Genomic DNA, 57,671 nt, shown 5'->3' on the forward strand with positions numbered 1-57,671 from the left:
CCGTACGGAACTCGACGTCGGCCCCGGCGACGTGTTCGCCAACCACGCCTCGTTCAACTTCGACCTGAGCACCTTCGACCTGTTCACCGCGCTGCTCTCGGGCGCAGCGGTGTGGATCGTCGAGGACGCGCGGACGCGGGACGTGACCGCGCTCGCCGAGGGCATCCGGGCGCACGGCGTCACCGTCTGGTACTCGGTCCCCTCCATCCTGCACCTGCTGACCGCCTCCGGCGCCCTCACCCCCGAGCACGCGCGGAGCCTGCGCTACGTGCTCTTCGCCGGCGAGGTCTTCCCCGTACCGCAGCTGCGCGCCCTGCACGCGCTGCTCCCGCCGGGCACCCCGCTCTACAACCTCTACGGCCCCACCGAGACCAACGTCTGCACCTACCACCGGGTGCGCCCCGAGGACCTGCTCCGCACCACGCCGGTGCCGATCGGACTGCCGATCACCGGCGCGAAGTTGAGCGTCGTCGACGACAGCGGACGCGTCGTCGACCGGCCGGGGGCGATCGGCGAACTGCACGTCGAGGGCGCCTGCGTGACCCCCGGCTACTGGCGCCGCTCCGGGGAACCGGCGTCGGCCGCCCATTGCAGGGGCGTCCACCCCACCGGCGACCTGGTCAGCTACGAGGACGACGGCCGGCTCGTCTACCGGGGCCGCAAGGACCGCATGGTGAAGCTGTCCGGCTACCGCGTCGAACTCGGTGAGATCGAGGCCGCGGCCCTGCGCCACCCCGACATCACCGAGGCGGCCGTCCTGCTCGAGGGCTCGGGACCACAGGCCCGGCTGCGGCTCTACTACACCCTGCGCGAAGGCGCCGAGGCGCTCGGTCTGGTGCGGCTCAAGCAGCACTGCGCCGCCCATCTGCCGTCGTACATGGTGCCGCAGGCCGCCGTCCGCCTGGACCGGATGCCGCGCAACGGCAACGGCAAGACCGACTACCGCCGGCTCGGCCTCGACGCGCCCCGGCACCCCGCGGCTCCGGTCGGCACGGCCCGGTGAACGCCGGACGAGCGAGGTCCGCGAAACCGGGCGGGCAGGCGAGGGGAGCGATGAAGAAGAAGCCGAGCGGTCAGGGTTTGGACCGGGACGTGGAACAGGGCTCGGGCCCGGACGCGCGTCGGGACGTGAGCGGGGAGGCGGGTCAGGGCGGGCGTGAGGACGCGCGCCGGGACGTGAGCGAGAACGTGGGCCAGGGCGGGCGTGAGGACGCGCGTCGGGACGTGAGCGAGAACGTGGGTCAGGGCGGGCGTGAGGACGCGCGTCGGGACGTGAGCGAGAACGTGGGTCAGGGCGGGCGTGAGGACGCGCGCCGGGACGTGAGCGGGGACGCGGGTCAGGGCGGGCGTGAGGACGCCGGCCACGGAGCCGTACGGGACCACTGGCGGGGGCCGGAGCCCGAGACCGTCGTCGCGCTGCTGCGGTACCGGGCCGAACACACGCCGGACGCTCTCGCCCACCGCTTCATCTCCGGCCCCGACGGCGAGTCAGCCGCCTGGACCTACCGTGAACTCGACCGGCGTGCCCGCTCGGTGGCCGTGCACCTGCGGCGTGAGGGGGCCGGGGACCGGCCGGTCCTGCTGCTGCACCCGCCCGGTCTCGACTACCTCGCCGCGTTCTTCGGCTGCCTCTACGCGGGTGCCGTCGCGGTGCCCGCGTATCCGCCGGACAGCGCCCGGTTCGGCCAGACGGTGGCCCGGCTCGCCGCGATCGCCCGCGACTCGGGCGCCGCCCACGCCCTCACCACCCGCGAGATCCGCGACGCCATGGCCGCCCGCGGCGCCGGCCCCGCCGAGACCGGGCTGGACGGCGTGGGCCGCCTGGTGACGGAGGACCTGTACGACGAGGCGGAGGCGTGGGAGGACCCGGGCGCGACGGCGGACTCCCTGGCCTTCCTCCAGTACACCTCCGGCTCCACCGCCACCCCCAAGGGCGTGATGGTCGAGCACGGCAACCTCGTACGCAACCTGCGCTCCATCCACCTCCGCCTCGGCCACGACGCGGACTCCGGCATGGTGTCCTGGCTGCCGCCGTACCACGACATGGGCCTCATCGGCGGCATCCTCACACCGGTGTACGGCGGCTTCCCCGCCCACCTCATGGCGCCCATGACCTTCGTGCAGCGCCCCCTGCTGTGGCTCGAGACGCTGTCCGCCACCGGCGCGTCCACCAGCGTCGCGCCCAACTTCGGCTTCGAGCAGTGCCTGCGCCGGGTCACGCCCGAGCAGCGTGACGGCCTGGACCTCAGCCGCTGGCGGCTCGCGCTCAACGGGGCCGAGCCGGTGCGGCCCGACACCCTGGACCGCTTCGCTGCCTACTTCGCCCCCGCCGGATTCGACCGCACCGCGCTGCTGCCCTGCTACGGACTCGCCGAGGCCACGCTGATGGTCACCGGCGCCGAACCGGACCGGCCCCCCGTGGTCGAAGCCTTCGACGCGGCCGCCCTGGGGACCGGCACCGCCCGGCCCGCGGAGCCCGGAGCCGTGCGCATCACCCGGGTCGTCGGCTGCGGCCCCGCCGTGCCCGGCGTCGAGGTGGCCGTGGTCGACGCGGCCACGCGCCGCCGGCTGCCGGACGGCACCGTGGGCGAGATCTGGGTCGCGGGACCCAACGTGGCCCGCGGCTACTGGGGGCGCCCCGAGGCCACCGAGGCCGTCTTCGGCGCGCGTGTCGACGGGGACCCGGAACCGGGGACCGCCTGGCTGCGTACCGGCGACCTCGGATTCCGGTACGACGGCCAGCTCTTCGTCGCGGGCCGGACCAAGGACATGGTCATCGTGCGGGGCCGCAACATCCATCCGCAGGACATCGAACAGACCGCCGAGCGCGTCTGCCCCGAGCTGCGGGCGGGCCACGGCGCCGCCTTCGGCATCCCCACCGCCGACGGCGAACAGCTCGCCCTCGCCTACGAGTTCGGCGGTTCCGGCACGGGCCGCGGTCCCGCCGCCGACCCGCACGCCGTGCTGGCCCGGCTGCGCACCGCGCTCGCCGAGGAGCACCAGGTGACCCCGCACACCATCGCGCTGCTCCGCCGCTCGTCGGTGCCCCGCACCACGAGCGGCAAGATCCAGCGCCGGGCCTGCCGGCAGGCACTGCTCGACCTGGAACTGCCGGTGGTGGCGGCGAGTGTCGTACACGAGGAGGCGGATCCCCGGCAGGCTCCGGAGCCGGCCGGCGGCGGCCCGCTGGGCCCGGACGCGGCCGTGGCCGCGCCGGGCGGGACGGACGGACGGCGCGACCACGTGGCCGGGACCGTCGCACGGGCCCTCGCCGCGGCCGGTCTGGCGCCCTCGGCCGCCCCGGCTCCCTCGGCCGCCCCGGCCGACGGCACGCCCCGCTACCTGCGGCTGCTGGAGGCGGTGCGGCTGCTGGAGCGTGAACTCGGTGTGCGGCCGGCCGTCGGCGACGTCCTGCCGCACTGCGGGGAGGAGACACTCCAGGCCACCCTCACCGGCCTCTGTCTGGCCGCGACGACGACCACGACCGGGCCCCTCGCGGCCGACGCCACGACCGGATCCCCTACCGGAGCCGCGACCGACACCGCCACCGGATCCACGACCGCACCCCGCGCGGCCGGATCCGCCGCCGACGCGGCGACCGACGCCGCGGCCGACACGGCACCGGCGGGGGCGGGACGGCACGCGCCCGCCGTCCCCCGCGCCGGTCGTCCCGGCCGGGACGACATCGTGGCCTGGCTGACCCGCGCCGTCGCCGGGCGTCTCGGCCTGCCCACGTCGGTGATCGACACCTCGGCGCCGTTCGCCTCCCTCGGCCTGGACTCCAAGCAGGCCGTGTCCGTCGCGGCCGGCCTGGGGGAGTGGCTGGGCACCCCGGTGACGCCCGCCATGGTCTTCGACCACCCGACCATCGACGCGCTGGCCACCCGTCTCGCGGCCCGCTCCGCGGACCCCGAACCGGCGGCAGCGGCCGGCGCCCGACGACCGGCGGCGGCCGGCGCCCGCCGGCCCGTGGACGAGCCCATCGCCGTCGTCGGCATCGGCTGCCGCTTCCCGGGCGCGCCCGACGCCGACAGCTACTGGCGGCTGCTGCTCGACGGCCGTGACGCGGTGGGGGAGCCGCCCGCCGACCGCGAGGCCCGTCGCACGGGCCTCGGCCAGGGCGGCTTCCTGGACCACGTGCACGACTTCGACGCCCGCTTCTTCGGCATCTCCGCCCGCGAGGCGGAACGCATGGACCCGCAGCAGCGGCTGCTGCTGGAAGTCGCCTGGGAGACCTTCGAGGACGCGGGCGTCGCGCCCGCCGCGGTGGCCGGCACGGACACCGGGGTCTTCGTGGGCATCAGCGGCCACGACTACGCCGACCAGCAGATGCCGTACCCCGAGATCGTCGACATGTACTCGGCGACCGGCAACGCCCAGTCGATCGCCGCCAACCGGCTGTCGTACGTCTTCGACCTCACCGGTCCCAGTCTGGCCCTGGACACCGCGTGCTCGTCCTCCCTGGTGGCCGTGCACGAGGCGTGCCGGAGCCTGCGGGACGGCGAGTGCTCCGTGGCGCTCGCGGGCGGCGTCAACCTGATCCTCGCCCCCGGACCCTCGGTGGCCTTCACGCGGGGCGGGATGCTCGGCCCCAAGGGCCGCTGCCGCACCTTCGACGACGCCGCCGACGGATACGTACGGGGCGAGGGGGCGGGCCTGGTCTGCCTCAAACCGCTGTCCGCGGCGCGGGCCGACGGCGACCGCGTACACGCCGTCATCACCGGCTCGGCGGTCGGCCACGGCGGGCGGGCGAACGGCCTGACCGCACCGAGGAGCACCGCCCAGCGCGCCGTCATGGCCAGGGCGCTCGCCCGGGCCGGCCTGACGGGGCGGCAGATCGACTACGTGGAGGCGCACGGCACGGGCACCGCGCTCGGCGACCCCGTCGAGTGGGAGGCCCTCGCCGGGCTGTACGGCCGGGACCGGCCCGAGGACGCGCCCTGCCTGGTCGGCTCGGTGAAGACCAACATCGGCCACCTGGAGGCCGCCGCCGGCATCGCCGGGCTGATTAAGGCGGTCCTGGTGGTACGGCACCGGCAGGTCCCGCCGCTGCTGCACTTGACGACCCCCAACCGGCACCTGGACTGGACCGGTTCGGGTCTGGCGGTGCCCACGGAGGCGCGGGCGCTGCCCGCCGGCGGCCCGGCCCGTGCCGGGGTGAGTTCCTTCGGCTTCGGCGGGACGAACGCCCACGTCGTCGTCGAGGCCGCGCCCGAGCCGCCGCCCGCCGCGCCGCGCGCGGTCCCGGCGCGGCCGGTGCACGCGCTCTGCCTGTCCGCGCACACCCCGACCGCGCTCGCCACGCTGGCCGGGCGCTACCGTACACACCTCGCCGCGCACCCGGACGTCCCGCCGGCCGCCCTGTGCCACACGGCCGGCACCGGCCGCTCCCACCTCGCCCACCGCGCGGTGCTCACCGGCCGGACCGTCGCCGAACTCGACGCCGCACTGGCCGCGTTGGCCGTCGGCGAGCCCGCGGTGCAGGTGTCCCGCGGCGAGGTGCGGGGCGGCGGCCACGAGCCGGTCACCGCCTTCCTGTTCAGCGGCCAGGGCACCCAGTACGCCGGTATGGGCCGCGCGCTGTACGAGAGCAGTCCGGCCTTCGCCGGGGTGCTCGACCGGGCGGACGCGGTCCTGCGCGACCTCGGTGAAGTACCGTTGCACGACCTGCTGTCGGGACCGGAGGACGACGCGTCGGCCGGGGACCGGCTGCGGCGCACCCGGCACTGCCAGCCCGCCCTGGTGGCCCTGGAGGTCGCCCTGGCCGAACTGTGGACGAGCTGCGGGGTGCGGCCCGCCGCCGTACTCGGCCACAGCGTCGGCTCCGTGGCGGCCGCCTGTGTCGCCGGGGTGCTGACGCTCGAGGACGCGGTGACGCTGGCCGCCGCACGCGGCCGCGCGATGGACGAACAGCCGGGCGCGGGCGCGATGATCGCCTGCTCCGGCGATCCGGACGCGGTCACCGCCGCCGCGTCCCGGTTCGCCTCGGTCGCCGTGGCAGCCGTCAACGCGCCGCGTCATCTGGTGCTGTCGGGCGCCGCCGCCGAGGTGGAGGAGGTGCGTACGGCACTGACCCGGCAGGGCGTCACGGTGCGGCCGCTCGCCGTCTCGCACGCCTTCCACTCGCCGTTGATGGCCGAGGCCGCCGAGCGGCTGCGGGAGGCCGCGCGCGGCATCGAGTTCCGCGCCCCGCGCATCCCCTGGATCTCCGACGCCACGGGCGAGCCCGTGACGGGACCGGTGGACGCGGACTACTGGGTCGCGCACATGCTGGGGCCGGTGCGGTTCGCGGACGGGTTCGCGTGGCTGCGCGACCGGCTGGGCTGCGACGCGTTCGTCGAGGCCGGCCCGCACCCGACCCTGCTCAACCTCGGCCGCACGATGACGGCGGAGACCGCCCCGGACGGCCGTCCCCCGGCCACCCGCTTCCCGGCCACCGGCTTGCCGGCCGGCCGCGCCCCGCTGTGGCTGCCGTCGCTGCGGCGCGGCGCGGACGAGTGGACGACGTTCCTCCAGTCGCTCGGCCGTCATCACTGCGCGGGCGGCCGGGTGGACTGGGCGGCGCTGGAAGCCGGCCACCGCCCCGCCCGAGTCCCGCTGCCCCACACGGTCTTCGAACGACGCACCTACCGCTTCGAACCGCCGTCGACCACAGGAGCCGGCCTGCCCATGCCCACACAGCCCCTAGCCTCCGACCCCGCGCCCGTCCCGGCACCCGGCCTCGCGCCGGTCCCGGGACCCGGCCTCGCGTCCGTCCCGGCACCCGCCGGCCTCACCGCCGGATCCGCCTACGGCCCCGCCGCCGGATCGGCCTTCGGCTCCGGCTCCGGCTCCGGCGGTGCCACCGCCGCCGCCCCCGGCGAGATCGCCCGGGCCGTGCTCGACAGCGTCGCCCGCGTCTGCGGCTTCCCCGTGGAGGACCTGCCCCCGCACGCCCGGCTGGGCCTGGACCTGGGCTTCGACTCCCTGATGCGGACCGACCTCCACCGCCGTCTCACCGCCCGCTTCCCTCAACGGACCCCGAGGTTCCAGGACTTGCCGGAGGACCCCACGGTGCAGGAACTCATCGACCGGCTGACCGAAGGGGACGGCACCCCCGCGCCCCCGGCAGCCGCCCACCCGGCCGCCGCGCCGCAGCCGCAGTCCCTCCCGGCGTACCCGTTCCCGGCGCCGCCCGTCCCGGCCCACCCCGCGCTGCCGTACGCCTTCCCGCCCCAGTACCTCCCGCTCCACGCCGTGCCCGCCTACGGCTACTTCGTCCCGCAGCCGCCGCCGCAGGCGTACGCGCCGCACCCCCACGCGGCCCCGGCGACCGTCCCCACCCCGGTGACGCAGGCGACTCCGGAGCCGGTCCCGCCCGCCCCGGCTGCCCCCGTCCGTCAGGAGCACGCCTTCGAGGAGTGGCCGGAGTACGCCGAACTGCAGGGCCGGCTGCGGCAGACCCGGAGCAGCGGCGCGAACCCGTACGGCCGCACCCACGAGGGCTTCAACGCCGCCCTCGCCTCGGTCGACGGCACCAAGGTGATCAACTTCGCGGCCTTCAACTACCTCGGCCTCTCCCACCACCCCCGGGTGCGCGAGGCAGCCAAGGACGCCGTCGACCGCTACGGCACCTCCGCCTCCGCGACCCCGCTGCTGTTCGGCGAGACGCCGCTGCACCACGAACTCGACGCCGAGATCGCGCGGTTCCTCGGCACCGAGGCCGCCATCGTGTTCGCGGGCGGCCACGCCACCAACGTGGCCACCGTCGGGCACCTGTTCGGCCCCGAGGACCTGATCGTGCACGACGCGTGGATCCACGACAGCACCGTGCGCGGCTGCATCCTCTCCGGCGCCCGCCGCCGCTCCTTCCCGCACAACGACTGGCAGGCCCTGGACCGCATCCTCGCCGCCGCCCGCACCTCGCACCGCCGCGCGCTCGTCGTCATCGAGGGCGCCTACAGCCAGGACGGCGACATCCCCGACCTGCCTCGCTTCGTCGAGGTCAAGAACCGGCACCGGGCCATGCTGATGATCGACGAGGCGCACTCCATCGGCGTCCTCGGCCGGACCGGCCGCGGCATCGGCGAGCACTACGGCACCGACCCCGCCGACGTCGACCTGTGGATGGGCACCCTCAGCAAGGCCATCGGCAGCCTCGGCGGCTACATCGCGGCCGCCCGCCCGCTCATCGAGTACCTGAAGTTCACCGCGCCGCTGCACATCTTCTCCACCGGCATCTCACCCGCGAACGCCGCCGCCGCGCTGGAGGCGCTGCGCGTCATCCAGGACGAACCCGGGCGGGTGGCGCGGCTACAGGAGCTCGCCGAGCTGTTCCGCACCGGGGCCAGGGCCCGCGGCCTGGACATCGGCGTCTCCCGCTGCTCGGCGGTCATCCCGGTGATCACCGGCGACTGGGAGAAGACGATGGCGCTCTCCAACGCGCTGCTGGAAGGCGGCGTCAACGTCATGCCGATCGGCTACCCGGCCGTCCCGCGCGACCAGTGCCGGCTCCGCTTCTTCATCAACGCGGAGCACAGCGAAGCAGACCTCGAACACTCCCTCGACCTCCTGGTGTGAGCCATGTCCACGCAGAGCAGCCACAGCGACAACAACGCATCCCCGGCGCCGTCCGCCCCCGACGTGCTGGTCACCGGCGCCAGCGGTTTCATCGGCGGCCACCTGGTGCGCCGCCTCGCCGAACACGGGCACCGCGTCCGGGTCCTGGTGCGCTCCGGCAGCGACCACACGGCCTTCGCGGGCTCGGCCGCCGAGACCGTCACCGGTGACCTCACCGACCGCGACAGCCTGCGCCGCGCCGCCGAGGGCGTGCGCCACGTCTACAACTGCGCGGGCTTCTCCGCCGACTGGGGACCCTGGGACCGCTTCCGCGAGGTCAACGTCGACGGCGCCCGCAACGTCGTGGAGGCCGCGCACGAGGCCGGCACCGTGGAGCGCGTGCTGCACGTCAGCACCACCGACGTCTACGGCTACCCGGTGAGCCCCTGCGACGAGACCACCTCCCCGCGCGACATCGGCCTGCCGTACAACCGCAGCAAGGTGCTCGGCGAGCGTGCCGTGCGGGAGGCCGCCGAACGCACCGGCCAGCCGGTCACCGTCATCCGCCCGGTCTCCGTCTACGGGCCCGGCAGCAAGGACTTCGTCATCGAGATCGCCCAACTCCTGCTGGCCAAGCAGATGGTGTACGTCCGCCAGGGCCGCGTGCCCGCCGGCCTGCTGTACGTGACGAACGCCGTGGACGGCATGATCGCCGCCGCCACCGCCGAGCGGACCGCCGGCCGGGCGTACAACCTGCGCGACGCGGAGGACACCACCTGGCGTACGTACGTCGAGGCGCTCGCCGAGGGCCTCGGCGTCAAACCGCCCCGGCTCAGCCTGCCCACCCCCGTCGCCACCGCCATCGCCACCCTCTCCGAAGGAATCTGGGGCGCGCTGCGCATCAAGGCCCGGCCGGTCCTGACCCGGCACGCCGTCCACCTCTTCGACCGCGACCAGTCGTACGCGATCCGGCGGGCACAGGAGGACTTCGGGTTCAAGAGCGAGGTGGACTTCCGGGAGGGCATGCGCCGCACCCTCGCCTGGCTGGACTCACCCGAGGGGCGCAAGCATGTCGCCCGCTGAGCTGCTGGCCCCCCGTTCCGCCTGGTTCCCCCGCCCGGTCGCCCCGCCGGGCGGGGGGACCGGGCCCGACCCGGTGACCGCCCCACTGCGGCTGATCTGCTTCCCGTACGCGGGCGGCACGGTCTCTACGTACCGCGACTGGCAGCACCACCTGGGCGAGCGGACCGCCGTGGTCCCGGTGCAGCCGCCGGGCCGGGGACTGCGCCTGCGGGAGACCCCGTACGACGACATGGAGCCGCTCGCCGAAGCGGTCGCCGACGCACTGACGACCAGTCAACTAATGGTCGAGCCCTACATGTTGTTCGGGCACAGCATGGGCGCACTGCTCGCCTACGAGGTGGCCTGCGTGCTCCGCCGGCGCGGGGCACCCGCACCGCGGCACCTGTTCGTCTCCGCGAGCCGGGCACCGCATCTGTACGGCGACCGGTCCGACCACACGCTGTCCGACACGGAACTGCGCGAGGTGATCCGCGGCCTCGGCGGCCTCGGCGACGGCGACCGCCTCGGCACCGCCTACCTGGACCGGCGGCTGCCGGTGCTCCGCGCCGACCTGCGGGCCTGCGAGCGGTACCGGTGGGAGCCCCGGCCCCCGCTGGACTGCCCGATGACGGCGTTCTCCGCCACCGGGGACCCGATCGCCGCCCCGCAAGCGGTGGAGGCCTGGCGGCCGTACACCTCGGGCTCGTTCCTGCGCCGCCACCTGCCGGGCGGCCACTTCTTCCTCAACAACCCGCCCCGCGCCCGGCTGCTGGCCCACCTGCGCGCCGAACTGGACGACGCCACAGCCGTGCCGCCCCCGCACCGCGAACCGCACCCGGCGCCCACGCCCGCCCCGTCACCGAGGAAAGCATCGAGGCAAGCACCATGGACATACTGAGCCTGGCCAAGAGCGTCGCCGGCCGCGTCGAGGCGCCGCTGACCGACCTGCGCACCGTGACCAAGGTGCTGAGCAACCCCCGGATGCCCGTGCTCCTGGCCCTGTCCAAGGGCTTCGTCGAGCCGGTGTACCGGGCCGCCTTCCTCGCCTCGGCGGCCGGCTCGGGCGTGCTCGCCGCGCTCGCCGTACGCCCCTGCGACCTCGACTCGCTCGCCGAGCGGCTCGGCGTCCCCGCGGAGGACCGCCCGCTGCTGAAGCAGTGGCTGGACATGGGCGTCAAGCTGGGCGACCTCGGCCGCCGCGAGGGCTGCTACCGGCTGCGCAGCCTGCCCGCCAAGGCCCTCGCCCAGGGCGGCAACGACGCGCTCGCGGCCGCGCTGGAGGAGGTGCTGCGCTTCCACGTGCCCGCACTGCTCAACGGGCCGCGCATGCTGCGCGAGGGCCGCCGCTTCTCCCTCGACGACCAGGACGGCCTCGTCATAGCCCGCTCCACCCGGGTCGTCCAGCCCCTGGTCGAGGAGGCCATCTCCCGCACCCTGGACCGGACTTCACCGGTACGCCTGCTCGAGGTCGGCTGCGGCAGCGGCGCCTACGTCCGCTACGCCGCCGGCCTCAACCCCCGCCTGTCGGCCCTGGCGATCGACCTCCAGCAGGACGTGGCCGACCGGGCCGCGGCCAACATGGCCGAGTGGGGGCTCACCGACCGCGTCGAGACCCGGCAGGCCGATCTGCGCACCCTGGACGTCCAGCCGCAGTTCGACCTCCTCACCCTGCACAACAACATCTACTACTTCCCGCGCGACGAGCGCGTGGCCGCCCTGCGGCGCGCCCACGACCTGCTCTCGCCCGGCGGGAAACTGCTGCTCACCACGTCCTGCCAGGGCGGCAACATCGGCCTGGAGGCGTTGAACCTGTGGTTCGGCTACGCCGACTTCGGCGGACCGCTGCCGCACGCCGACGAGCTCACGGACCAGCTGGAAGAGGCCGGGTTCCGTGACGTCGAGGCCATCCGCCTGATCCCGGGCGAGCAGTTCCACGCCTTCACGGGCACAGCCAAGCGCGCCGTCGCGTACGCCTGACCGCCGAGGAGACACCGACCATGGACACGCACGTCGGCGACGCCAAGCCGCCCGTCACGCCGCCCGCCGAGCCGCCCGCCACACGCGCCGCGACCGCACCGCCGGCCCACGCCGCCTGCGTGGTCACCCTGGGCGGCGACCCGGGGCCGGCCGGTCCCTTCGCCGGTGAACTGGGCGGCAAGGCGACCCGCCTGGCCGAACTGCTCGACGCGGGGCTGCCGGTGCCGCCGGGCTTCTGCCTGACCACCGCCCTGTTCGAGGCCTACCTCCGGGAGACCGGCATCGCCGCCGAACTCCTCGCGGAGCCGTCCGCCGAGCCGTCCGCGGGGGCCGGCGCCCCCGATCCCCGCACGGTGCGCGAGCGCATCCTCGCCACCCGCATGCCCGCCCCGATCGCCGACGTGGTGCTGGACGCCTACGGCAGACTGGGGCGCCCCCGGGTCGCGGTGCGCTCCTCCGCGCTGCGGGAGGACTCCGCCGCCCAGTCCTTCGCCGGCCAGCACGACACCGTCCTCGACGTGTCGGGCGACGAGGAGGTGCTGAAGGCGGTCCTGACCTGCTGGGCCTCCCTGTTCTCCGACCGCGCCACCGCCTACCGCGACACCGACGCGCCCGGCTCCATCGCCGTGGTCGTCCAGGAGATGGTGCACACCGAGGTGAGCGGTGTGGCGTTCACCGTCGACCCGGTCAGCGCCCGCCCCCACCGGGTCGTCGTCGAGGCCTGCCAGGGCCTGGGCGAGGGACTGGTGTCCGGCAGGGTCTCCAGCGACTTCTTCGTGGTCGACGACCGCAGCCTGGACGTCGTCGAGGAACGCGTGCGCTACAAGGTCACCAAGTGCGCCCCGCTGGCGCCCGGCCGGATCGGCATGACCAAGGTCGACGCGGCCGCCCGCAACGTCCCCTGCCTGACCCACGGCCAGCTGCGCGAACTGGCCGCGCTGGCGGTGCGCGTGCGGGAGCTGTACGGCACCGAGCAGGACATCGAATGGGGCCTGAAGGACGGGGAGTTCCACCTCTTCCAGGCCCGCCCCGTCACCACCCGCCCCGCCGCCCCCGCCGGCCCGTCCGGCGGCGGCAACAGCCCGTACGTCACCCCCCAGCCCGACGCCGTACGGCAGGGCACGCTGTGGTCCCGCATGGACATCGGCGAGATCTTCGTCGGCTTGATGACCCCGCTCGGCCTGAGTTTCGCCCGCTACTACCAGCGCCACGTCCACACCGACTGCGCCGGCGCGCTGGGCGTGCGCGATACCGGCGAGGCGGACCTGCACATGGGCTACTACCAGGGGCACGTCTACCTCAACATCTCCTACAGCTCCCACCTCCTCGCCCAGTGCCTGCCCACCCGCGACCAGCGCCACTTCACGGCCCGGTTCGTCAGCGAGGAGGTCGACCTCGCCGAGTACACCAACCCGTTCGGCACCTTCCCCGGCGGGCTGCCCGACCTGCTCTCCACCGTGCACTGGCTGCGCCACACGGCGCGCGAGATGACGCTGATGAAATCCCGCTCGCGGCAGATGGCCGATGCCCGGCTCTACGAGTTCGACCGCGCCCGCCGGCTGGACCTCACCCGGATGAGCCGGCGGGAGCTGCACGGCGAACTCGAGCGGGACCTGGGCTGGTTCCACGACATGCACGTCGGCTACATGCCGTACTACATCAACGCCTTCGGCTTCTACGGCCTGCTCACCGAGCTGTGCGCCCGCTGGCTCGGCAGCGAGGGCGACAACCTCCAGAACCGCGTCAAGACCGACATGTCCAGCCTGCGCACCGTGGAGTCCGCCAAGGAGGTGTGGGCCGTCGCCCAGGCCGCGAGGAACAGCCCGGCCGTGCTGCGGATCATCACGGAGGAGCCGCTGGAGTCCATCACCGGGCTGCTCCACGAGGACCCCGACGGGCGGGTCTTCTGGGAACGGCACATGGAGCCCTTCCTGCGCGCCAACGGCACCCGGGGCCACCAGGAGATGGAGATCACCCACCCCCGCTGGATCGACGACCCCAGCTACATCTTCCAGATGATCCGCCGCTACGTCGCCGACGGGTTCTCCATCGAGGACATCCTCAAGCGCAGCAGCGGCTGGGCCGACGACTCCCGCGAGGCGCTGAACAGGCTGCCGCTGCCCAAGCGGCAGGTCCTGGAGACCGTCATCTCCCTGTACGCCCTGTGCAGCGAACTGCGCGAGGCCACCCGCATGTCCATGATCACCTCGATCTGGCTGGTGCGGAACGTGGTCTACGAGGTCGGCCGCAGGCTGGTCGGCCAGGGCGTGCTGCACTCCCTGGACGAGGTCGCCCACCTCGACTTCGAGGACGTACGCCGCTACCTCGCGGGCGAGGAGGAGGCCACCCGCGTCTTCGACCGCGCCCGCATCGACTCCGCCCGCCGGCTGTACGAGCACAACAAGCGGCTGCCGGAACCGCCGCTGACCTTCATCGGCGAGCACGACATCACGGCCGCCGCGCGCCCGGTGACCGGCGGTACCCGCCTTGAGGGCCTGGCGGCCGGGCCCGGACGCGTCGTCGGCCGCGCCCGCATCGTCGAGGACCTGGTGTGGCAGGCCGACGAGTTCGAGGCCGGGGAGATCCTGGTGGCGAGCTACACCGACGCCTCGTGGACCCCGCTGTTCGCCATCGCCGGCGGCGTCGTCACCGACATCGGCTCGATGCTCTCTCACAGCTCCATCGTGGCCCGCGAGTTCAACGTGCCCTCCGTGGTCAACACCAAGCACGCCACGCAGCGCATCAACACCGGCGACCTGATCGTCGTCGACGGCGACGCGGGCACCGTCGAGGTGCTGGAACCGGCCGGGACCGGCGAAGCCACCGAAGCCTCAGAGGTGTCCGAAGCCACCGAAGCCTCAGAGGTCTCCTAAGCCTCCGGGGTCTCCGGAAGCTGACGCGTCACCACCCCGCAACACCCCCCGACACACCCCGAGTACGCCCAGCACGACGCACCCCCCCAAGTACGCAGGACCGGCCGCCGTGCGCGGCGGCCGGCCGACCCACCCGGACGGGAGACGACCCGATGATCCCCAACCAGTGGTACCCCATCGCAGAGGCGAAGGAGGTCCGAGCCGACAGGCCCCTGGGGCTTCGCCGCCTGGGCGAGGAGATCGTCCTGTGGCGCGACATCGACGGCAACCTGGTCTGCCAGGGCGCCCGTTGCCCGCACAAGGGCGCCAACCTCGGCGACGGCCGGATGAAGGGCAACACCCTCGAGTGCCCGTACCACGGCTTCCGCTACGGAGCCGACGGCGTCTGCAAGGCCGTCCCCGCGCTGGGCTCCGACGCCCGCATCCCCAGTTCCCTGCGCATCCCGACGTACCCGGTCCGCGAGAAGTTCGGACTGGCGTGGATGTGGTGGGGCGACGAGCGGCCCGCGGCGGAACTCCCGGACGTCCAGGCGCCGCCCGAGGTGACCGGCAACCACAAGCTGTACGCCACCAAACGCTGGACCCGGCCCGTGCACTACACGCGGTACATCGAGAGCCTGCTCGAGTTCTACCACGTCACCTACGTGCACCGGGACCACTGGTTCAACTACATCGACTACCTGCTCCTGTACGGCACCCCGAGCAAGCTCGGTCTCGACGGCCGTGAGCGCTACCTGGCCGCCACCCGCATCACCAACCACCGGGTGGAGACGGAGGACCAGACGATCCGCTACTCCTTCGACCACTGCCAGGAGGACGACCCCACCAACAGCACCCACTACGTCATCACGTTCACCTTCCCGTGCATGGTGCACGTGCAGACCGAGCAGTTCGAGACCACCTCCTGGCTGGTGCCCGTGGACGACGGGCACACCGAGCACATCCTGCGCTGGTACGAGTACGAGCAGGTCAAACCGGTGCTGCGGCTGGAGTTCCTGCGCCGGCTGCTGCCGTGGGCCTCGCTCTACATGGAGAAGTGGGTCCAGGACCCGCAGGACGTCCGGATCATGGAGCACCAGGAGCCGAAGATCAGCGCCGGCGGCATCAACAAGTTCATCCCCGTGGACGAGATGAACGCCAAGTACCTGTCGATGCGGGCGAAACTCCTCCAGGATGCCGCTGGGACTCCCGCGGCCGCGCGGCCCACCGCGCCCGCGGCCGGGCAGAGCCCCCGGCCCGCCGCCGACGAGGAGGCGGCCGGCGGAACGGAAGGCGGCACCCCGGCCGGTGCGCACACCGGCCGGCGGGCCGACGAGCGAGCGGCCGAGGAGGTGGGGGAGCGGTCCGGCAAGCGGCGGGCGCCGGTGGCCCGCTGACCGCGGGCGACGCCCGCACACGACGACCCGTACACGGGGGATGGACACAGAAAGCGAGAGTGAGTGATGTACGGCGGTTACGACCCGTCGACCGGCCCGAAGACCGTGGTGACGGCCTTCAACACGATCGCCGTCGCGCTCGCGGTGTGGTTCCTCTTCGGCGGAACGCACACCGTGGGCGACTGGTTCGGAGCGGACCTGCACGAGGCCGCGACCACACGGCGCGTGCTGCTGGCGGCCCTGTCGGTCGTGTACCTGCTGCGGTTCATCGCGACCAACTTCGTGATGCTGCAGCGGAAGATGGAGTGGTCGGAGTCCGTCACCATCGGGATCTGGGTCCTGGTGATCCACGGCACCATGGCGTACACCGGCGGCACCAACACCGCCGGCGTGGGCGTGCTGCCCTGGGTGGGAGTCGCCCTCTACGTTCTCGGCTCCTACCTCAACACGGGCTCCGAGTACCAGCGCAAACTGTGGAAGCGGCACCCCGAGAACAAGGGCAAGCTCTACACCGAGGGCCTGTTCAAGTACTCCATGCACATCAACTACTTCGGCGACGCGGTGCTGTTCTCCGGGTTCGCCCTGGTGACCGGCACGATCTGGGCGTTCGCCATCCCCCTGGTCATGGTGTGCATGTTCGTCTTCGTCAACATCCCCATGCTCGACAAGTACCTCGCCGAGCACTACGGCGACGCGTTCCAGGAGTACGCGTCGAAGACGGCGAAGTTCGTGCCGTACGTCTACTGAGGCGTACCGGCACCGTCTCCTGACGCGTACCGGCACGGCCGTCGGCGGGCGCGCCGCGGCCCGCCGACCCGGGCGCGGTGCGGCGGCCCCACCCCCCAGGGGCACGCCGCACCGCGTACCGGCCCGCCCCGCCGACCCCACGATCCGAGAAGAGGCACCAGTGACCGGAGACGTTCCCTTCGGAGGGCCCGAGGCGTCCCTGACCGCCGAGCTGCTGCGCGAGGTCCTCGCCGGCGCCGCCGAGACGCTGGCCAGGCTCACCTCCGACGAGGGTGCCGCCGACGACTTCGGGTTCGACCCGGAGCTGACCGACGACCTGATCCTGCCCGCGCTCCGGCTGCTGTACGAGAAGTACTTCCGGGTCGAGGTGGAGGGCCTGGAGCACGTCCCGGCCGACGGGGGCGCGCTGCTGGTCGCCAACCACTCCGGCACCCTGCCGCTGGACGCCCTGATGCTCCAGGTCGCGCTGCGCGACCACCACAGCGCGCACCGCCGGCTGCGGCTGCTCGCCGCCGACCTCGCCTTCGGCCTGCCCGTGGTCCGCGACCTCGCCCGCAAGGCGGGGCACGTACGGGCCTGCCCGGAGAACGCGCTCAGACTGCTCGGCTCCGGCGAACTGGTCGGGGTCATGCCGGAGGGCTACAAGGGCCTCGGCAAGCCGTTCGAGGAACGCTACCGGTTGCAGCGGTTCGGCCGGGGCGGCTTCGCCGCGGTGGCGCTGCGCTCCGGGGCGCCCCTGGTGCCCTGCTCGATCGTCGGGGCCGAGGAGATCTATCCCATGATCGGCGAGTCCCGGACGCTGGCCAGGATGCTGAGGCTGCCGTACTTCCCGATCACCCCGACCTTCCCGTTGCTCGGCGTCCTGGGGCTGATCCCGCTGCCGACGAAGTGGACCATCCGCTTCGGCACCCCGATCACGGTGGACGCCTTCCCCGCGGACGCGGCCGAGGACCCGCTGGTGGTGGAGAAGCTGGCGGGGGAGGTGCGGGACACCATCCAGCACACCCTGAACGAGATGCTCGAGCAGCGGGAATCCCCCTTCTCCTGACCGCCGAGGACGCCCACGCGCCCCCTAAGGGGGTGGCAGGTGGGCGATACCGTGTTCGAAGGCTTACGATCCTCTGTTGTGTCCAAACTGACCGACGTGCCCAAGCGCATCCTGATCGGGCGCGCACTGCGCAGCGACCGGCTCGGCGAAACGCTCCTGCCCAAGCGCATCGCGCTCCCCGTCTTCGCCTCCGACCCGCTGTCCTCCGTGGCGTACGCACCCGGAGAGGTGCTGCTGGTCCTGTCCATCGCGGGCGTGTCGGCGTACCACTTCAGCCCGTGGATCGCCCTCGCGGTGGTCGTGCTCATGTTCACGGTGGTCGCCTCCTACCGGCAGAACGTGCACGCCTACCCCAGCGGCGGCGGCGACTACGAGGTGGCGACCACCAACCTCGGCGCCAAGGCCGGCCTGACGGTGGCCAGCGCCCTGCTCGTCGACTACGTCATGACCGTGGCCGTCTCCATCGCCTCCGGCATCGAGAACCTCGGCTCGGCCGTGCCCTTCGTCGTCCAGCACAAGGTGCTGTGCGCGGTCGTCGTGATCGTGCTGCTGACCGTGATGAACCTGCGCGGTGTGAGGGAGTCGGGCACGCTCTTCGCGATCCCGACCTACGTCTTCGTCGGCGGCGTGTTCATCATGATCGCCTGGGGCGCGTTCCGCGGTCTGGTGCTCGGCGACACCATGCGGGCGCCCACCGCCGACTTCCACATCAAGGCCGAGCACCAGGGCCTCGCGGGCTTCGCGCTGATCTTCCTGCTGCTGCGCGCCTTCTCCTCCGGCTGTGCCGCGCTCACCGGCGTCGAGGCGATCTCCAACGGCGTCCCGGCCTTCCGCAAGCCCAAGTCGAAGAACGCGGCGACCACGCTGGCGATGATGGGCCTGCTGGCCGTGACGATGTTCTGCGGCATCATCGCCCTCGCCATGTCGACCAACGTGCGCATGGCCGAGAACCCGGCCACCGACCTGATCCACAACGGCAGCCCGCTCGGCTCCGGCTACGTCCAGAACCCGGTGATCTCCCAGGTCGCCGAGGCCGTCTTCGGCAAGGGCAGCTTCCTGTTCGTGATCCTCGCGGCGGCCACCGCCCTGGTGCTGTTCCTGGCCGCGAACACCGCGTACAACGGCTTCCCGCTGCTCGGCTCGATCCTCGCCCAGGACCGCTACCTGCCCCGCCAGCTGCACACCCGCGGCGACCGCCTCGCCTTCTCCAACGGCATCGTGCTGCTCGCCGGCGCGGCGACCCTGCTGACCGTCCTGTACGGCGCCGACTCCACGCGGCTGATCCAGCTCTACATCGTCGGCGTGTTCGTCTCCTTCACGCTCAGCCAGACCGGCATGGTCCGCCACTGGAACCGCCACCTGGCCATCGAGAAGGACCAGGCCAAGCGCCGGCACATGATCCGCTCCCGCGCCATCAACGCCTTCGGCGCCTTCCTCACCGGCCTGGTGCTGGTCGTCGTCCTGGTCACCAAGTTCACCCACGGCGCGTGGGTGGCCCTGCTCGGCATGTGCATCTTCTACGCGACGATGACCGCGATCCGTAAGCACTACGACCGCGTCGCCGAGGAGATCGCCGCCCCCGAGGGCCCGAGCGACGACAGCGTCCGCCCCTCCCGGGTGCACTCCGTCGTCCTCATCTCCAAGATCCACCGCCCCACCCTGCGCGCCCTCGCCTACGCCAAGCTGATGCGCTCCGACAGCCTGGAGGCGCTCACCGTCAACGTCGACCCGGCGGAGACCAAGGCGCTGCGCGAGGAGTGGGAGCGGCGCGGCATCGACGTACCGCTGAAGGTCCTCGACTCGCCCTACCGCGAGGTCACCCGCCCGGTCATCGAGTACGTCAAGGGCCTGCGCAAGGAGTCCCCGCGCGACGCGGTCTCGGTGATCATCCCCGAGTACGTCGTGGGCCACTGGTACGAGCACCTGCTGCACAACCAGAGCGCGCTGCGCCTGAAGGGCCGCCTGCTGTTCACGCCGGGTGTGATGGTCACCTCGGTGCCCTACCAGCTCGCCTCCTCCGAGGCCGCCAAGCTGCGCGCCCGCAGGCGCCAGGACTGGAACGCGCCGGGTGCGGTGCGGCGCGGTCCCGCGCAGGGCGTCGGCCAGCGGGAGAAGGAGCCGAGCGCGCGGGACTGAGGAACCGGGGCCCGCGGCGAGCCCGTAGACTGGTGGGCTGTTGCCGGCCTCCGCCGGCCTTCCTCGGCCTCCGTCGGCGTCCATCGGCCTCCGCGGGGGGCCGGGCCGCCCCTTCCCCCTCTGTCTGGAGTAGTCCCGCCATGCACGCAGAACCGAAGAAGCCGCAGGCGGCCGGGGCACGCGCACAGGAGCGGCCGCGCTCGCTGGTGGGGGAGGAGTACGAGGTCGAGATCGGCCCCGTCGCCCACGGCGGCCACTGCATCGCCCGCACCGCCGAGGGCCAGGTGCTCTTCGTACGGCACACGCTGCCCGGCGAGCGGGTGGTGGCCCGGGTCACGGAGGGCGAGGAGGGCGCCCGCTTCCTGCGCGCCGACGCGGTACGGATCCTGGAGGCGTCCAAGGACCGCGTCGAGGCCCCCTGCCCCTACGCCGGCCCCGGCCGCTGCGGCGGCTGCGACTGGCAGCACGCCAAGCCGGGCGCCCAGCGGCGCCTGAAGGGCGAGGTGATCGCCGAGCAGCTGAAGCGGCTCGCGGGACTCACGCCCGAGGAGGCCGGCTGGGACGGCACCGTGATGCCCGCCGAGGGCGACAAGCTGCCCGCGGGCGAGGTGCCGCAGTGGCGCACGCGCGTGCAGTACGCCGTCGACCCGGCCACCGGGAAGGCCGGCCTGCGCCGCCACCGTTCGCACGAGGTCGAGCCGGTCGAGCACTGCATGATCGCGGCGGAGGGCGTCAGCGAACTGGGCATCGAGCAGCGCGACTGGACGGGCATGGAGTCCGTCGAGGCGATCGCCGCCACCGGCTCCCAGGACCGCCAGGTGATCCTCACCCCGCGCCCCGGCGCCCGCCTCCCGCTGGTCGAACTCGACAAGCCGGTCTCCGTCCTCCGGGTCGACGAGAAGACGGGCGGCGTCCACCGCGTGCACGGCCGCCCCTTCGTCCGCGAACGCGCCGACGGCCGTACCCACCGCGTCGGCGGCGGCGGCTTCTGGCAGGTCCACCCGAAGGCCGCCGACACCCTCGTCACGGCGGTCATGCAGGGCCTGCTCCCGCGCAAGGGCGACATGGCCCTCGACCTGTACTGCGGCGTCGGCCTGTTCGCGGGCGCACTGGCCGACCGCGTCGGCGACAAGGGCGCGGTCCTCGGCATCGAGTCCGGCAAGCGCGCGGTGGAGGACGCCCGCCACAACCTCGCCGACTTCCCGCGCGTCCGCGTCGAACAGGGCAAGGTCGACTCCGTCCTCCCCCGCACGGGCATCACCGAGGTCGACCTCGTCGTCCTCGACCCGCCCCGCGCCGGCGCCGGCCGCACCACGGTGGCCCACCTCACCACCCTCGGCGCCCGCCGCATCGCCTACGTGGCCTGCGACCCGGCCGCCCTGGCGCGCGACATCTCCTACTTCGCGGACCACGGGTACCGGGTACGCACGCTGCGGGCCTTCGACCTGTTCCCGATGACCCACCACGTTGAGTGTGTCGCGATCCTCGAACCGGCCGTGAAGGGCATGTGACCGCTTGCGGGAGGAAGTCGCCGAACGCGACCGGCTCAAACCGTAAGGCTCGGTACAGGTCACCCGCCGCACGCGCCCGCGTGCTTGTGGCCGGGTGTTCGCGGGGCGTGAGGTGCTGAGGGGGCCGCGCACTTCCGGCCGATTTGGCGTCGACGACGAGTGACAGAATGCAATATTCCGGACGCTGAGACCCGCGAATCGCGCGATGATGGTCATATTTGTCCCCGGAGTGTGGCGGGACTGATTCGGGCTCGTTTGCGACTGGTGTTCGTGGGTAGCGACTGCGCGTCTGTGCGCTTCTCGTGTCAGATTGCGATGTCTGGGGGCCACAGTGGGCCACTTGTCTGTCTTCCCTTGGGTTCCCCTCCTTTCGGCCAAAGGCGGGGCAGTTCTTTGTTCGTGACTCAGCCGGTTGGGGATGGCGTGGTGCTGGAACAAGGTGGGTGTCGCCACGAGCACGTGCGCGCGGCGGGGGCTGCGCGGCCTCGGCGCTGGGGGAGGGCGCCGTCCGTCCGTCATCGGTGTCTGAGCTCCGTCACCCCTGAGTCGGCACGCCCGACGGCACGGCCCGCGTTCCGCGAGCCGGCCGTATGACCGCGCCGGAAGCGGGGCTGCGTTTTCAGGTGCTGGGGTCGGTCGCCGTGCGTCGCGGGGGCGCGCCGGTCCGTCTGCCCGGCACCGTGGCACGTCGCGTGCTCACCCTGCTGATGCTGTCCCCCGGCGAAGTCCTCAGCACCCCCCGCCTCGCCAAGGCGGTCTGGGGCTCGTGCTGCCCGGCGACCGCCTCCAACCAGGTGCGCAAGGCGGTCGCCCAACTCCGCCACTCCATACCGGGCGCGGGCGCGCACCTGCTCACCGACGGCCCGAACTACCGGCTGAACGTCAGCGCGGTCGAGTCCGATCTCGTCGAGTTCAACGAGCGCCGCCTGCGGGTCCGCAAACTCGCGGAGAGCGGAGTGGGCGAGGCGCGGCGCATCGAGGAACTGCAGGCGGCCCTGTCCCTCTTCCGCGGACAGGTGGCGGCCGACATAGTCGACGCCGATGATCTGGAGAGCGGACCGATCCGCGCGGCCGCCCGGGTGGTGGAGGAGCGGCGGCTCGCCGTCCAGAAGGAACTGATCTCGCTGCGGCTGCGCTCGTCGCCACCGGCGCTGGTGATAGAGGACCTGCGGGACCTCGTGGCGCAGCACCCGCTCGCGGAGGACCTGCGCGCACAGCTCATGCTCGCGCTGTCCCTCTCCGGCAGGCAGGCCGACGCGCTCGCCGAGTACGCCGAGATACGCACCCTGCTCCGCGACGAACTGGGCCTCGACCCCGATCACTTGCTGGCCCAGGTGCACGAAGCGGTGCTGTGCGGTGACGCGCACACCTACCTGCGGGCCGGGGCCTCGCCCCGCGATTATGAACAACAGTCCGCGATCACCGAATTCGACGCGGGTAGACAGCACATGACACCACGGGGCCACAAGGTGGCCGTCCGAGCCACCTGCACCCTTCCCCACGGGCCGGCCGACTTCGTCGGCCGACGGGAGGAGGTGGACACCCTGCTGCGGACCGCCAGGGCGGGCTCCCGGGGCCCGGGGCCGCTGCTGATCTGCGTCGACGGCATGGGCGGAGTAGGCAAGACGGCTCTCGCCCTGCACACGGCCCATCGGCTGGCCCCGGACTTCCCGGACGGCCAGTTCTACGTCGACCTGCACGCGTTCAGTCCGTGCGAGCGGCCCCGCGAACCCGCCGAGGTGCTTCAGGTGCTCCTGCGCTCACTGGGGGTCGAGGCGCAGCGCATCCCGGCGGACCTGGACTGCCAGGTGGCCATGTGGCGTGCCCGGCTGGCCGACGCCAAGGTGCTGCTGCTGCTCGACAACGCCGCGAGCGAGGCGCAGATCGTGCCGCTGCTGCCGCCGGGCAACGGTTCCCTCGTGCTGATCACCAGCCGCCGTCGCCTCTACGGCCTCGACGGCACCGAGCCCTGCCCGGCCTCCCGGATGAGCGCGGGCGACTCCCGGCAACTGCTGGAGCGGCTGCTCGGGGACGGACTGGAGACCCAGGCGGCGGAAAAGCTCGTCGACTACTGCGGAGGACTTCCGCTGGCACTGCGCCTGGCCGCCGCCAAGCTGCGCAGCCGCCCCACCTGGACGCTGTCCCATCTGGTGGATCGCCTGACCCACGTGCGGCGCCGGCCCGCCGAGCTCCAGGTGGGCGACCGGAGCGTCCGGTCGGTGCTTCAGCTCTCCTTCGACGCGCTGACCGAGGCGCAGCGCCAGGCCCTGTGCGTGCTGGCCCTGGTGCCGGACACCAGCATCGGCGTGTACGAGGCGGCGGCGCTGCTCGACACCGGTCCGGCCGAAGCCGAGCTGCTGCTGGAGGGCCTGCTCGACGTGAACCTCCTCGAACAGCCCCGCATCGGCTACTACGCCCTGCACGGGCTCATGGCCGGTGTCACGGCGGGTACGGGCGAGTTCGACCGGCTCCTGTGCGGCAGCGGGCGGCGCTCCGCGCTCCGCCGGCTGCTCGCCCACTATCTGGCGGTCACCTCGCGAAGCTGCCTCCTGCTCGGGCGGCCGGACGACGGGGCCGGCACCGGGTCCGACGCCGTTTCCCACCTGCCCGAGATCAACAGCCGTGAAGAGGCTACGGAGATCTGCGAACGGGAACTGCCCGCGATGGTGGAGACGCTGTGCGCCTCCCGGCAGGACGGGTTCTTCGTCGCGGCGGCGCAGCTCGCGCGCAACCTGCGCTTCGTCCTGGCCCCGGAGGACGGCCGCCGGGACGAGGAGAGCGGCGGGGCGGACGACGCCGGGACTGCCGGCGCCCGGGAGATCGAGGCGTACCGCAGGGCGCTGCTCGGTCTGGCAGCCGTATGCCGGGGCGCCGGCCTGCCGGAGCGCGGCGCGAGGCTGACCGCCACGGCGATGAGTGCGGCCGGGGCCCTGGGCGTCCGTTCCGCGGAGCGCGTGCCGTAGCGGGGCCTCGCGCTCCGCCCACTCCTCCCGCTCCGCCCGTTCCTCCCGCTCCGCGCGGGAGCGGTGCGCTGTCCCCCGGCCCGGGCGGCCCCGTACAGGCGTCGCGCCGGGCCGCAGCCGGCCCCGCGCAGGCGTGGAGCGGCCCCAGCAGAGGCGGCGGGTCCGGAGACGGCAGAGCACGAAAGCGGCCGGGGCCGGCGCGTCGCCGTGCCCCGCGGCGGGCAGGGCCGGGGGAGTCGGTGGGTCGCGTCGCCGTGGACCGACCGCCGCGGGACCGGCGGGGTCGGGGCCGGGGGAGTCGGTGGGTGGCGTCGCCGTGGACCGGCCGCCGCCGGACCGGCCAGGTCAGGGCGCGGGCGCGGCCCGTGGTCGCTCGGCGGGCTCCAGCCTCACCGGGATGCTCCGGTAGGCCCGGAAGGTGACGCTGGGCCGCCGCTCCACGGTGCCCGCCGCGGTCGGTACGGCCGGTGCGTGCGCCAGCCACCGCAGCACGGCACGCCCCTCCACCTGGGCCAGCGCCGCGCCCAGGCAGTGATGCACACCGCCACCGAAACTCACGTGCGGATTGGGGTCCCGGGTGATGTCGAGCCGCTCGGGGTCGGCGAACCGGGCCGGGTCATGGTTGGCGGACCCCAGCAGCAGCACCAGGATGCGGCCCGCGCGCACGGTGCGGCCCTCGATCTCCACCGGCTCCCTCACATAGCGCGCGGTGGCCTGGATCGGCGCGTCGTAGCGCAGGAACTCCTCGACAGCCGGCACCGTCAGCTCCGGCCGGTCGCGCAGCAGGGCCAGCTGCCGTGGGTGCCGCAGCAGCCCGGAGAAGATCGTGGAGATCAGATTGGTCGTGGTCTCGAAGCCCGCGAAGAACAGGAACACCACGTTGTCGACCAGTGTCTCCCGGTCGAAGCCGGGATGCGTGCGCTGCGCCGCCAGCAGGTTGCTGATCAGATCGTCGGCGGGCCGCTTCGACCGCTCGTCGACCAGCGCCGAGACGTAGGCCCGCAGCCAGGTCACCGCGGCGTGCGCCGCCGGCCTCTCCTCCACGGGTACGTACAGGGCGAACGCCTTGGCCAGCTCCACCGCGTGGGGCCGCACCGCGTCCCGGTCCACGTCAGGGATGCCGATCAGCTCGCAGACCACGGTGACCGGCAGCGGGAAGGCCAGGTCGCCGACCACGTCCAGGACGCCGCCCGGGCCCGCCCGGTCCTGGGCCTCGGCCATCAGCCGGTCCACCTGGCCGGCGACGTAGTCCTCCAGCCTGCGCATCAGCTTCGGGCTGAACGAACGCTGCATGATGCCCCGCAGGAAGGTGTGCGCGGGCGCGTCCTGGTCCAGCACGATCCGCTTCAGGAACTCGTTCGCGGGCCCGGCCCCGGTGGAGAACTCGTGGTACTCCGGCGGGTACTCGTGACCGAGCCGGCGGTCCCTGAGCAGCCGGCTGACGTCCTGGTGGTGCGAGACCACCCACTGGCCGGCCGCGCCCCGGGCCAGGCGGCCGGACTCGCGGAGAGCGGCATACACCGGGTAGGGGTCCGCGACCACGGCGGGATCGCGGGAGTCGAACTTGACGGGCAGCTCTCGCATACGGCCGGCACCTCCTGTTGCTCCGCGCGTGGTGTCCGGCAAGGAGCCTGACAGCCCGGGAGCGAGGGCGGGGGAACCTGTCGCCAGTCCTTCACCGCCGCCCGGCACCCCGCCCCGGGCTCGCAGACTGGGCGGCCAGGCAACCGCCGGACCCGAGCCGCGCACCCAAGGGGTGCCGGGAGGTGACGCAGCGTTGAACACCGTGCTGAACATGCCCCGCTTCCTGCTGGACGACGCGCGTGCCCTGCGCGACCCGTACCCGGTCTACCGCCGCCTGCGCGAGTACGGCCCGGTCTGCCGGGGCGGCCCGGGACAGTGGGTCTTCCCGCGGCACGAGGAGGTCTCCGCGCTGCTGCGTGACCCGCGGCTGGGCCGGGAGTTCCCCGAGCAGTACCAGGCGGTGTCGGTGGGCGAAGGGCCGGCCAACGACTATCTGCGGCGCATCGTCGTCGACCGCGACCCGCCCGCCCACACCCGGCTGCGCCGGCTGCTCGTCAAGTCGCTCAGCCCGGCGATGGTGCGCGCGCTTCGCGAGCCCATCGCCCGGCTCGTCGACGGCATGCTGGACCGGTTCGCCGACGAGCGCCGCTTCGACCTTGTCGCCGACCTGGCCGTGCCCGTACCGATGACGGTGATGAGCGAGCTGCTGGACATCCCCGGCCCCGACCGGGCCGACATCGCCCGCCTCTCCACCTCACTCGCCCAGGCCTTCGCGGTGTTCATCCCGCCGGAGAAGCAACGCGAGGCGCACGGGGCCGTGGTGGAGCTGCGCGACTACATGGCCCAGCTCGTCCGCGAGCGCAGACGCCGCCCCGGCGAGGACCTGCTGTCCCGGATGCTCACCGCGGTCAAGGACGGCGAGGAGCCGTTGACCGACGAGGAGATCATCGACAACGCCCTGTTCGTCTACTACTCGGGCTTCGAGACGACCACCAACGCCATCGCCACCGGCGGCGACCTCCTCGTGCGGCAGCCGCACACCCAGCGGCAGTTGCGGGAGGACCCGGGCATCTCCGGCAGCGCGCTGGAGGAGTTCATGCGCTACGACGCGCCCATCCACGCCACGACCCGGCTGGCCCTGGAACCGATCGACATCGCCGGACTGACGGTCCGCAAGGGACGCGTGGTGGTGCTGCTGCTCGCCTCCGCCAACCACGACGAGCGGGTGTTCCACGACCCGCGCCGGGCCGACCTCACCAGGTCGCCCAACCCGCACCTCAGTTTCGGCGGGGGAGTGCACCACTGTCTCGGCGCGGCGCTGGCCAGGGTGGAGGGGGCGGTCGTCTTCGAGCGGCTGGTCGCCCGGTTCGCGGACATCGAGTCGGCGGGCGAGGGCGTGTGGGAACCCAGCGCGGGCGGCTTCCGGTTCCCCTACTGGGCGCACCGCAGCGTGCCGGTGGCGGTGCGGCCCGCCTGAGCCCGGCGCGGGAGGAAGCCCGCCGGTGCCGCGATCGCGGTGACGACGACGCCCGCGCCGGCGGCCCACCGTCCGGGCAGGGCCGGGAAACCGGTGGCGACGGGATCGAAGGCGGCGTCCGCGCGGCGGGCCCGCCGGGCCCCGCCGGAGACCGGCCGTACCATGAACTCCCCCTGGTCACGGCCCGGTTGGAGGACGACCTCGGCGTCGTCGAAGCCGAGCCAGGACCCCGTCGCGGGATACCAGACCTTGTAGTACGCCTCCTTGGCGCTGAACAGGATCCGGCACCACGGCACGCCGGGCCGTCGCGCGCCCAGTTCGGCGAGGTGGGCCCGCTCGGCCGCCGAGGTCACTCCCGTCAGCACCCGCGAGGGCAGCGGCGCGCACGGCTCGGCGTCGATGCCCACACCGTCGGCGTCCCGGGACCGCGCCACCGCCGCCGCTCGGTAGCCCCGGCAGTGCGTCAGGGAGCCGACCGTCCCGGCCGGCCACCGGGGCGCCCCGTCGGCGCCGCGCACCAGGGCGGCGGGCGGGACGCCCAGTTCGGCCAGGCAGGCGCGTGCCACCCGCCGGACGGTCGCGTACTCGGCGCGGCGCGCGGGCAGCGCGTCGGCCACCTCGCGCCCTTCCGCCTCGAAGAGCGCGGGTTCCGTCAGCTCCCGGGTGCACTCAAGGGCCGCCGCGTAAGCGGGCAGCAGCGTCCGGATCACGCCGGGGACGGCCGTCGCACGGGCCCTGCCGGAGTACGGGTGCGTCGTCGCGTGGGTCAACCGGATGCCGCCGTCGCCCGCAGCGCCACCTTGTCGATCTTGCCGACCGGGGTGCGCGGCAGCACAGGCAGTTCGCGTACCTCGTCGGGCAGCTTGAACGTGGCCAGCCCTCTGCCCGCCAGGTAGCGCTTGATCTCGACCAGCGAAGGCGACTTCCCCGGCCCCCCGCTCGGGACCACGAAGGCGAGGACGCCCTCGCCGAGCCCGGCGTCCGGCCGGGCCACCACGGCGGCGTCGTCGATGGCCTCGTGGCTGCGCAGGTGCCCCTCGACCTCGTCGGCCGACACCTTCTCCCCGCCCCGGTTGATCACGTCCTTGGCACGGCCGACGATCACCAGGTTGCCCTCGGGCGTGAGCCGGGCCAGGTCGCCGGTGCGGAAGAAGCCGTCGGGAGTGAAGGAGGTGCGGTTCGCCTCCGGCGCGTTCCAGTAGCCGTTGATCGTGTACGGGCCGCGGGTGACCAGCTCGCCCACGGAGCCCGCCGGAACCTCCCGCAACTCCTCGTCGACGAGGCGCAGTTCGTCGAACTCGGACAGCGGTCGCCCCTCGGTCCCGTGCACCACGTCCTCCGGGTCGTCCAGGCGCGTGTACGTGAGCAGACCCTCGCCGATGCCGAACCAGTTCGTGATGCGGCAGCCGAGCGCGGACTGCGTGCGCCCGGCGGCCTGCTCGTCGAACTTGGAGCTGCCCACCTGGAGGACGACCCCCTTCATGTCCACCGACCGCTGCGCGGCGACCTTGGACCACAGCGCCGCCAGGGCGGGGACCACGGTGGTATGGGTGACGCCCTCCCGCTCGATCAGCGGGAAGACCTCGTCGGGGGAGGGGCTCGCGGCCAGCACCGCCCTGCCGCCCACCAGCAGCGCGCCCAGCACTCCCGGACATCCCAGAGCGGCGTTGTGCGCCGCCGGGTTCGCCGCCAGGTACACGCTCTCCGCGTCGAACTCCAGGGCCCGCGCGCAGGCGGCGATGTTGTAGAGGTAGTCGTCGTGCGTCCGGGGAATCAGCTTGGGCTTGCCGGTACTGCCGCCGCTGAGCAGCAGGAACGCCACACCGGAGGGATCGACGTCGGGCAGCGGTCCGCCGCCGGCCCCCTGGGCGCGGACCTGCGACAGCGGGGTCAGGCCCTCGCTGTCGTCCGCCAGGATCACCGTACGGACGCCGGGCAGGGACGCGGCGTACCGGGCGAGGGTGCGGTAGTCGAAGCCCTGGAAACGGCCGGTGGTGACGTAACCGACCGCCCCGGAAGCCTCGATCAGGTGCCGTACCTCGCTCTCCCGGTGTCCCGGCAGCGCGAACACCGGGATGACGCCGGCCCGGAACAGCCCCACCGTGACGGTGAGGAACTCGACGACGTTCGGCAGCTGGACCATGACCCGGTCCCCGGGGCGGACGCCCAGGGCCAGCAGGCCGCGCGCGATGTCGTCGGCCTCGGCCCGCACCTCGCCGTGCGTGATGCGGCGCTCGCGGTCCACGGCCGCGACACGGTCGGGGAAGACCCGTGCCGTCTCCGTCAGCGCGTCGCCCAGCGGCACCCCTCGCCAGATCCCGGCGGCACGGTAGCGGGCGGCGTCCTCATCGCTCCACGGCGTGAACTCGTCCATGCCGGCCAGTGTCCCGGTTCCCCGGGCCGCGCCGACCGGGGCGAACAGAGCCGTGAAAGAGACGAAGGACCACCCCGCGATCGCTCCTATCGTCACCAGCGTCGCCGACGAGATCCCGGCGCCGGGACACCCCGCCTAGGAGTGATGGATGAGTCGCCCCCGTACGCTGAACTGGCTCGACGCACCCCGCGACGACAGCGGTGTGGAGATGTTCGACGAGACCTCCCACACCTACCGGCCCTACACCGAACTCGCCGACGCGGCGCTGCGGATCGCGGGCGGGCTGATCGCGCGGGGCGTTCCCCGCGGGGCCGTCGTACCGCTGCTGTGCTCGACCGGACCCGACCTCGTCGCCGCCTTCTACGGGGTGCAGACCGCCGGATGCGTGGTGAGCGTGCTGGCGCCCCCCACCCGGATGTCGGGCGAGGCCGCCCGCGCCCACGTCCGCGCCGTCGTCGAGGCGGTGGACGCGGGCACCGTGCTGGTCGACGCCGCCCATCACGACTACGCCGTGGACGTCCTCGCCGAGACCGGACGAGGCGCCCGCGTCCTGCTCCTGGAGGAACTCCTCACGGGTGACCCCGGCCGGCGGGACCTCGCCGAACTGGCCCTCGTCCAGTTCACCTCGGGCAGTTCGGGCCGCCCCCGCGGCGTGCGGATCAGCCATGCCGCACTCGACGCCAACACCTCTGCGATCCGCGGCTGGGAGCGCGCGGGCCGCGACGACTCCTGGTGCTCCTGGCTGCCGATGCACCACGACATGGGGCTCATCGGCTGCCTCGTGGTGCCCGTCTCCGGCAACAACCGGCTGGCGGTGTGCCGCCCCGAGACCTTCCTGCGCCATCCGCTGGCCTACCTCGCTCGTTTCGACGCCAACCGGGTCGCGCGGCCCGCCACCATCACCGCCACCCCGGCGTTCGGCCTGCAGCGCATCGTCGACAAGGTCGGCCACGCCGACCTGGAGGGCGCCGACCTCTCCCGCACCCGGGCGGTGATCGTCGGAGCCGAACGCATCGACCCCGCGCTCGTGGACCGCTTCACGGAGCTGATGCGCCCGCACGGCCTGTCCCCGCACACCCTCACCCCCGCCTACGGGCTGGCCGAGAGCACCCTCGCCGTCACCGGAGTGCCTGTCGAGGAGACCCCGCGCGCCGTCCGCGTGCACCGGGACGAACTGAGGGTCGGAGCGAAGGTGAGCCTCGCGGAGGAGTCCACGGACCGGGCGACGGTTCAGGTGATGAGCTGCGGCCGGGCACTGGACGGCCTGACGGTACAGGTCGTCGGCGAGGACGGCGAGCCGCTGCCCGAGGGCCACGTCGGCGAACTGGCCGTCTCCGGCTCCTCGGTGGCCGACGGCTACCTCGCGGGCGGCTCCGGCCGCGCCGAGGGCACCGCCTTCGTCGACGGGCGGCTGCTCACCCGCGACGTCGCCTTCCAGCAGGACGGCGAGTTCTACGTGCTGGGCAGGCTGGGCGACAGCGTCAAGGTCCACGCCCGCTCGCTGTTCGCCGAGGACGTCGAGCTGATGCTCGCCAGGGCCGGACTCAACCTCAGCAGGGTCTGCGTCGTGCTCGGCGAGGCGGACGGGAGCCCGCACGCCGTGGCCGTGCTGGAGGGACTCGGCGCCCACGCCGCCGAAGTGGCGGAGGGCGTGCTCGCCGCCGCCTGCCCCGGCACCCGCCGGCACGTGGCCCAGGTGCCGCGCGGCGCGATCCCCCGTACCAGCAGCGGCAAGAGCCGCCGCCGTCAGCTGTGGCAGCGCCTCAGCCAGGAACACGTCTTCGACGCGGTGCCCGCCACCGCCGACGGCCCCGCCTGACCGGCCCCCCGCCAGAGCCCGACCTGCCCCAGAACAGGAGACCACATGTCCTACTCCGGTGAAGAGGTGCGCGAGACCGTGCTCGCGATCATCGAGCAACTCGCCCCCGAACGGGAGCGGTTCGAGGCGGGAAAAGACATGCGTCTGGTCGAGGACCTGGGGTTCCACTCCCTGGCCCTGCTGGAGATGGCGTTCGCGATCGAGGACGACTTCGACCTGCCGCCGATCGACGAGCAGACCGGACGTGCCATCCAGACCACCGAACAGGTCGTCAGCTACGTCCTGAGCCAGGTCGAGATCCGGACGCCGTCGTGACCACCCCCACCGAACCCGGCACGACGACGTCATGAAGGAATGAAGGAGCCACGATGACCGAGGCGATCCTCCTCTCGGACCTCACCAAGCGATTCGGCGAACAGACCGCGCTCGACCGCGTCTCGCTGGGAATACCGGCCGGAACCGTGGTGGGCCTGCTCGGCCCCAACGGAGCGGGCAAGACCACCCTCATCAACTGCCTGACGACGCTGCTGCAACCCGACGGCGGCACCATCCGCGTCCTGGGCCACGACCCCGCCACGGACCCGTCCCTGGTGCGCGCCAACATCGCCGTCACCGGGCAGTTCGCCGCCCTCGACGAACAGATCAGCCCGCGCGAGAACCTGGTGTTCTTCGGCCGGCTCCTCGGCCTGGGCCGGGGCGAGGCCCAGCAGCGGGCGGGCGAGATGCTGGAGCGGTTCGAGCTGGCCGAAGCCGCGTACACCCCGGTCGGCTACCTCTCCGGCGGCATGCGCCGCCGCCTCGACCTCGCGGTGAGCCTGGTGGTCCCGCGGCCGGTGCTGGTACTGGACGAACCGACCACCGGCCTCGACCCGCGCAGCCGCAAGCTCCTGTGGGACATGGTCAGGGCCGAGGCCGCTCGGGGCGTCGCCGTCCTGCTCACCACGCAGTACCTGGAGGAGGCCGACCAGCTGGCCGACCGCATCGTCGTCATCGACAAGGGCCGGGTCCTCGCGGACGGCTCCTCGGACGAGCTGAAGCTCGACGTGGGCGGCCTCATGTGCCGCCTCACCCTGACCAGCGCCGCCGACACCGCGGCGGCCCGGCAGGCCCTCGGCGACCTCCCCGGCGTGACGGCCGAGGGCGACAAGGTGGCCGTGCCCATGGCGCGCGCCGAGGACGTCGGCGCCGTGCTCGGCCGGCTGGCCGGCCAAGGACTGCCGATCGCCGACATCGAGGTCACCAAGCCGACGCTCGACGAGGTCTTCTTCACCCTCACCGAGCCGATGGCGAAGGAGACCACCCGATGAGCGCCATGCCAGGCGTCGTGGCGCCGGGCGCCCCGGTGTCCCCGGGCCGCCCGGCCGGCCGGCGGCACGACTTCCAGGTGCTCTTCGACCGCCTGCGGTCGCGCTCGTTCTCCCGGGGCGGACTGGTGGCCACCGTGGTCCAGCCGCTGGTCTTCTTCGCCATCTTCTACTGCACCTTCGCCGGCATGCTGGACGAGCGGGGCATCGAGTTCGGCCGCTTCGTCACTCCCACCGTCCTGGTCCAGGCCCTGATGTTCGTGGCCATCGCAGGCGCCACCGACCTGGCCGCCGACCGCTCGAGCGGCGTCTTCTCCCGCCTGCTGACCAGCCCGGTCGACATGGGCGCGATGGGCTTGGCGCATCTGGCCGTGGTGGCGCTCCAAGGTCTCCTGTCCAGCGTCGCCGTCGTGCTCGCCGGGCTTCTGGCGGGCTTCCGCTTCGACCACGGGGTGCTCGCCGCCCTGGGCTTCGTGCTGTTCGCCGTGGCCTTCACCGTGGCCCTGTCGCTGGCCACGGCCACCATCGCGCTGCGCCTGCGCAACCTGGAGGCGCTCAGCGCGGTGCTCCACCTGCCGTACCTGCCGCTGCTGGTGCTCTCCACCGGCTTCGTCGAGGCGGACCTCTTCCCCGGCTGGCTCCAGCCGGTCGTCAGGGTCTCCCCGGTGTCCGGGGTGATCGACACGCTGCGCGCCCTGTCGACCACCGAACTCACCTGGAGCGCGGCACTGCCCGGCCTCGCCTGGGTGGCGGGTCTGCTCGCCCTCTTCGCCTGGACCACGACCGTCGCCTTCAGGAAGGTGGCCATCCGATGACCGTGCAGTCGCCGGACACGGCGGCACCGTCGCTGCCGCCGTCCTCCTCGCCCGCGCCGGCCACCCTGGCCGCAGCCTCCGTCGTCATCGCCGGACGGGTGCTCCGCCAGTTCGTCCGGAACCGGATGATGATCATCGTCACCATCGCCTTCCCGCTGCTCCAGCTCTTCATGCTGCTGGCCGCCTTCAACGTGCTGGTGCGCGACACCCAGGGCGTCGACTACGTGCGCCGGCTCGCCCCCCTGATCGTGCTCACCACGGCGTTCTCCTCGATCCTCACCACGGCGATCGCCCTGTGGAGCGACATCCGCAGCGGGGTCTTCAACCGGCTGCGGGCGATGCCGCTGGACATGCGGGCGTACGTCGCCGGACGGATCGGCGGCGACTTCGTCCGGATCATGGGCGTGGCCGTCCTGGTCACGCTCGTCGCCCACACGGTCGGCTTCCGGTTCTCCCGGGGGCCGCTGGCGGCGCTCGGCTTCTTCGGGATCGTGGCGCTGTTCGGCATGATGTGCAGCGCGCTGTCCGTCGCCGTCGCCCTCGTCGCCCAGCATCCCGGCATCATCGTGCGCTACGTCCAGATGCCCACGCTCGTGCTCACGCTGATGTCCAGCGGATACGTGCCGCTGGAGGCGTTCCCGGGCTGGATCCGGCCGGCGGTGAGCGTCAACCCCGTCTCGCTGGCGGCCGACGCGCTGACCGGACTGTCCGATCGGGGCGCGCTGGCCGCGCCGGTGCTCGGGACCGTCGCGTGGACCGTGGGCGTCACGGTGGTGTGCACGGCCGTCGCCACGCGCCGCTTCGCCCTGCTCGTGAAGAGCGGCTGACCGTGGCGGACGTCGTCGTACTGGGCGCGGGAGTGGCCGGTCTCGGGCTCGCGGCCTTCGCCGCCCGCCGGGGACACCGGGTGACGGTCGTCGAACGGGACGGGCCGCCCCCCGAGGGCGGCCCCCACACCGAGGTGACCGACTGGGAGCGGCGCGGCGTGCCGCACGCTCGCCAGGGGCACGCCCTGCTGGGGCTGGGCATCGCGGTGCTGCGCGAGGAGTGCGCGGAGGTGCTGGCGGAGCTGACCGCCCGCGGCGCGGTCGCCGTGCCCCTGGACACGGGTGGCGACGACCTCGGCCTGCTCAGCCGCCGGCTGGTCTTCGAGGCCGCGCTGCGCCGCCGTGCCGTCGCCGACCCGTCGGTCACGCTGCTGCACGACCGGGTCACCGGCCTGCTGGCCGCCGGGACGCCGCACGGCCCGCCCCACGTGCGCGGGGTGCGCCTTGCGGAGGGCGGCGACCTGACCGCCGACGTGGTCCTCGACGCCACCGGCCGCAGGTCCCCGGTGGCCGCCTGGCTCACCGCGATCGGTGGCGCCCCGCCCCGGGAGACGGTCCAGTCGTGCGGGTTCTCCTACATCGCGCAGGAGTTCGCGCTGGACGCGGGCGGCCGGTTCCCGTCCCTGCGGGCCCCGGTGGTGCACGAACTCGACTTCGCCACCGTGCTGGCCTTCCCCGGTGACAACGGCCGCTTCCACCTGTCGACCACCATCTCCTCCCACGACCCCGTACGGACCCGGCTGCTGGCCCGGCCGGTCTACCTGCGGTTCCTGGCCAGCGTGGACCCGGTACGGGACTGGCTCGAGGGGGCGACGCCGGTCGGCGACCCGATGCCGATGGCCGGCCTGGAGAACCGCCGCCGGTCACTGGTCGCGGACGGGGCGCCGCTGGTCACCGGTTACGCGCTGGTGGGAGACGCCTGCGTACAGACCAACCCCACCTTCGGACGGGGGGTGTCCCTGGCCCTGGCGCATGCCAGGACCGTCGCCGACCGGCTCGACCGCCTCGACCAGGACCCGCGCGACTGGGCCGTTCGCACGCACGAGGCCACCGAGGGGTGCCTGGGGCAGTGGTTCGAGCAGCAGGTCGCCACCGACGCCGCCCGGCTCGCCGAACTCGCCGGCGGAGCGCACGACGACTCGCCGGCCGCCCGCGTCCTCACCGCCCTCGCCGTGCTGCGCGAGGAGGACGCGCATGTGCGCGTCGCCGCCGAGCGCGTCTACCACATGCTGCTCACCCCGGCCGAGCTGATGCGGGATCGCAAGGTGGCCCGCCGGGTGCTCGCGTTCCTGCGCGAGCACCCCGGCCTCCGGCGTGAACACGTCGGCCCCAACCGTCAGGACTTCGAGCGCCTGGTCACCGGCTGAGCGCCCACAGAAGGGAACACCATGAAGGTCACACTGCCCACGGACGTCACGCTGAGCTATGACATCTACGGTCCGGAGGACGGCCCCGTGGTCGTACTCGTCCCCGGACAGCACCAGGCGTCCCTGTTCGAGACCATGCAGGTGCCGCAGCTGACGAAGGCCGGATACCGCGTCGTCACCTTCGACCTGCGGGGGGTGCACCCCTCGGAGGAGACCCCTCCGCCCTACACGGTGGAACTGCTCGGGCAGGACCTGGCCGCCCTCAACGAGGCGCTGGAGCTGGGCCGGTGCACCTACATCGGCTACTCGGTGGGCGCGATGATCCTGCTGGAGCTGGCGATGAAGCGCCCCGAGCTGATCGAGCGCGCCGCGCTCATCGGCGTCCCGTGGAAACCCGGCAAGCTGCAACAGGCCATCCAGGCCGAGGCGGTGGACCGGCTCAAGAACGGGCACAAGGTGCCGGCCCTGCTGGAGGGGGCCTTCCGGGCGATGTACCTGTTCGGGCCGCGGGCGCTCAACCGCGACCAGTTCATCGCGCCCTACCTGGACGGGCTGGCGGGTCTCGCGGAGTCGGGCGGGCACGGCGCCATCGGTCACGCCGAGGCGAGCACCGCCTTCCGGCCCAGCGACGAGGAGGTGGCCGCGGTGCGGGTGCCGCTGCTCGTGGTGGGCATGGAGCACGACATCGTCGCGCCCCGGCACCTGTCGCGGGAACTCGCGGACCTGATCCCCACCGCCGAGTACACCGAGATACGCAACTGCGGGCACGCCTCCCTGCTGGAGAAGCCCACCGAGGTCAACGCGCTGGTCGCCGACTACCTGCGCTCGGGCAAGGTCGGTACCCCGCGCGGCTCGCGTCGGCCCTCCGGCGACCGTACGCCGGAAGGCCGTACACAAGAGGGCTGACGCCCTCCGCGACGGGACGGCGCCCGGCCTGTCCGCAGGCCGGGCGCCGTCCCGTCGTGCCGCCCTACGGCCGGGCCGTGAGCCGGTACAGCCGGTGGAACGGGTGCCCCACGTCGATCACCCGGGTGTCCAGGCCCGCCTCGGCGGCGTACCGGCGCACGGTGTCCGGGCGCATCACCGTGCCCGTGCCCGCGCTCGGTGTCCGGCTCATCCCGACCGGCAGGCAGTGCAGCACGCTGACCGCGTAGTGGAAGCGTTCGCTGTCCGGCGCCGCCGGGGTGAACCGCTCGCCCACGGACGGCTCCATCAGCAGCACCGCGCCCCCGGGCGCCAGCAGCCGGCGGCAGGCACGGAGGACGTCCACCGGCGCGGACATGTCGTGCAGGGCGTCGAACACGCACACCAGGATGTGCCCCGCCGACCCGCCGGCACCGGCCTCGGCGGCGTCCCCGGCGCGGAAGCGGACCCGTTCGCCGAGCCCCTCGGCGGGGTCGGCGGCGGCGAGGTTCGCCTCGGCGTCCCTGATCGACGCCTCGTCCAGGTCCAGCCCGTGCACCTCGGCGTCGGGGAACATCCGGGCCAGCGCCAGCGTGGACAGGCCCGAACCGCACGCCACGTCGGCGATGCTGCTCCCGGGCACCCTCAGCCGGGCGTCGATGTCGGGCAGGTGGCGGCTGATCCAGCCGGGCAGATGGTGCACGAAGACACCGTGGTTCAGGCCCGCCTGCCCCCCGCGCAGGGCCTCTCCGTAGGCGGCGTACGGAAGGCCCCGGCGACCGCGGTAGGCGTCCACCAGCTGAGGCAGCACGGCCGCCATGCCGCCGATGGGCATCACGACCAGCGGGGCTATCCAGTTCGGGCTGCCGGAGTCGAGCAGCGCTTCCGCGTGGGCGGGCGGCAGCGTGAAACGCCGGTCCTCGGGCCGCGCTTCGGGCGCGTCGACGGTGAGCACACCGGCACAGGTCTGCTGTTCCAGCCACTCCCGCACCATGCGGGCGTCGAGGCCGCTCTCCTCGGCCACCTGTGCGGCCGTGGCGGGGCCGGTGCGGCGCAGGGCTTCGTACAGCCCCAGCTCCAGGCCCAGGTAACAGGTCATCAGCTCGGCCGAGGCGAGGCCGGCTCCGAAGAGCCGCAGGGAGAAGGACTGCGTGGAGTCCGCGGCGGGCGCGGCCGGTCTCCCGCGCGCGGGCGGTACGCCGAGTCCGGCACGGGCGGGCGGAGGGGTGCGGAAGGCGGACGCCATGGCGGTCAGAGGTGGGCGAGGACGTTGACGACGTTGCCGTCGCGGTCCCGGTAGAAGAAGCGCCGTACGCCCCACTCCTCGTCCGCGGGCCCGTAGAGGATCTCCATACCGGCGGTGCGGGCTGCCGCGAGGGCCGCGTCGAGGTCCTCCACCTCGATGGAGGCAGCCGGGTTCACCGGCCCGGTGGGGTCCTTGGTGATGAGGCTGACCTGTACGGAGTGGTCGGCCGGCGGGGCGAGGGTGGCGATCCAGCCGTGATTCATGATCACTTCCATCCCGGTGACCCGGATGTGGGCTTCCACTGCGGAATCGAGATCGCTCACCGTGAGCAGCGGCATCGCGCGGAGTGCAGACATGTCCGCCAGCGTAGCCAGCGCGCCCCGCGCCCCCGGGGGCCTTTCCGGCCTCTTTCACCCTCGTGCCGCGGGCCTTTCGGCGGCCGTACGTTCTCCTCGCATCGGCCTCCTTGCGCGCGGGCGCGCGGGCCGAACTCGCCAATTCCGAAGGAGAACTGACGTGGGACTCGTCACCGCGACCGGTACGGCCATCCCGGAATCCAGGCTCGCGGAGCTTGGTGAGGCGGTCAGGGGCCGGATCATCACCGCGCAGGACGCCGACTACGACGAGCGCAAGCAGATCTGGAACGGCTACTTCCAGAAGAGCCCCGGGGCGATCGTCCAGGTGGACGGCGCGTCCGACGTCGTCAAGGTCGTCGACTTCGCGAGGGAGAACGACGTCGAGCTGGCCGTCAAGGGCGGCGGCCACTGCTTCGCCGGCACCGGCACCGTCGAGGGGGGACTGCTGCTCGACACCTCCCGGCTGCGCGGCATACGGGTCGACCCGGCCAAGCGCCGTCTGGTCGTCCAGCCCGGTCTGGAGCAGGGCGACGTCGACGCCGAGACCACCAGCTTCGGGCTCGCCGTCACCGGCTCCCAGGAGTCGTACATCGGCATCGGCGGCCTCACCCTGGGCGGCGGCCTCGGCTGGCTCGCCCGCTACCGGGGCCTGCTCGTGGACAACCTGGTCTCCGCCGACATCGTGCTCGCGAGCGGAGAGCTGGTGACCACCACCGCCGAGGACCACCCCGACCTGTTCTGGGCGATCCGGGGCGGCGGCGGCAACTTCGGCGTGGCCACCCGCTTCGAGTTCGATCTGCACCCGCAGGGCGACTGCATGGCGGGGCTGCTCGCCTTCCCCATCGACCAGACGGTGGACGTGGCCCGGCGGCTCGACGAGTTCAACCGGACCGCGCCCGACGAGCTGACCACCTCGTTCGCCTTCCTCACCGCCCCGGGCGGCGCGCCGGCGATCGGCCTGGGCTTCGTGCACGCGGCCCCCGACCAGTCCACCGAGGCCCTGATCGGCCAGATGCGCGGCCTCGGCAGCGGCGCGCTCCTCGACCACTGCGGCCTGATGCCGTACGTGGCCGTGCAGCGGATGCTCGACGAGAACACCGTCGCCGGGCACCGGTACTACCCGCGTTCCTTCCTGCTGCCCGAGCTGCGCGACGAACCGCTCCAGATCCTCGCCGACGGGTTCGTCAACGCCCCGTCCGAACGGAGCCTGGTCGGCGGCGGCCTGATGGGCGGCGTCATGTCGAACGTACCGGCCTCCGCGACCCCCTTCCTGCACCGCGAGGGCTATCTGACCAGCATCCTCACCTCCTGGACCGACCCGGCCAAGGACGAGGAGGCCGTCGAGTGGACCGAGAAGGTGTACGCCCAGCTCCTGCCGTACACCACCGGCGCGGTCTACGCCAACCACCTGGGCGCCGACTCGGCCGAGCGCATCCAGGACGCCTACGGCAGCAACTACGAGCGGCTGACCCGGATCAAGGCGGTCTACGACCCCGAGAACTTCTTCCACACGAACAACAACATCAAGCCGGCGAGCTGAGCCCGACGCGTACGACGGCGCCCGGACCCCGACGGGGTCCGGGCGCCGTCGCGTGCGCGCGGGTCCGGTCAGCCGGCCCGCCGGATGACGCTCACGCCCTCGCGCACGGTGAGCACGCTCTGCCGCACCCGGGGGTCGGCCGCGACGTGCGCGTTGAACGCGCGCATCGCGACGGTGTCGGGCTGCTGGTCCCGCTCGTTGGCGACGCCGCCGAACTGGAGGACGTTGTCGGCCAGGATCAGTCCGTGCGGGGACAGCTTCGGCAGCACCGCCTCGTAGTAGTCGATGTAGCCGGGCTTGTCGGCGTCGACGAAGACCAGGTCGAAGGGGCCGGGCAGGCCCGCGACCGACGCCAGGGCCGGGCCCTCCCACAGGTGGATCCGCCCGGCCCAGGGAGAGGCCGCGAAGTGCTTGCGCGCGATCGAGGCGTGCAGCGGGCTCAGTTCGCAGGTGTGGAGTTCGGCGTCGTCCGGCATCGCGTGGGCCATGCAGAGCGCGGAGTAGCCGGTGAAGGTGCCGATCTCCAGGATGCGGCGGGGCCGCAGAGCGGACACCAGGCAGGCCAGGAACTCCCCTTCCAGACTCCCGACCATCATGGCCGGCAGCTCCGTCCCGGCCTCCGTGTCGGCGACCAGGGCGGCCAGCCAGGGCGGCGCGGGAGAGGAGAGCTCCTCGGCGTACTTCTCCACGACGGGTCGTACGATCATTCCCGGTTCCTTCCCGCGGGGTCGGTGTGACTGTGCCGGTGCCGTCCGCGCAGCCGCCCGGACAGCCAGTGCGTCAGCTCCTCGTGGGCGGGATCGCGCAGGTAGAAGTGGCCGCCCGGGAACGCCGTCAGCTCGGTCCGCGCCGAGGTGGCCTCGGCCCAGGCCGCCGCGTCCGCCTCCTCGACCTCGGGGTCCTCGGTGCCGTAGCAGACGCTCACCGGCACCGACAGGCCGCGGCCCGTCCCGGGACGGTAGGTGCCCACCAGCCGGTAGTCGGCGCGGAGCATCGGCAGTGTCATCTCGCGCAGGCCCGGCAGCTCCAGCAGCCGGGCGTCGGTGCCGCCGAGCCGGCACACGTCGTCCCACAGCCGTTCGTCGTCCAGGTGCTTGTCGTCCGGGCGCTGCCGGGCCGGGCCGGGACGGCCCGAGACGATCAGCCGCTCCGGGAGCGCTTCGCCCGCCGTGCCGAGGAGCAGAGTGACCTCGTGCGCGACGGAGGCGCCCATGCTGTGCCCGAAGAACCACACCGGTTTGTCGTCCAGCTGGGTCAGTGCCTTCGCCAGCGGCTCCACCAGTCCGGACATGTCGGTGCAGCAGGGTTCGCCGATGCGGTCCTCCCGGCCCGGGTACTGCACCACCATGCCCTCGACGTCCTCGGGCAGGTCGCGCGCGAGCCGGCGGTAGAAACTCGCCGCCCCGCCGCCGTGCGGGAAGAACACCAGACGCCGCGCGGCCGCGGGCCGGGGGAAGTAGCAGCGCAGCCACGGGTTCGGGACACCGGTGCTCATGGGGCCTCCAGCAGGTCCGAGGCGGACAGGAGTTCCGGCGGCGCCTTCGGGTGCCGCAGGCGTACCGGCCCGCATGCCTCGCTCACGCGCATCGCCAGCTTCGCCAGGCTCATGTGGTACTGCACGTGCCCCCGGCTGTCGGCGTGCGACCGGGCCTCGTCCCAGGTCGCCGCGATGGCCCGTGCCGTGGCCTGCGGCCACAGGTCGCGCAGCACCTCGCGGTAGGAGGCGCCCCGCGCCGGACCCAGGTGCTCAACGCTCGACACCTCGAGGTGGGGGGCGGCCGAGTCGCCGAAGCTCACCAGGTCCCGCATGTCGGCCGGCATGTGCGGGCGCATGCTCCACTGGACCGGGCCGTGCGTGTTGACCAGGGTGAGGTGTCCCCCGTCCGTGCCCAGGGTGATGCGGTGGAAGAGGTGGCTGTAGTTGTCCGGGTCGGAGGGCACCAGCTCGTTCTGGAGCCGGAAGGACATCGGGACACCGGCGAAGCGGCCGGCCAGGCTCCGGTACGGCGCCTCCGGCCCCTCCGTGAGCACCCCGTCGACACCGTGCGGGCGGATCGACCCCAGCGCCTGGCCCAGGATGTCGAAGACCGTGTAGAGCACCTGGAAGGCGCAGGTCACATCGAGGAACAGCGGCCGCTGCCGGGCCACCAGCTCGCGGGCGGCGCCGATGAAACGGCGCACCGGCTCCACGTGCGGATAGTGCGTGTTCAGCCGGAACACCACCTGGGACTCGGTGGCGGCGCGCAGGCACTGTGCCAACTCGTCCGGATGCAGGGGGTGTTCCTGCAGCACGTGCACGCCGCGCCGCATCAGTGCCTGGGAGAGCCGGGGTCCGGGGCCGCCGTTCATCACCCCGCCGATCACCACGCAGGCCAGGTCGATGTCGTCGGGCACCTCCTCGACCGCGGTCCACAGCGGTACGCCGTGGTGCGCGGCGCAGGCGCGGCTGCGGGCGCCGCCGGACGCGAGGATCCCGGCCAGCTCGAAGCCGAAGTCCGCCCGTTCGAAGGCCGCCAGGTAGGCGCGGCCGAAGCCGGTACCGGCCACCAGGACACGCGGGCGGGTCACAGTTCGCCCTCCTCCATGGCACGGTCCGCGAGGATCGGCCGGTCGAGGAGCTCCAGCAGCTCGACCGCGGGCTCGGCCCGCAGAGCGGCCAGCACGGTCTCGGCGTCGAGTACGTCGGAGCCGAAGTGCACGCCCGGCCCCGTCCTGCCGTCGAGCACCGTCAGCACGGCCAGCGCACTGGCCAGTCCGGTCAGGGCGTACGTGTCGCCGGCGCGCAGGGCCAGGCTGCGGGTGGCCGGGCGTCCGGCGCCGTCGGTGCCGGTGACCTCGAACAGCATGAGCTGGAACGGGTCCCTGCCGAACAGGTCCAGCGCCGCCGCGCGGGTGAGTTCCGCGGCCGCCTCGGCGAGAGCGGACTCGCCGCGCATCGCCCCCTGGAGTCTGCTCAGGCAGTTCATCATGTGCGCGCCGCCGTCGAAGACGTTGTACCAGTCGATCTCCGTGAGCCCGGTGACTTCGGGGAGCCGGGCGGACTCGAAGCTCAGGTACGGGTAGACGTCCACCCGGTTGCGCGCGTAGGCCAGTTCGACGCCGGTCCGCGGCTCCAGTTCCCGCTCCACGCGGATGCCGCCCCTGATCGCCCCGCGGGCCTCCCCGTACGCACCGCCCATGGACAGCAGGTAGTCGGCGGCTCCGGCCGGAGTGAGCCGGTCCATCGTGCCGACGTAGGCCGTCAGCCGGCGCGGGTGGCTCATGGTGGAGCACAGGTGCCGGGGGAGCAGACCGGTCAGGCCCGGTTGCATGCCCGCCGTGATGACGGCGGTACCGGTGAAGGTGCCCGGCCGGGTCAGCGCCTCCAGCAGGGGTTCGTCGCCGCCCGGGTCGACGTAGTCGGCGCCGGCCGCCGCCGCGGCCCAGGCCACCCGGTCGAGGACCTGGTAGGACGGGCCCGCGCAGTTGAGTACGACCCGGGCGCCGCGGCAGAACGCGGCCAGCGACCGGCCGTCGTACAGGTCCACCTCGACCGCCTCGCCGCGCAGCCCGGACTTGGCCAGCAGGGTCTCGGCCTGGCCGCGGTCGCGCCCGCCGAGCCGCACGACGGCGTCGGGCAGGCGGTCGGCGATGGCCCGTACGGCGGCCGCGCCGACGGCACCGTAGGAGCCGACCACCGCGACCGACGGGTTGCTGTGCTCGCTCACGCGTTCTCCTCGTCGGGCAGGTCGATCACATCGGAGGTGACCAGTTCACGGCAGGTGAAGTGGTCGCCGGGCACGGTCTGCCGCACGAGTCCGCCCACGCAGACCGACTCCCACAGGGCGGTCATGTCGGCGGCCATCGTGGGCCAGACAGGGGACTCCTCGGCGTGGACCAGCAGGCGGGCCTCCCCGGTGTACAGACCGGGGTCGTGGGCGACGACGGCGGCCGCCAGCGCCCGGCCCCGCGCGAGGTGGTCGCCGAGTTCCTCCGCGCCGAGCCCCACGGCCGCGGCGAGTGCGGCCAGCCGCTCCCCGCGCGGGCGCGCGCCGAGCGCGGCGGCCCTCTCGCCCACGGCCCGCAGGTCCGGCTCGCCGCGGCCCGCCAGCCCGGCCAGCGCCGCGGGCGGGATGTCCCCGGCGGGGGCCAGCTCGGCGAGCGCCGATCCGAGAGCGGGGACGTCCGGGTAGCCCAGGGCGGCCGGGTCCTGCCCTCGGTCCAGGCAGAACAGCGCCTCCTCCAGGACGTCGTCGCGGACGGTGGCGGGCAGCGGGTAGGTGCTCAGCACGGTCAGTCCGCACACCGGGGTGCCCAGCTCGGCCAGCTGCTGGGCGACGGCGAGCGCCAGCACACCCCCGATGTGCGCACCGGCCAGGTGGAACGGGCCGGGGCTCAGCACCCGTAGCCGCGCCACGATCTCCTGGGCCACGTCGTCCAGGCTCTGCCCCTCGGCCACCCGTACCGGCGGCACCACCACCACGGGGTCCAGCGCCCCGAGGCCGGCGGCGAGCCGCTCCACGTGGCCGCCCAGACCGTCGCCGACCAGGACGTGTACCGGGTTGCCGAGCGCGTCCGCCGCCCCGGTCAGCACCAGCTCGTCACCGGCGCCGCTCTCCTCGGCCAGGTCCTGCCCCTGCTGGAGGAACGCGGACAGCTCGCGCACCGACGCGCCGCCCAGCAGCTCGCGCAGCAGTTCGTCGAAGAAGACCTCGGCCGCGGCCGGCACCTGCTCGCGCAGTGCCGTGACGAGCTGGGCGGCGAGCAGCGAGTCCCCGCCCAGCGCGTAGAAGTTGGTGTCGAGCGGCACCTCCGACTCGCGCAGCACCTCCGCGTACACCGCGGCGACGGCCAGCTCCAGCTCGCCGGCCTCGCGCACGTTCTCTCCGGCGACCGCGGCGCCCGCCGTGCCGTGCTTCCCGGCCCACCGGGCCAGGACGGCGCGGTCGACCTTGCCGTTGTCGGTCAGGGGCAGCGCGTCCAGCACCTCGAAGCGCGACGGGATCATCTCCGCCGGGAGCCGTTCGGCGAGCCGCCGGGACAGCTCCTCGGTGTCGAGCGGCTCGCGGTCGGTCTTGAACCGGGCCGCGAAGACGTGCATCCCGATGCGGGCCAGCTCGTCCTCCGGCGCCGGCACGCACAACTCCAGGTCGGCGCCGGCCTCGGCGAGCAGGTCGTACCACTGCCCGCGGCCGATGAAGGTCTGGTCCTTGCCGTGGCGCACGTCCTGGAAGTCCCCGGCGGTGGCGTCGAAGAGGAACTCCATCGAGGTGAGGATCTGGTAGTTGTCGCGGGTGGTCTCGATGAAGACCAGCCATCCGCCGGGCACCAGCGCCTCGCGCATCCGGCGCAGGACCGCGCGGGCGTCCTTCGCGTAGTGCATGACGTTGCCGCACAGGATCACGTCCACCGAGTTCGGCCTGACGCCCTGTTCGCGGTACGGCTCGTTGAAGTCGAAGAGCGCGTAGTCCACCCAGGAGTATTCGGCGAACCTCTCACCCGCCTTGTTCAGGAAGAACTGCGACACGTCGCTGAAGGTGTAGCGGACGTTCTCGCCGTCCAGCGCCGGGATGGTGTCCACACTGGTGCCGCCGACGCCCGCGCCGACCTCCAGCACGCGCAGCGGCCGGCCGGAGGTGTTGCGCCGGGCCACGCCGAGCACGGTGGAGGTGGCCAGCCGGTTGAGGTAGCGGGAGAGGAAGCCCTCCATGTAGGCGGCCTCGTGGATGCTCAGGTCGCCCTCGGGGAAGAGCATCCGCAACGGGTCCCGCTCGTCACGCATCAGCTCCGGCAGGTGGGTGGCCGCGAGCTTGAAGTAGTTCACCAGCTCGGGACGGTCGTTGGCCTCCGGTAGCAGCCGGTCGACCTCGCGCCACGCCTGCTCCACGTCCTCGGGGGAGACCAGGCGCAGGCAGCCGAAGGTGCCGTCCGCGGCCCGGTCCAGGTAGCCGTTGTCCACGCAGGCGGCCAGCCAGCGGCGCACCAGCCGCTCGTGCCGGGGGGCCACCCTGGCCAGCCGCATGATCTCGGAGGTGCTGTGCCGCGCCGCGGTGTCCGGCCACACGCCTTCCTGGCGCAGGACGTCGACCATGCGGCGCAGCGCCGCGTCGTCGAGCACGGCCGCGAACTCGACCACCTTCGCGACGTCCACGCCGTCGCGGATCCCGTCGGCGGCCGCCAGCACCTCGGGCACCAGGGCCGCGTCCACGGCGTGGCCGGCCGGGTCGGCGGGGGCGGGCGAGACGAAGGCGACCAGCCTGCGGTCGTTGCGCTCGCCCTGCGTGGCCACCGCCACCGCTTCGACCTTCGGATCGGCGGCGAGCGCCGACTCCACCTCGGCCAGCTCGATGCGGTGGCCGCGGATCTTGACCTGACGGTCGTCGCGGCCGATGAACTCCAGGGTGCCGTCGGGCAGATAGCGGGCGAGGTCGCCGGTGCGGTACACCCGCTCGCCGTCCGGCAGCGCGAAGAAGCTCGCCGCGGTCTTCTCCGGGTCGCCCAGATAGCCCTTGGCGAGTCCGGCGCCGGCGATGTACAGGTCACCGACGACGAGGTCGGGGCAGGGCCGCAGGAACGCGTCGAGCACGTGGAAGCGCTGGTTCTCCAGCGGAGTGCCGTACGGGATGCTCGGCGCCGCCGGGTCGACCTCGCCGATGGGGTGGAAGATCGACCAGATCGACGCCTCGGTGGCGCCGCCGAGGCTGTACAGCTCCACGCGCGGGAGCCGGGCGCGGACGGCGTCGGGGAGCGTCACCGGTATCCAGTCGCCCGACATCATGCCGAGGCGCACGCTCGCGCAGCCGCGGCCGTCACCGCGCAGGTACTCCTCCAGCAGCATCATCTGGGCCGGCACCGTGTTCAGCACCGTCACGCCGTGCCCGGTGATCAGCTCGGCCCAGTGCGAGGGGTCGTTGCGCCGCTCCGGGCCGGGAAGCACCAGGGTGCCGCCCCGGCCGAGGACGCCGAAGACGTCGAAGACCGACAGGTCGAAGCCCAGGCTCGACAGCCCCAGCGCCACGTCGTCGCGGCCGATTCCGAACCTGCGGCACACGTCGTCCAGGGTGTTGACCGCCGCACGGTGACTGATCTCCACGCCCTTGGGCTCGCCGGTCGAGCCCGAGGTGAAGATGACGTACGCCGAGTCGTCCGGGGAGACCGCGACCTCGTCGAAGGCGGCGGTGGACAGGCGGTCCACGTCGACGCGTCCGACTCCCGCGGGCAGTTCGCCGCCGACCGCGCTGTGCGTGACCACCAGGCCGATCCCGGCGGACTCGATGATCTTGTTGCGCCGGGCGTCGGGATGGCTCGCCTCGACCGGCACGTACGTGCCCCCGGCCAGCAGCACCCCGAGCGCCCCGGCGACCTGCTCCCAGCCCTTCTCCAGCACCACCGCGACCCGCTCGTGCGGCCGGTGGCCCCGCGCGGTGAGCGCGGCGGCCACAGCGGCGGCCCGGCCGGTCAGCGTCGCGTAGTCGACGCTCCCGCCGTCGTCGATCACCGCCGTCGCGTCGGGGTGCCGGGCTGCCGCCTCGAGCAGCGCCCGGTGCAGCAGCGCGTCGCTCGCGGGCCGGTCCGTGTCGTTGACGGCCGCGCGCCGCCGCGCCTGGTGGGCGGGCAGGGTGAGCGGGTCGCCCTCCCACGCCTCGTCCCCGTCCGCGAGCCGGTGCAGGAGGTCGCGGAACGCGGCGAACATGTCGTCGAGGACCGGCTGGGGCACGGTGTCGTCCCGCACGTCCCAGTTGACGAGCAGAGCCCCTCCGGCCTCCATCGCCTGGCAGTCCACCCAGACCTGCGGCGTCTGGCTGATGCCGTTGCGGATCCGGGAGCGCATCATGCCCTGCGGAGCGAGACCGTCGGAGAGCCCGATGGCGCTGGTGAACACCACCGGCATCAGCGAACCCTGCTGGCCCCGGCGGCGGGTCAGCTCGCGCAACACCTCCACGCCCGAGAACAGCCGGTGGTCGAGGTCCTCGAAGAGGTGCTCGCCCGCCCTGCGGGCGCGTCCGGCGAAGGTGCCGGCGCAGCCGCCGTCGACGGCCAGCAGCTCGACGGAGGTGAAGTCGCCCACGACGTCGCCCACGTCCGGGTGCAGCGGAAGCCGGCTGAGCACCGTCACGTCGAGCGTGAACCGGGGGCTGCGGCTCCAGCGGCCGATCACCTCGGCGTACGCGGCCATCACGGCCGTCGAGGCGGAGATCCGCTGCTTGCCGGCCCGCGTCTTGAGCGCCGACCACCGCGCGGGCTCCAGTTCCAGCTCGCGCCGGGTGAAACCGGCCGCGCCCTGCCGGCTGGGCCGGTCGACCAACGGCAGTTCGGGGGCGGGCGGCAGATCGTCCAGGCGCGCTGTCCAGTAGTCGCGGTCGCGCTCGTACGCGGGCCCCTGGCGCACCGCGCGTTCCGCCCGCAGATAGTCGCGGAACGTGATCCCGGGGGCGGGGAGGGCGGCGTGCGGGTCCTCGTAGAACCTGCCGAACTCGTCCAGCAGCCGGTAGATGCTGACGTAGTCCGCGATGAGGAAGTCGATGGAGAAGTGCAGGACGGCCCGGTCGGCGAACTCGGTGACCTCCAGCGAGTACAGCGGGCACGCGGTGACGTCCTTGGACTCGGCGGAGAGCCGGCCGCGGACCTCGCGGAGGATCTCCTCGCCCGCCGCCGGGGGCAGTGCGGTCGCGTCGTGCCAGCCGATGACGGGGGCGGGCGGGTCCTTCAGCACGCGCTGGTAGCCGTCGTAGTCGATGACCACCCGCAGCATCTCGTGCCGGTCGACCACGCGCTGCCAGGCCGGCAGCAGCCGGTCCCGCTCCAGCGCGGGGAACTCCAGCTCGCCGTAGGCGTGGCAGGGGACCGAGCCGTACTCGAAGGCGCCCCGGCGGCCCAGCAGGTAGGCCGACTGGACCTCGGTGAGCGGGAACGGCTCGTGGGCCGCGTCGGGATCGGGCAGCACCTGCTGCGGGCTGCGCTCGCGCAGCACCCGCAGTACGTCCTCGCGATTGCCGGAGAGCAGGGCCCGGCGCTCGGGCGTCATGACCCCTTCCGGGCCGCGGAACCGGAGTTTGCCCTCGTCCTCCCAGAGGTGCAGTCCGGCCTGCTCGAGTTCGCTGATGATGTCGGCGGCGGTCACAGGACACCTTCTTCCAGTCGGACGGAGGCTTGGCGCGGGTGGCTGCCGGAGATCTCGGCGTCGAGGACGGCGGCGATCCCGGCGATGGTGGGGTGGTTGAAGAGCTGGCGCAGCGAGAGCTCCACGCCGAAGCGCTTGGTGAACTGCTGGATCATCCGGGTGGCGGTGAGACTGTCACCGCCGAGGCCGAAGAAATCGTCGCCGCGGCCCGCCCCGGGGGCCTCCAGCAGTTCCGCCCACACCTCGGCCACCGCGCGTTCGGTGTCCCCCCGTGGACGGTCGTCCGCCGCGGGTTCCCGGGTCGCGTGACGCAGCCCGTACGTGTGCGCGACGGCGGCGCGGTCGACCTTGGCGTTCGCGTTCAGGGGCAGCCGCTCGACGACGGTGAGGTGTTCGGGGAGCATGTGGGCGGGCAGGCGCGCGGCCAGCGCCGCCAGCAGTTCCCCCGCCGGAGCGGGTTCCGCGCCCTGCTCCGGGGTGACGACCGCGGCCAGGCGCCGCACCCCGGCGCTGACGTCGACCCAGGCCACCGCGCTCGCGACCCCGGGCAGTTCGCGCAGCCCGGTTTCGATCTCGCCGAGTTCGATCCGGTGTCCGCGCACCTTCACCTGGTGGTCGCGCCGGCCCAGGAACTCCAGGATCCCCGAGGGGTGGTAGCGGCCGAGGTCGCCGGTGCGGTACCACCTCTCGCCCCCGGCCGAGACGAAGGAGGCCGCTGTGCGGTCCGGGTCGCCGCGGTAGCCGAGCGCCACACCGGAGCCCCCGATCCACAACTCGCCGGGCACGAAGTCGGGCCGGTCCCGGCCGTGCGCGTCGACCACGCGGAAGCGCTGGTTGGCCAGCGGACGCCCGTAGGGGACCGACACCCACTCGGGGTCGACGGCGGTCACCTCGTGGGCGTTCGACCAGATCGAGGCCTCGGTGGCGCCGCCCATGGCGACGAGCAGGGCGTTCGGCGCACTGGCCCGCAGCCGGTCGCAGAGGTCGAGCCCGACCCAGTCGCCGGAGACGATCGCCACCCGCAGCCCCGGCAGGCTCACGCCCGACTCGCAGGCGACCAGCAGCATGTCCAGAAGGGTGGGCACCGTGTTCCACAGGGTGACCCCGTGTTCGGCGGCGAGACGGGCCCAGACGCCGGCCTCCCGCCGGACGTCCTCGGTGAGGGTCACCACGGTGCCGCCCACCGCCAGCAGGCCGAACAGGTCGTAGACGGACAGGTCGAAGTCGAGGGCCGAGACCTGGAGGACCACGTCGGCGGGCCCCACGCCGTGGCGGGCGTTGACGTCGTCGATGGTGTTGGCGGCGGCCGCGTGGGTGATCTCCACCCCCTTGGGCTCGCCGGTGGAGCCCGAGGTGTAGATGACGTACGCGAGCTGTTCCGGGCCGACCGGCACCGGCCGCGCGAGCGGCGCGGCCGCCGACGCCTCGGCCACCGGCACCAGCCGCACCGCCTCGTCCCAGTCGTCGCCGGACGCCGGGCCGTCCGCGACCAGGGCCAGACGCGCCCCGGCGGACCGTACGATCCGGTTGCGGCGCGCGGTCGGCTGCCCGACGCCCACCGGTACGTACGCGCATCCCGCGGCCAGGACGCCCAGCACCGCGACGACCTGGCCGGGCCCCTTCGGCAGCGAGACGACCACGGTCTCGCCCGGCCGGGCCCCGAGCGACACCAGGTGCCCGGCGACACCGAGCGCCCGGCGGGCCAGTTCGGCGTAGGTCAGGGTCTCGCCGGACGGGGTGCGCACCGCGACGGCTTCGGGGGTGCGGCGGGCGATGTCGAGGACCGGCTCGTGCAGCGTACGCGGGGGACGGGTCACGGCGGTGGCGTTCACCACGGCGCGGACGGCCGCCTGTGCCTCGGGCAGGGCGATCGGCGGTGCCGGGCGGGACCAGTCGCTGTCGGCCAGCGCCACCAGCAGCCGGCGCATCGCCTCCAGGGCCGCCGGGATCACCCCGGGACTGTAGAGGCCCTCGACGTGGTCCCAGTTGACGCAGAGCTCGCCACCGCGCTCCACCACCTGGCAGTCCAGGGCGACCTGCGGGCTCTGGGAGAGTCCGCGGCGCAATTCGCCGAACCCGAAGGAGAGGTCCTTGAAGCCGGCGCTCACCCCGAGCGTGGAGGTGAACACCACCGGCATGAGCATCTGTCCGCCCCCGGAGCGCCGGGCCAGTTGCTGGAGCACCCAGGTGGTGGAGGCGTTCCGGTGCTCGATGCCCTTCCACGCCTGCTCCTGCAGCCGGCGCACGGTGTCGGCCCAGGAACTGCCGGGACGGCTGTGGTGACCGAGGAGCAGCAGGGAGGTGAAGTCGCCGACCACCTGGTTCACCTGGGGATGCACGTCCTGCCGGTCGAACACGGTCAGGTTGAGCGTCAGCGAGGTCTCGGCGCTCCACATCGCCAGTACCTCGGCGAAGGCGGCCGCCACGACCATCGACGCGGTCAGCGCCTCGTCGGCCGTGCGGCGGCGCAGCCTGGCCCAGGTCGCCGAGTCGAGGCGGAACTCGTCGCGCACGAACCGCGGCCGGCCGACGCGCTCGGGGTCCAGGGCCGTGGGCAGTGCCGGGGCCGGGGGCAGCTCTTCGATCGCCTCCAGCCAGTACTCCTCGTCCCGCGCCTTCGCGGCGGGATCGGTGCGCCGGGCGAGGAGGTAGTCGCGGAAGGACAGCTCCAGCGGCGGCAGTTCGCGGCGGGGGTCGGCGTAGAGCGCGTTCAGCTCGGTGAAGATGGTCATGATCGACAGCGCGTCGAGCACCACGTAGTCGAAGCCCACACCGAGCACCGTGCGTCCGTCGTCCCGTTGCACGGCGCGCACGTCGAACAGCGGCCACGAGGTCACGTCGAGGACCTGCTGCGCCATGCCCCCGAGCGCGGCGACCGCCTCCTCGTGGTCGGCCGCGGTGGTGTGGGTGACCGCGAACCGGTAGTGCGGCACCTCGGGCAGGATGCGCTGGCCGCCGTCGCCGTCCAGCACGGCACGCAGCATCTCGTGCCGGCGCACCAGCGTGTTCCAGGCGGCCTCCAGCCGGTCCAGGTCGACCCGGTCGCTCTCGAACTCCCAGTACCAGTACGAGGCGACGCCGCCGAGGACGAAGTCGGGGTCGCGGCCCAGCCAGTAGGCGCGCTGCACGTCGGTGAGCGGGAAGGGGTCGTACCGGTGTTCCGGATCGGCCGGAACCGTGCCGGGGCCGTGCCCCTCGGCGCGTGTCAGCGTCCCGGCGAAGCCGCTCACCGTGGGACGGGTGAACAGGTCACCGAGCCTGGCCTCGTACCCGTGCCGGCGCAGGGCGGCCAGCAGACGGGCGGCCTGGAGGCTGTCACCGCCGATGTGGAAGAAGTTGGTGTTCCGGCCGAGAGGCCCGCAGCCCAGAAGGTCCGCCCACAGCGCGGCGACCGTCTCCTCCGCCGCACCGCGCGGGGCGTCCGACGCGCCGCCGGACATCCGCTCGCTCATCTCCGCGGCCAGCAGCCGCCCCGCCTGCGCGCGGTCCACCTTGCCGTTGCGGCTCAGCGGCAGCTCGTCGACGGCCACCGCGCGGGCGGGCACCATGTACGGGGGCACCTGCCGGGCGGCGGTGGCCAGCACTGCCTCCGTGTCGACCGAGCCCGGGGTGACCAGGGCGTACAGCGCGCCACCGTGCTCGGCGACCGGCGTCACCACGACGTCGCGCACCCCGGGGTGCAGGTTCAACGCCCGCTCGACCTCGCCGAGTTCGATCCGGTAGCCGTTCACCTTGACCTGGAGGTCGGCGCGGCCGAGGAACTCGACCACGGCCCCGGGCCGGTAGCGGGCCCGGTCGCCGGTGCGGTACCAGCGCACGCCGTCCACCTCCACGAACTTCGCGGCGGTCAGCTCCGGTGCGCCCACGTACCCCCGGGCCACCCCGGCCCCGCCGATCCACAGCTCCCCGGCCACCCAGTCGGGGCAGTCGCCGCCGTGCTCGTCGACGACCCGGCAGTACTGGTTGGGCAGCGGCACGTTGTACGGGATCGAGGCCCAGGAGGGATCCACCTCCGTGACCTCCTGGACGGTCGAATGGATCGCGGTCTCCGTGGTGCCGCCCAGGACCACGAACACGCTGTCCGCGCGCAGCGCGTGCACCCGGCCCGGCAGGTCGAGCCCCGCCCAGTCGCCGCCGAGCAGCTGGAGCCGGAACGGCCAGCCGCCCGGCTCCGGCCGTGACGACGCCGTGGTCAGCGCCATGTCGAGCAGGGCGGGCACGCAGTTGAGGACGGTGGCCCGGTGCTCGGCCGCCCTGCGCAGCCATGTCCCGGGGGACCGCCGCTCCTCGTCGTCGACCAGGACCAGCGCGCCGCCGCAGGTGAGCGGGCCGAAGATGTCGTAGACGGAGAGGTCGAAGTCGAGCGCCGACAGGCACAGGGTGCGGTCGGCCGGCCCCATCCGGTAACGCTCGTTCAGCGCGGCCACCGTGTTGTGGGCGGCCGCGTGGGTCAGCTCCACGCCCTTCGGTTCCCCGGTCGAGCCGGACGTGAAGATCACGTAGGCGGGGGCGTCGGGCGAGACGTCAACCGGGCCTTCCAGCGACGGCAGTGCGCGGTCGGTGGCGCACCGTACGTCGATGTGGGCGATCCCGCCGTCGGCCGCCGCACGGGCCGGGGCCGCCGTCACCGCGCACCGGGCTGCGGACAGCGACTCCACGGTGCGCCGCCGTGCCTCCGGCTGTTCCGTCCCCACCGGCACGTACGCCGCGCCCAGCGCGTGCACCGCCAGCACCGCGACCACCTGGTCGACGCCCTTGGGCAGGGTGATCACGACCCGGTCGCCCGCGGTGACACCGGCGGTGCGCAGGACGTGGGCCAGCCGCAGGGCCCGCTCGGCCAGCTCCCGGTACGTCAGCATCCGGCCGTCGCCCCAGAGCGCCGCCGGCGCCCCGCCGCGCTCGGCCGCCTGCCGGAAGAACTCCTGGTGCAGCGCCCGGCGGGGCAGGTCGGCGCGGGTGTCGTTGGCGCTGCGGCGGGCCTGGAGCTGCGGAGCGGGCGGCCGCACCGGCAGACTCTCCCACCAGGCGCTGGGCTGCGAGGCGAGCAGCCGCACCCGGTTGACGAAAGCCCCGAACATCGCCTCGGGGACACCGGCCTCGAAGAGGTTCTCGGCGGTCTCCCAGTTGATCAGCATCCCGTTGTCGTGCTCGGTCAGCTGCAGGTCGATCCACACGCCCGACGTCTGCGAACTCATCCACACCGGGGCGCCGAGCACCGCCCTGGTCGCCCCGTCGAACAGCTCGCCGAGGCTGAGCGCGCTGGTGAACACGACCCCCGCCCGCCGGTTCGCACCCGCGGTGGTCCTGGCGAGGTCGCGCAGCACCGAAGTGCCGCCGTACGCCGCGTGCGCGGCATCGTGCCGGTACTGCTCCTGCACCGCCCGGGCGCGCTCGACGAAGGTGCGGCGGGTGTCCGGCGCCACCTGGAGCAGCAGCAGGTCGGTGAAGTCCCCGACGATCCGGCCGACGTCCGGGTGCACCGGGATCCGGTTCAGCACCGGCAGGTTGAGCAGGAACTCCTTCTCCTCGCTCCAGGCGGCCAGGACGTCCGCGTAGGCGGCGGCGACGGCCATCGACACCGTCAGGCCGTTGCTGCGCGCGTGCTGCGAGAACCGTTCGTACGTCTCCGGCGCCAGCCAGGCGTGCCGCCGGACCGTGTCCACCCGCTCGATCCGCTCCGGCGGCGCGGCCAGCGGCAGGCGAGGCGCCTCGGGCAGGTCCTCGGCGCGGTCGCGCCAGTAGGAGACGTCCTCCGGGCGGGGCTCGCGGCCCTGCTCGTCGACCAGGCGGCGGTATTCGGGGAAGGTCAGGGCGGGCTGCTCGGGTGCGCCGGCCGGGTCCCCGTAGGAGCGGGCCAGGTCGGCCACGACGATCCGGAAACTCGACGCGTCGCAGACGATCATGTCGATGTCGAGGAAGAGCCGGCCCTTCCCGGCCGGCAGCAGCGCCAGCCGCACGTCGAGCCCACCCCGCTCGGTGAGCGGCAGCGTCTGGTGCGAGAGGGTCTCGCGCAGCCGCGCGAGGCGCTGTTCGCGCTCGGGGAGCTCCTGCCCCCGCAGGTCGACGACCTCGTCCAGCCCCCGGCACACCGGCAGGATCCGCTGGCCCCCCTCTCCGACGGCCGCCCGCAGCATGGGGTGCCTGCGGCGCACCGCGGCCACCGCGCCGTCCCAGCGCGCGACGTCGGCGGTGACGTCGAACTCGAAGTAGAAGTGCGACCCGGTGTTCAGCGGCATGCCCGGCTGACGGCCCGACCAGTAGGCGTGCTGCATCGGGGCCAGCGGGAACGCTTCCGTCCCGGCGTCCGTGTCCCCCTCCTGGGCGCGCGGGCCCCTGCCGTCGCCGGTCCCGGACAGCAGGGCGGCCCAGGCGCGCACGGTGGGCTCCTCGACCAGGTCGCCGAAGGTCACTTCCACGCCGGCCTCCTGCCAGGAGGCCGCCAGGTCCATCATCCCCAGCGAGTCCAGACCGAGCGTGACGAGGTCCTCGTCCAAGCCGATCTCCCCGGCCGGCAGTTCCAGCCGCACGGCGACGGTTTCGCGGATCTCCTCGGTGGACAGCGCGCGTCCCGCCGTCACCTCACTGGTCATCGTGGCCTCCCGTGCGCTGCCGGGGGCGCGCCCCGGCGTGGTCGGTGTGGGGCGCCGCGGTGCGGGCGGCGGTCGTGCAGATGTCCACGTACGCGGCGAGCAGCGACTCGGCGAACTCCGGGTCGAAACGGTCGGGGTTGTAGAACAGCAGCACCCGCACCGTGTCCCGGTCGGGCACGGCGACCAGCTCCAGCTCGAAGCGGGTGGCGACGCCGTCGGGCACCAGGACCTCGATGTCCAGCCCGCCGGCCCGGGTGGAGTACACCGGGTCCGCCATCATCTGGAACACCACGTCGTCGAGCCGGCGTTCGGTGCCGCCCGGAGGGATCGGCAGCATCTGGAACGGCAGCGCCTGGTGGACGAACGCCTCCATCACCGTGCCGTGCACGGCCCGCAGCTGCGCCGCGAAGTCGCCGTCGGCGAGCCGGGTCCGCAGCAGCACCATGTTGGCCAGGAACCCCACGGTGCGCCGGTGTTCGGCGCCGCGATTGGCGAACAGGGTCGCCACCGCCAGGTCCTCGGCGCCGCTGACCGACTTCAGCGCCCGGTAGTACGCGGTGAGCAGGGCCACGAACATCGTCGACCGCTCCCGCTTGGCCAGGGCGTCCAGCGCGGCCACCGTCGGCGCGTCCAGGACGTGCTGCACGAGCCTGGTGTCGCGCGGCGCGCCCGCGGTGGCCGGACGCATCGGCAGCGGGGGCAGCGTCAGGTCCTTCAGACGCTCGCTCCAGAACGCCCTCAGCCCCTGCCCGGACGGACCGGCCAGGGTCTCGCGCTGCTCCTCGGCGAACCGTGAGTAGGCGAGGGCGTCGCCGCAGGGTCTGCCCTCCAGCGCGGCGCACAGGTCCTCGAAGATCACGTTGCAGGACCACGAGTCGGTGACCATGTGGTGCATGTTGAGGCAGAGCACGTGATGGTCCTCGGCGAGCCGCCACAGGGTGATGCGCACGGCGCACTCGGTGGCGTCGATCCGGGTGCCCAGTTCCCTGGCCACCTCCCGGTCGGCGCACGCCCCGGGATCCGGCTCGCCGGTCAGGTCCACCTCGCGGATCCGTGGTGACACGACCGGGTGCACCAGCGCCTTGAGGCGGCGGCCCCCGCCGGTGAAGGTGCTGCGCAGCGCCTCGTGCCGGGAGATCACCTGACCGATCGCCTCGCGGAGCCGGTCGCGGTCGAGCGGACCGCGCAGCCGGCACAGCACCGGGCAGTTGAGCGCGCCCTCCTCGCCCCGGTAGCGGTCGAGGAACCACAGCAGCGTCTGGCCCACGGACGGGCGGATCTCGGTGGCTGTCACGTCCGGCAACGTAACGACGGTCCTCGCCCGCGCGGCCGCCGCTGAAAGAAAGCTGAGAGGACCTTCACGTTCCTTTCCGGCCGCGCGGGCCCCGCCCCCCGCCCGCGTCAGGGTTGGGGGTACCTGTGTCGCGCGCGGCGCCCTCGCGGGCGCCGGACCCATCCGGCGGCACCGTCACACAGGAGGTCGCTCGATGCCAGCCAACCCTTTCGAAGAACCGGACGAGAGCTACCTGGTCCTGTGCAACCAGCGCGGCCAGCGGTCCCTGTGGCCCGCCAGGCTGCCGGCCCCCGCCGGCTGGCGCGTGGAACTGCCCGCGACCTCCCTGGACCACGCCCGCGCCCACGTCGACCGCGTCTGGCCGGACGTGCGCCCCCACCCGTCCGCGGCCTCCGCCCCCTCCACCGCCCTGACCCTTCCCGTGCTGTTCGAACGGGTGGTGGCCGAGCACCGGGACCTGCCCGCGGTCGAGAGCGAGAGCACCACGCTGACGTACGGCGACCTCGCGGCCCGGGTCAACCGGCTGGCCCGGCGGCTGATCGCGAACGGTCTCGGCCCCGGCGACCTCGTGGGGATCTGCGTACCCCGCGGAACCGACCAGGTGACGGCGGCCCTCGCGGTGACGACCGCCGGGGCGGGCTACGTCCCCCTGGACCCCGGTTATCCCGCCGCGCTGCTGCGCCACATGGCGGCCGACTCGGGGCTGCGGACCCTGCTGTACACCGGCCACCCGCCGGTGCGCCTCACCGGACTGGAAACCCTCGACCTGGCCGCACCCGACCCCGCGCCCCGCCCGCACCGGCTCGTCACCGACGACGAGCGGCGACGGCCGCTGCACGCCGAGGACACCGCGTACGTCATCTACACCTCCGGCTCCACCGGGACGCCCAAGGGCGTGGTGATC

General features: G+C 73.4%; 34 protein-coding genes (2 of these 34 cut by a window edge). 22 read left to right on the plus strand and 12 right to left on the minus strand.

The window, feature by feature from the left end; all coding sequences use genetic code 11:
• The 12 genes from IE217_RS13100 to IE217_RS13155 form a co-directional block, all read left to right on the plus strand.
• Nucleotides 1-1,003: the 3' portion of a D-alanine--poly(phosphoribitol) ligase gene (locus IE217_RS13100; protein ID WP_190178003.1), read on the plus strand. The gene continues 596 nt to the left of window position 1, outside the view; the window shows 1,003 of its 1,599 coding nt (coding positions 597-1,599); its start codon lies off the left edge, out of view; the stop codon is at nt 1,001-1,003.
• Nucleotides 1,004-1,053: 50 nt separating this feature from the next.
• Complete coding sequence (locus tag IE217_RS13105; protein WP_229865252.1) at nt 1,054-8,559, plus strand: type I polyketide synthase; 7,506 nt, start codon at nt 1,054-1,056, stop codon at nt 8,557-8,559.
• Nucleotides 8,560-8,562: 3 nt separating this feature from the next.
• Nucleotides 8,563-9,621, plus strand: a complete 1,059-nt coding sequence (locus tag IE217_RS13110; RefSeq protein ID WP_190178004.1) for an SDR family NAD(P)-dependent oxidoreductase — start codon at nt 8,563-8,565, stop codon at nt 9,619-9,621.
• Nucleotides 9,608-10,498 (plus strand): thioesterase II family protein, encoded by an 891-nt coding sequence (locus IE217_RS13115; RefSeq protein WP_190178005.1) that lies wholly within the window; start codon nt 9,608-9,610, stop codon nt 10,496-10,498. The genes IE217_RS13110 and IE217_RS13115 overlap by 14 nt, the downstream gene beginning before the upstream one ends.
• Nucleotides 10,486-11,577: an SAM-dependent methyltransferase gene (locus IE217_RS13120; protein ID WP_190178006.1), complete on the plus strand. Its 1,092-nt coding sequence runs from the start codon at nt 10,486-10,488 to the stop codon at nt 11,575-11,577. The genes IE217_RS13115 and IE217_RS13120 overlap by 13 nt, the downstream gene beginning before the upstream one ends.
• Nucleotides 11,578-11,597: 20 nt before the next feature.
• Entirely contained in the window at nt 11,598-14,450 is a 2,853-nt protein-coding gene (gene redH, locus IE217_RS13125) for an undecylprodigiosin ligase RedH (RefSeq protein WP_190178007.1), read from the plus strand.
• Between the two features lie 152 nt (nt 14,451-14,602).
• Nucleotides 14,603-15,826: a Rieske 2Fe-2S domain-containing protein gene (locus tag IE217_RS13130; protein ID WP_190178008.1), complete on the plus strand. Its 1,224-nt coding sequence runs from the start codon at nt 14,603-14,605 to the stop codon at nt 15,824-15,826.
• Between the two features lie 66 nt (nt 15,827-15,892).
• A complete protein-coding gene (locus IE217_RS13135) occupies nt 15,893-16,573 on the plus strand; it encodes a DUF1295 domain-containing protein (protein WP_190178203.1) in 681 nt (226 codons plus the stop codon).
• Between the two features lie 160 nt (nt 16,574-16,733).
• Nucleotides 16,734-17,621: a lysophospholipid acyltransferase family protein gene (locus tag IE217_RS13140; RefSeq protein ID WP_190178009.1), complete on the plus strand. Its 888-nt coding sequence runs from the start codon at nt 16,734-16,736 to the stop codon at nt 17,619-17,621.
• Between the two features lie 78 nt (nt 17,622-17,699).
• A complete protein-coding gene (locus IE217_RS13145) occupies nt 17,700-19,757 on the plus strand; it encodes an APC family permease (RefSeq protein WP_190178010.1) in 2,058 nt (685 codons plus the stop codon).
• 140 nt (nt 19,758-19,897) lie between these two features.
• The gene (locus tag IE217_RS13150) at nt 19,898-21,268 is read left to right on the plus strand and encodes a class I SAM-dependent RNA methyltransferase (RefSeq protein ID WP_190178011.1); all 1,371 of its coding nucleotides are present in this window, start codon (nt 19,898-19,900) and stop codon (nt 21,266-21,268) included.
• 590 nt (nt 21,269-21,858) lie between these two features.
• Entirely contained in the window at nt 21,859-24,231 is a 2,373-nt protein-coding gene (locus IE217_RS13155) for an AfsR/SARP family transcriptional regulator (RefSeq protein WP_229865253.1), read from the plus strand.
• Between the two features lie 345 nt (nt 24,232-24,576).
• On the opposite strand, the gene IE217_RS13160 is transcribed toward IE217_RS13155, so the two are convergent.
• Nucleotides 24,577-25,815 carry a cytochrome P450 gene (locus IE217_RS13160; protein WP_190178012.1) on the minus strand — a complete coding sequence of 413 codons (1,239 nt, stop codon included), beginning with the start codon at nt 25,813-25,815 and terminating at the stop codon, nt 24,577-24,579.
• 202 nt (nt 25,816-26,017) lie between these two features.
• Between IE217_RS13160 and IE217_RS13165 the strand changes: the two genes are divergently transcribed.
• Nucleotides 26,018-27,232 (plus strand): cytochrome P450, encoded by a 1,215-nt coding sequence (locus IE217_RS13165; protein ID WP_229865294.1) that lies wholly within the window; start codon nt 26,018-26,020, stop codon nt 27,230-27,232.
• Here the strand turns inward: IE217_RS13165 and IE217_RS13170 are convergent.
• The gene (locus IE217_RS13170) at nt 27,187-27,942 is read right to left on the minus strand and encodes a 4'-phosphopantetheinyl transferase family protein (protein ID WP_190178205.1); all 756 of its coding nucleotides are present in this window, start codon (nt 27,940-27,942) and stop codon (nt 27,187-27,189) included. The genes IE217_RS13165 and IE217_RS13170 overlap by 46 nt on opposite strands.
• 56 nt (nt 27,943-27,998) lie before the next feature.
• A complete protein-coding gene (locus tag IE217_RS13175) occupies nt 27,999-29,606 on the minus strand; it encodes a (2,3-dihydroxybenzoyl)adenylate synthase (protein ID WP_229865255.1) in 1,608 nt (535 codons plus the stop codon).
• Between the two features lie 148 nt (nt 29,607-29,754).
• Here IE217_RS13175 and IE217_RS13180 point away from each other — a divergent pair, with 148 nt between their 5' ends.
• Genes IE217_RS13180 through IE217_RS13210 form a run of 7 tightly spaced genes read left to right on the plus strand, consistent with a single transcriptional unit; the run spans nt 29,755 to nt 36,644 of the window.
• Nucleotides 29,755-31,425, plus strand: coding sequence for an AMP-binding protein (locus IE217_RS13180; protein WP_190178015.1), 1,671 nt, complete (start codon nt 29,755-29,757; stop codon nt 31,423-31,425).
• Nucleotides 31,426-31,470: 45 nt separating this feature from the next.
• A complete protein-coding gene (locus IE217_RS13185; RefSeq protein ID WP_190178016.1) occupies nt 31,471-31,740 on the plus strand; it encodes an acyl carrier protein in 270 nt (89 codons plus the stop codon).
• Nucleotides 31,741-31,793: 53 nt separating this feature from the next.
• Nucleotides 31,794-32,732: an ABC transporter ATP-binding protein gene (locus tag IE217_RS13190; RefSeq protein WP_190178017.1), complete on the plus strand. Its 939-nt coding sequence runs from the start codon at nt 31,794-31,796 to the stop codon at nt 32,730-32,732.
• Nucleotides 32,729-33,544: an ABC transporter permease gene (locus IE217_RS13195; protein ID WP_190178018.1), complete on the plus strand. Its 816-nt coding sequence runs from the start codon at nt 32,729-32,731 to the stop codon at nt 33,542-33,544. Before IE217_RS13190 ends, IE217_RS13195 begins: the two co-directional genes overlap by 4 nt.
• Nucleotides 33,541-34,371 carry an ABC transporter permease gene (locus IE217_RS13200; protein ID WP_190178019.1) on the plus strand — a complete coding sequence of 277 codons (831 nt, stop codon included), beginning with the start codon at nt 33,541-33,543 and terminating at the stop codon, nt 34,369-34,371. Before IE217_RS13195 ends, IE217_RS13200 begins: the two co-directional genes overlap by 4 nt.
• 2 nt (nt 34,372-34,373) lie before the next feature.
• Nucleotides 34,374-35,738, plus strand: a complete 1,365-nt coding sequence (locus IE217_RS13205) for an NAD(P)/FAD-dependent oxidoreductase (protein ID WP_190178020.1) — start codon at nt 34,374-34,376, stop codon at nt 35,736-35,738.
• A gap of 21 nt (nt 35,739-35,759) precedes the next feature.
• Nucleotides 35,760-36,644, plus strand: a complete 885-nt coding sequence (locus tag IE217_RS13210) for an alpha/beta fold hydrolase (protein ID WP_190178021.1) — start codon at nt 35,760-35,762, stop codon at nt 36,642-36,644.
• Nucleotides 36,645-36,708: 64 nt separating this feature from the next.
• Here the strand turns inward: IE217_RS13210 and IE217_RS13215 are convergent, their stop codons facing one another.
• Nucleotides 36,709-37,887: a class I SAM-dependent methyltransferase gene (locus IE217_RS13215; protein WP_190178022.1), complete on the minus strand. Its 1,179-nt coding sequence runs from the start codon at nt 37,885-37,887 to the stop codon at nt 36,709-36,711.
• Between the two features lie 5 nt (nt 37,888-37,892).
• Complete coding sequence (locus IE217_RS13220; protein WP_229865256.1) at nt 37,893-38,243, minus strand: VOC family protein; 351 nt, start codon at nt 38,241-38,243, stop codon at nt 37,893-37,895.
• Nucleotides 38,244-38,403: 160 nt separating this feature from the next.
• Between IE217_RS13220 and IE217_RS13225 the strand changes: the two genes are divergently transcribed.
• Nucleotides 38,404-39,783, plus strand: a complete 1,380-nt coding sequence (locus IE217_RS13225; protein ID WP_190178023.1) for an FAD-binding oxidoreductase — start codon at nt 38,404-38,406, stop codon at nt 39,781-39,783.
• Between the two features lie 68 nt (nt 39,784-39,851).
• Here IE217_RS13225 and IE217_RS13230 read toward each other — a convergent pair whose 3' ends face one another.
• From IE217_RS13230 to IE217_RS13260, 7 genes are read right to left on the minus strand one after another with little or no spacing between them, the layout of a single operon-like run.
• Nucleotides 39,852-40,490 (minus strand): O-methyltransferase, encoded by a 639-nt coding sequence (locus tag IE217_RS13230; RefSeq protein ID WP_190178024.1) that lies wholly within the window; start codon nt 40,488-40,490, stop codon nt 39,852-39,854.
• A complete protein-coding gene (locus IE217_RS13235) occupies nt 40,487-41,278 on the minus strand; it encodes a thioesterase II family protein (protein ID WP_229865257.1) in 792 nt (263 codons plus the stop codon). Before IE217_RS13235 ends, IE217_RS13230 begins: the two co-directional genes overlap by 4 nt.
• Nucleotides 41,275-42,351, minus strand: a complete 1,077-nt coding sequence (locus tag IE217_RS13240; protein WP_190178026.1) for a Gfo/Idh/MocA family oxidoreductase — start codon at nt 42,349-42,351, stop codon at nt 41,275-41,277. Before IE217_RS13240 ends, IE217_RS13235 begins: the two co-directional genes overlap by 4 nt.
• Complete coding sequence (locus IE217_RS13245) at nt 42,348-43,490, minus strand: saccharopine dehydrogenase NADP-binding domain-containing protein (RefSeq protein ID WP_190178027.1); 1,143 nt, start codon at nt 43,488-43,490, stop codon at nt 42,348-42,350. The genes IE217_RS13240 and IE217_RS13245 overlap by 4 nt, the downstream gene beginning before the upstream one ends.
• Nucleotides 43,487-48,883: a non-ribosomal peptide synthetase gene (locus IE217_RS13250; RefSeq protein ID WP_190178028.1), complete on the minus strand. Its 5,397-nt coding sequence runs from the start codon at nt 48,881-48,883 to the stop codon at nt 43,487-43,489. Before IE217_RS13250 ends, IE217_RS13245 begins: the two co-directional genes overlap by 4 nt.
• Complete coding sequence (locus IE217_RS13255) at nt 48,880-55,473, minus strand: non-ribosomal peptide synthetase (RefSeq protein WP_190178029.1); 6,594 nt, start codon at nt 55,471-55,473, stop codon at nt 48,880-48,882. Before IE217_RS13255 ends, IE217_RS13250 begins: the two co-directional genes overlap by 4 nt.
• A complete protein-coding gene (locus IE217_RS13260; RefSeq protein WP_190178030.1) occupies nt 55,463-56,767 on the minus strand; it encodes a condensation domain-containing protein in 1,305 nt (434 codons plus the stop codon). The genes IE217_RS13255 and IE217_RS13260 overlap by 11 nt, the downstream gene beginning before the upstream one ends.
• A 193-nt stretch (nt 56,768-56,960) precedes the next feature.
• Between IE217_RS13260 and IE217_RS13265 the strand changes: the two genes are divergently transcribed.
• On the plus strand, nt 56,961-57,671 hold the 5' end (the start) of the coding sequence (locus IE217_RS13265) for an amino acid adenylation domain-containing protein (RefSeq protein ID WP_190178031.1). 1,248 nt of this gene lie beyond the right edge of the window; only the first 711 of its 1,959 coding nucleotides appear in the window; it begins with the start codon at nt 56,961-56,963; its stop codon lies off the right edge, out of view.

The organism is Streptomyces naganishii JCM 4654 (assembly GCF_014650575.1).
Taxonomy (GTDB): Bacteria; Actinomycetota; Actinomycetes; order Streptomycetales; family Streptomycetaceae; genus Streptomyces; species Streptomyces naganishii.

Excerpts from the sequence above, each read along its gene's own strand:
- IE217_RS13105 (WP_229865252.1), top strand. The coding sequence starts at position 1,054 with ATGAAGAAGAAGCCGAGCGGTCAGGGTTTGGACCGGGACGTGGAACAG.
- IE217_RS13110 (WP_190178004.1), top strand. The coding sequence starts at position 8,563 with ATGTCCACGCAGAGCAGCCACAGCGACAACAACGCATCCCCGGCGCCG.
- IE217_RS13115 (WP_190178005.1), top strand. The coding sequence starts at position 9,608 with ATGTCGCCCGCTGAGCTGCTGGCCCCCCGTTCCGCCTGGTTCCCCCGC.
- IE217_RS13120 (WP_190178006.1), top strand. The coding sequence starts at position 10,486 with ATGGACATACTGAGCCTGGCCAAGAGCGTCGCCGGCCGCGTCGAGGCG.
- redH (WP_190178007.1), top strand. The coding sequence starts at position 11,598 with ATGGACACGCACGTCGGCGACGCCAAGCCGCCCGTCACGCCGCCCGCC.
- IE217_RS13130 (WP_190178008.1), top strand. The coding sequence starts at position 14,603 with ATGATCCCCAACCAGTGGTACCCCATCGCAGAGGCGAAGGAGGTCCGA.
- IE217_RS13135 (WP_190178203.1), top strand. The coding sequence starts at position 15,893 with ATGTACGGCGGTTACGACCCGTCGACCGGCCCGAAGACCGTGGTGACG.
- IE217_RS13150 (WP_190178011.1), top strand. The coding sequence starts at position 19,898 with ATGCACGCAGAACCGAAGAAGCCGCAGGCGGCCGGGGCACGCGCACAG.
- IE217_RS13155 (WP_229865253.1), top strand. The coding sequence starts at position 21,859 with ATGACCGCGCCGGAAGCGGGGCTGCGTTTTCAGGTGCTGGGGTCGGTC.
- IE217_RS13160 (WP_190178012.1), bottom strand. The coding sequence starts at position 25,815 with ATGCGAGAGCTGCCCGTCAAGTTCGACTCCCGCGATCCCGCCGTGGTC.
- IE217_RS13175 (WP_229865255.1), bottom strand. The coding sequence starts at position 29,606 with ATGGACGAGTTCACGCCGTGGAGCGATGAGGACGCCGCCCGCTACCGT.
- IE217_RS13180 (WP_190178015.1), top strand. The coding sequence starts at position 29,755 with ATGAGTCGCCCCCGTACGCTGAACTGGCTCGACGCACCCCGCGACGAC.
- IE217_RS13185 (WP_190178016.1), top strand. The coding sequence starts at position 31,471 with ATGTCCTACTCCGGTGAAGAGGTGCGCGAGACCGTGCTCGCGATCATC.
- IE217_RS13190 (WP_190178017.1), top strand. The coding sequence starts at position 31,794 with ATGACCGAGGCGATCCTCCTCTCGGACCTCACCAAGCGATTCGGCGAA.
- IE217_RS13195 (WP_190178018.1), top strand. The coding sequence starts at position 32,729 with ATGAGCGCCATGCCAGGCGTCGTGGCGCCGGGCGCCCCGGTGTCCCCG.
- IE217_RS13200 (WP_190178019.1), top strand. The coding sequence starts at position 33,541 with ATGACCGTGCAGTCGCCGGACACGGCGGCACCGTCGCTGCCGCCGTCC.
- IE217_RS13210 (WP_190178021.1), top strand. The coding sequence starts at position 35,760 with ATGAAGGTCACACTGCCCACGGACGTCACGCTGAGCTATGACATCTAC.
- IE217_RS13215 (WP_190178022.1), bottom strand. The coding sequence starts at position 37,887 with ATGGCGTCCGCCTTCCGCACCCCTCCGCCCGCCCGTGCCGGACTCGGC.
- IE217_RS13220 (WP_229865256.1), bottom strand. The coding sequence starts at position 38,243 with ATGTCTGCACTCCGCGCGATGCCGCTGCTCACGGTGAGCGATCTCGAT.
- IE217_RS13230 (WP_190178024.1), bottom strand. The coding sequence starts at position 40,490 with ATGATCGTACGACCCGTCGTGGAGAAGTACGCCGAGGAGCTCTCCTCT.
- IE217_RS13235 (WP_229865257.1), bottom strand. The coding sequence starts at position 41,278 with ATGAGCACCGGTGTCCCGAACCCGTGGCTGCGCTGCTACTTCCCCCGG.
- IE217_RS13255 (WP_190178029.1), bottom strand. The coding sequence starts at position 55,473 with ATGACCAGTGAGGTGACGGCGGGACGCGCGCTGTCCACCGAGGAGATC.